Genomic DNA, 55,742 nt, shown 5'->3' with positions numbered 1-55,742 from the left:
CGCCGTGCCGCCGCTTCGACTGGAGCTCGAAGACCGGGCGTACGCCGCCCAGCAGCAGGAACCACACCACGCTGTACGCGAACAGCGACTGCCAGGCGGGCGAGGCCAGCCACGAGACCAGCAGGAACACCGAGCCGGTGAGGATCACCGTCAGCGCCCCGTACACATTGCGGATCATCACCAGCATCACCGCGAGCAGGGCCGTCGCCAGCCACAGCAGCAGTGTGATCCTGCCGTCCACCAGAAGCCAGGCGCCGCCCAGGCCGAGCAGCGAGGGCGCGGTGTAGCCCGCCGCCGCGGTCAGCACCATGCCGATCCCGGTCGGCTTGCCCCGGCTCACGGTCAGCCCGCTGGTGTCCGAGTGCAGCCGGATGCCCGAGAGCTGCCGGCCGGAGAGCAGGGCGACCAGTCCGTGGCCGCCCTCGTGCGCGATGGTGATCGCGTTCCGGGACATCCGCCACAGGATGTTCGGCACGACCGCGATGAGCGCCGCCGTCGCGGTCACCACCACCAGCCACTGCTCCGGGGCGGGCTGGGTGCCGGTGACGCGGTCCCACAGGTTGCCGAGATCGGTGCTGTCCATGGGGCGGGCGGCTCCTTACCGGATCGGGGTCCGTTCGGGATGGCGGTCGTGGCAGTCTGGCACTTATGTGCGGACGGTATGCAGCGAGTCGGCGGCCCGAGGATCTGACCGGACTCTTCCAGGTGGAGAAGTGGGAACCGGCCGAGACGCTGGAGCCCGATTACAACGTGGCGCCGACCAAAGAGGTCTACGCCGTACTGGAACGTCCTGTGAAAGACGCGGACGACCAGCGCCCGGTTCGCCAGATGAGGGCACTGAAATGGGGGCTCGTCCCGTCCTGGGCCAAGAACCCGGAGGGCGCCGCCCGGATGATCAACGCCCGGGCCGAGACCGTCCACGAGAAGCCGTCCTTCCGCCGCCCCTTCGTCTCCCGGCGCTGCATCCTGCCCGCCGACGGCTATTACGAGTGGGTGACCGGCGCCGAGGAACGGCAGCTGGAGGAGAAGGGGCGCCGCAAGCGCCCCCGCAAGCAGCCCTACTTCGTGACCCCGGCGGACGGCTCGGTCTTCGCGATGGCCGGTCTGTACGAGTTCTGGCGCGACCGCACGCTGCCCGACGACCACCCGCAGGCGTGGTGGGTCACCTGCTCGGTGATCACCACCGAGGCGGAGACCGATCCGCTCGCCGTCGCCCCCGCCGACGGACCGGCCTCGCTCTCCGACATCCACCCCCGGATGCCGCTGATGCTCACCCCGGACCGCTGGGACGACTGGCTGGACCCCTCGCGCACCGACATCGAGGAACTGCGCGCCCTGCTCGCACCGCCACCGCCCGGCCTGATGCGCGCCTACCCGGTCGCGACCGCCGTCAGCAACGTCCGCAACAACGGCCCCGAGCTGAAGGACGAGCTGGCCGAGCCCGAGGTCAGCACCCTCTTCTGAGCCGTACGCGACGGAGCCCCGCGCCATCCCCGCACCGCCCACCGGGTGTTGGTTGGATGGACGCCGTGAACACCGACGCCACCACCCCCCGTACCGAGACCGTCGAGACCGATACCGGCACCGCCCGGATCACCTGGCTGGACGCCCCCGCCCCCCGCCTCGTGCTCGCCCTCGGCCACGGCGCCGGCGGCGGCATCGAGGCCCGCGACCTCAAGGCCCTCGGCGCCGCCCTGCCCGCGCACGGCGTGACCGTCGCCCTGGTGGAGCAGCCCTGGCGGGTGGCAGGCAAGAAGCTCGCGCCCGCCCCGAAGACCCTGGACACCGGCTGGCGCGGAATCTGGCCGGCCCTCGCGGCGCCCGGGCTGCCGGTCGTCGCCGGGGGACGCAGCGCCGGGGCCCGTGTGGCCTGCCGCACCGCCGCGGAGCTGGGCGCCCGCGCGGTCCTGGCGCTCAGCTTCCCGCTGCACCCGCCGGGCCGCCCCGAGAAGACCCGCGCCGACGAGCTGCTGGGCTGCGGGGTGGACGCGCTCGTCGTCCAGGGCGGCAACGACCCGTTCGGGAAGCCCGCCGAATTCCCGCCCGGCGACTACCGGATCACCGAGGTGCCGTACGGCGACCACGGCTTCTCCGTACCGAAGAGGTCCGGGCTCACCGAGGAGCGGGCTATGGAGATCCTCACCGCGTCCGTCGCCGAATGGCTGGCGGAAATGTCGTGACGCGGGCCCCTCACACGCCCGGGAATGCCCGGCGGAGGGCCGCTGTTGTGAGGGACATCGGTACGCCAACGTCGTAAGTGGAGAGGGAGTCCGTCGCATGGGTTCGACCATCTGCCCGCGTCGCTCGAACGCTGCTGACCTGGAGTGGACGGTCCTGCACGCGGCCAAGACCACTCCCGAGCGGTCACTCGGCGGAACGGATCGACAGCCCGCGCCGGACCAAGGTCGACTATTCTCCGATTCGAGCGGGTCCGGTTTCGGCTCCGCCCCAGCGTTGGAGGAGGTGGGTCCGGTCACAGGGACCGACACAGGGACCGACGACGGCCGCCCGCAGGAGACGACGGCCGAGCGCAACGCGCGTTTCGAGCGCGACGCCCTCGGTTTCCTCGACCAGATGTACTCGGCGGCCCTGCGCATGACGCGCAATCCCGCGGACGCCGAGGACCTGGTCCAGGAGACGTATGCCAAGGCGTACGGCTCCTTCCACCAGTTCCGTGAGGGCACCAACCTCAAGGCGTGGATGTACCGCATCCTCACGAACACCTTCATCAACTCGTACCGCAAGAAGCAGCGCGAACCCCAGCGCAGTGCCGCCGAGGAGATCGAGGACTGGCAGCTGGCACGCGCCGAGTCGCACATGTCGACCGGACTGCGCTCCGCCGAGTCCCAGGCCCTGGACCACCTGCCCGACTCGGACGTGAAGTCCGCGCTGCAGGCGATCCCCGAGGAGTTCCGCATCGCGGTCTATCTCGCCGATGTCGAGGGCTTTGCCTACAAGGAGATCGCGGACATCATGGGGACTCCCATCGGTACGGTGATGTCCCGACTGCACCGGGGCCGCCGCCAACTGCGCGGCATGCTGGAGGACTACGCCCGTGACCGCGGGCTCGTCCCGGCCGGCGCCGGGGAGTCGGACGATCGGAAAGGCTCGGGCTCATGAGCTGCGGAGAGCCGCACGAGACGGAGTGCGCAGAGGTCCTCGATCACCTCTACGAGTTTCTCGACCGGGAGATGCCCGACAGCGACTGCACCAAGTTCGAGGAGCACTTCGTCGAGTGCTCTCCGTGTCTGGAGAAGTACGGCCTCGAACAGGCCGTCAAGAAGCTGGTGAAGCGCTGCTGCGGCCAGGACGACGTCCCGGCCGACCTGCGCTCCAAGGTGATGGGCCGCATCGACCTCATCCGCTCGGGCCAGGCGGTGCCGGAACAGGACGTCACGGTCTCCGGCCCCGAGGTGCCGAGCGCCGCCAAGGAGTGAAACTCCTCCGCTTCACCCGAACGTGCTAATCGCCCCCAACGGCACCCGCCCGGATCGCCCCGCTCGTTAGCGTGGCCCCTTCACGAGCGGAGCTGGGGGGCGAGCGAGGGTGAGAGCCACACGCGGGGCGGCGCGGGCCCATATCGGCGCCGTCGCCCTCGGCGCGGCCCTGTGTGCCGGGCCCGCCCTGCGCCCCGGCACCCCGTGGACCACCCTCGCCCTGCTCGCCGGCCTCTACCTCGCCTGCGAACTCCTCGGCCGCCGCCCCTTCCCGGTCGGCGCCGTGGGCGCGGGCTCCTTCTTCCCCTTACTGCTCGCCGCCGCCTTCCTGCTCCCGCCCCCGGCGGCGGCCCTCGTCGCCGTCCCCGGCTCCCTCGCGGGCCGGGCCGGCAAACCCCCCGTCGCCGCCCGCCGGATCTGGCGCGCCGCCGAGCTGGCCGTCGCCGTCTGGGCGGCCGCCCGCGTCCACGCGCTGCTCGGCGGGCCCGCCGCGCTCGGCAGCCCGCCCGACCTGCCCTACGCGCTGCTCCCCGTCTGCGCGGCGGCCCTCGCCTTCAGCGCCGTGCTCGCCGCCCTCGACGGCTCGATCCTGCTCGTCGCGGAACAGCTGCCGGTCCGCCGGGCCTGGCGCGGACTCCTGCCGCGCTCGCTCGCCCCCCACCTGGTGCACGGCCTCGCCGGGCTGCTGATGGCTGTCCTCTGGAACAGCCCGTACGGGCCGCTCGCCGCGCTCTTCGTACTGCTGCCCATGTACATCTCCTGCTGGGTCTACGCCCAGTACCACCGCGAGCACGCCGCCCACCGGGCCACCATCAGGGCGCTCGTCCAGGCCGTCGACATCAAGGACACCTACACCCGGGGCCACAGCGAACGCGTCGGCCGCGCCTCCGTCCTCATCGCGCATGAACTGGGCCTCGACCGGGAACGCGTCGAGGTCCTCCGGTTCGCCGGCATCCTCCACGACGTCGGCAAGCTGGGCGTCCCCACCCGCGTCCTGCGCAAGGACGGCCCGCTCACCCCTGAGGAGCGGCGCGTCATCGAGCTGCACCCGGAGTACGGGCACGAGATCGTCCGGGGCATCGGCTTCCTCGGCGAGGCCAGGGCCGCGATCCTGCACCACCACGAACGCCTCGACGGCAGCGGTTATCCGTACGGGCTCTCCGGCCGGGGCATCCCCGAATGCGCCCGCATCGTCGCCGTCGCCGACGCCTTCGACGCCATGACCTCGACCCGCTCCTACCGGCGGGGCCGGCCGGTCCCGGTCGCCGTGGAGGAGCTGAAGCGGTGCGCGGGCACGCAGTTCGACCCCCAGATGGTGCGGGCCCTGGCGCGCGGCCTGGAGCGTTACGGCTGGTTCGGGGCCGTCACGGCGGACGACGCGCAGCTGCCGCCCCCGCGCGAGGCGGACGGCGCCCGGGACGGCCAGGGCGCCGCGGCCGTCAAGGCACCGCTCACCCCCTCACCGCCCGAAAGCGGCACGGAGGGCCCCCGGTGACCCCGGGCCCCGTCACCCTCGGCGTGCGCGGCGCCGCCCTCGTCCTCGCCGCCGCCGGGCTCGGTCACACGCTGTGGCGCGGCGTCCACGATCCGGGGCACGCCCTCGTCTTCGGCGCCCTCATCACCATCGGGGAGCTGGCCCGCTGGGGCGCCCTGCCCGGGGAGCGGGAGCCCGCGCCCCTCGGGGCCGCCGGGGCCCTCGCGTACGCCCTGCTCGGGCGCAGCGGCGGGCAGCCCACCAGCCACGGGGTCCTCCAGGTCGTCGCGGTCCTCGCCGCCGCCCAGCTCGTCGCCTCGGTGCCGCAGCTGGCGCGGGGCGACGGGCCGGGCGCCGACCAGGTGGCCCGGCGGCTGCTCACCGTGACCTTCGCGGCGGTCTGCTTCCAGCCGCTGTACAACGCGGGCCTCAGCGAGACGTGGTTCGGCGACGGTCCGTACTACGCGGCCTTCCTGCTCCTGCTGCTCGGCCTGACCGCCCTCTGCGACGCCGTCCTCGCCGCGCTCCTGCTGCGCGCCCGCACCCTGCCGCGCGGCTCCCGGGCCGTCCCCGCCCCGTACGGGCCGCTGCTCCGCGACGAGCTGCGGGCGCTCACCGGTATCGGCTCGGCCGTCTGCGCGACCGGCGCGGTCATGGCGCTCGGGGTGGCCGCCGCCGGGCTGTGGGCGCTGCCCGTGCTCTGCGTACCGCTGCTGCTCACCCAGCTCTCGTACCGCAGGTTCGCCGCCGTGCGCACCACGTACCGGCAGACCATCGCCTCGCTCGCCCGGTCCACCGAGATCGCCGGCTACACCCCGCACGGCCACGCCCGCCGGGTCGCCGAGCTGTGCACCGCCGTCGGGCGCGAGATGGGCCTGACCGGGCCGGATCTCACCGTCCTGGAATACGCGGCGCTGATGCACGACATCGGCCAGCTCTCGCTGGTCGACCCGGTGCAGGACGGGGCGACGGCCCTGCTGCCGGTCGCCGAGCAGCGCCGGATCGCGCTGCTCGGGGGTGCGGTGGTCCGGCAGACCGGGGTGGACGCGAAGGTCGCCGTCGTGGTGGAGCGGCAGGCCGACCCCTACCGCGAGCAGCCGCTGTCCGCCAGGATCGTCCGGGCGGTGAACGCATACGACGACCTCAGCGGGGAAAGCCTCTCGGGGCCACTGGGTGCGCTGGAACAGCTCAGGCTCGGCACCGGGCACGACTACCAGCCGCAGGTGGTGGAGTCGCTGGCCCGGGTTCTGGCCCGGGGCGGTCTGACCCCCGTCCCGCCCGGGTAACCGATGGGTAATGAGCGGGCCTCCGGCCCGGCATGGTTGGATGCGAAGAGAGCGGTAGAACGAGGGTGTCCAGTCGGGACAGGCGGGAATCGTGAGGATCTTCGGGAAGGTACGGCATCGGCCGTCCGCCTCTTGGCGGCAGGCCACGGACCGCGCGTTCACGCTGATCGGCGACGGCCGGTACGAGGACGCGGGGGCGCTGCTGACACGCGCGGCGGACCTGGAGCCCTGGCTCTCCGAGTCGTGGTTCAACCTGGCGCTGCTGCACAAGTTCCGGCACGACTGGGAGCAGGCGAGGGCCGCCGGGCTGCGGGCCGTCGCCCTGCTCGACAAGGAGTCCGGAGCGCCGGACTGGTGGAACGTGGGCATCGCCGCGACCGCCCTCCAGGACTGGCCGCTGGCGCGCCGCGCCTGGCAGGCGTACGGGCTGAAGGTCCCCGGTGGCGGGCAGCAGACCCCGGCCGCGGGCAGCGAGCCGGTCGGCATGGAGCTGGGCAGCGCGGCGGTACGGCTGTCGCCGGAGGGCGAGGCCGAGGTCGTGTGGGGCCGGCGGCTCGACCCGGCCCGCATCGAGGTGCTGTCGATCCCGCTGCCGTCGTCCGGGCGGCGCTGGGGCGAGGTCGTGCTGCACGACGGGGTGCCGAACGGTGAGCGGATCACCGCGGCGGGCCCGTCCTATCCGGTGTTCGACGAGATCGAGCTGTGGGCCCCGTCGCCCGTGCCGACCTGGGTGGTGCTGCTCGAAGCGGCCACGGAGGCGGACCGGGACGCGCTGGAGCAGCTGGCCTCGGACGCGGGCTTCGCCGCCGAGGACTGGTCCTCGTCGGTGCGGCTGCTGTGCCGTTCCTGTTCGGAGAGCCGGATGGAGAGCGACGAGGGCGACGGCGAGCACCTGGACCCGCACGACCACAGCGAACCGGGCCACCCGGGCCCGCTGGGCCACCGCACGGCCGGTGAGCTGTGGGTGCCGGAGCGTGAGTGCGGCCTGGCGGCCCCGGCCGGACTGGTGCGCGGACTGCTGGACGGCTGGGTGGCGGACAGCCCGGACAGCCGCGAGTGGCGCGATCTCGAAGAAGTCTGCTGAGCGCTGCCCGTAGGCCCTGTCGTCACATTCCCGTCTGCCGGGCGACGCCATGCACGCACTCTCGCCGCACCGGCCCCAGACCCCAGTACATCCAGTACAGGGGTCTGGGGCCGGCACGCCGAGAGCACGCACCTGGCGCCGCCCGGCCCGCCCTCCGGGCGGACGACGGGAATGTGACGACAGGGCCTAGGCTGTACGCCTATCGATTCGGGTTTTGAGGAAGGCGTACGGCGGACATGGCGCAGCAGGAGACGGACGAGCAGGTCAGCGTCGACGAGGAGGGCTTCCTCATCGACACCGAGGACTGTGAGGCGCGCGAGACGGCACACCGCGAGCGCGGTACCTCCCGTCCGATCACGGTCGTGGGCAACCCGGTCCTGCACAAGGAGTGCAAGGACGTCACGGAGTTCGGCGACGAGCTCGCCGCGCTGATCGACGACATGTTCGCGAGCCAGCGGACGGCGGAGGGCGTCGGCCTGGCCGCCAACCAGATCGGCGTCGACCTCAAGGTCTTCGTCTACGACTGCCCCGACGACGAGGGCGTGCGGCACGTCGGCGCGATCTGCAACCCGGTCCTGGAGGAGCTGCCGCCCGAGGCGCGCGTCCTGGACGACTCCGGGGAGGGCTGCCTCTCCGTGCCGACCGCGTACGCCAAGCTGGCCCGCCCGGACTACGCGGTGGTGCGCGGCCAGGACGCGAAGGGCAACCCGGTGCGGGTGCGCGGCACGGGCTACTTCGCGCGCTGCCTCCAGCACGAGACGGACCACCTGTACGGCTACCTGTACATCGACCGGCTCTCCAAGCGCGAGCGCAAGGACGCGCTGCGGCAGATGGCGGAGAACACCCCGCGCTACGAGGTCGTCCCGAACGACTGAGCCCGTGCGGCGAACGCGGCGCGGGCCCGTCCCGCGCCGCGTTCGTTTCTCCGTCAACCCCCGTTTCTACACGCGTAGTTGACGGGCTCCCTCTCATCCGCCAGGCTCGTGCACCACATCTTCGACAGTGGTAGGGAGCCCCCGTGATCAGACGTTCCGCACGACTCCTGCTCAGCCTTGTCATGACCATGGCCTTTGCGCTGGGCGGTGCCGTGGTCACCGCCGGCACCGCGCACGCCGACGGCTGCTACACCTGGACCCGCACCCTGCAGTCCGGCGCCACCGGCAACGACGTGAAGCAGCTCCAGATCCGGGTCGCCGGTTACCCCGGCTACAACTCGGTCCTGGCCGTCGACGGCTCGTACGGCCCCGCCACCACCGCCGCCGTCAAGCGCTTCCAGGCCGCGTACGGGCTGGCCGCCGACGGTGTCGCGGGCCCCGCCACGCAGGCCAAGCTCTACGCCCTCCAGGACAACGACTGCACCCCGGCGCACTTCACGTACGCCGAGATGAACCGCTGCAACAGCACCTGGTCGGGCGGCGCGGTCTCGGCGGCCACGGCGAAGGCCAACGCGTTGAGCACCATGTGGAAGCTGGAGGCGCTGCGCCACGCGCTCGGCGACCGGCCCATCACCATCAACAGCGCATTCCGCTCGACGTCCTGCAACAGTGCCGTGGGCGGCGCCTCGAACAGCCGCCATCTGTACGGTGACGCGGCCGACCTGGGCGGGATCGCGTTCTGCACCCTCGCCAAGGAGGCCCGCAACCACGGGTTCAACGGCATCCTCGGCCCGGGCTACCCGGACCACAACGACCACGTCCACGTGAACCAGGGCCCCAGCCACTACTGGTCCGCGCCCAACTGCGGTATCTGAAACGTGCGATGGGGCCTGCCGGTCACCGGCGGGCCCCATCCGCGTGCTTACGCCCCGGCCCGCAGCGGTGTGCCGCCGGTCGTCTGCACCGCCGCGCCGTCCGCCCGGCGCTCGGTCAGCCGCAGCTGCGAGATCGCGTTGCGCAGGACGAACGCCCCGTGGCCCGCGTCCAGCTGCCAGCGCTGGGTGCGCGCGTCCGCCGAGCAGGCCCCGAGCGAGAGTTCGGCGCCCACCTCCAGCGGTGCGCCCAGGTACTTCTTGCCGCGTACCTCGTCCAGGCACAGCCCGTCCGCCGAGCGGACCGTGTAGTAGCCGTCGGCGGTCGCGGTGAGCGTCCAGGCAGCCTTCGCGCCCTTGACCAGGGCGACCCCCGAGTCCGCTGCCGGGGCCAGCGCCTTCGCGCCGGACGTCAGCCGGTAGGTGCCGTCGGGCAGCGGGGCGCGGTCGGTGTCCGCCCAGCCGGGGGCGTGCCCGATGCGGCGGGCCATGGCCTCGAAACCGGCGTACGTCGCACTGGGCTTGGGCCCGCCCCAGGTGGCCTGGGCGAGGAAGCGCAGCGGCATGAAGACCTTCGCCTCGACCTCGTTCTCGGTCTCGGCCGCCGCGCTGTCCGGCCACAGGCTGATCTTCGCGCCGGTCAGGTTCGCCGCCGTGGCGGGCAGCGTCTCGCCCTCGAAGCGCAGGGGCGTCCAGTCGCTCTCGTACAGCTCCTTCGTCTTGGTGGTGTAGCCGCCGCGCACCAGGTACAGCGCGTAGGCGGAGTTCATCACGGGGCGGCCCTCGGCGAGCAGGGCGGACGGCTGCTGGATGGCGCCGCCGCCGAGCCAGTGCTCGACGGTGATGTCACGGTCCAGCGGGACGAGCGTGTTGCGGCCCAGCAGCCCGTCGTTCCAGATGCGCAGCGAGCGCCCCTGCTTCTTCACATGGGCGTTCACCTGGTTGATGAAGTCCACGAACAGGTCGTCCGGGGTGGCCGACGCGCCGAACTTCGCGACGGCCGCCGCCTGGAGCTGCGGATAGTCCGGGTAGGAGGAGCCGAGCATGTACTCGTCGGCGCCCATGTGCCAGGTGTCGGTGCCCCAGGCGTCCAGGGCCTCGTCGACCAGTGAGGTGTAGTACGTCAGCGCCTCGGGCCGCGAGATGTCCAGCCGGGGCGCGGAGGCCGTGCCGGCCTTGTCCTTGAGCTGGAGCTCGGGGTGGTTCTCCAGGTAGGGGTCCATATGGCCGGGGGAGTTGATCTCCGGCACCAGATCGATGTGGTACTTCTTCGCCATCACGGCCAGCGAGCGGATCTGCGGCTTGGTGTAGTACCCCCAGAACGCCGACTCCGGGTCGGTGTCGCTGCGGACCTTCGCCTCGATCCAGAGCTGGTTGAGCTTCTGGGACGCCATGTCCTTCATCAGCCGCTCGAACCAGGGCAGCGACACGTTGATGTAGCACGCGCAGACCCCGACCCCGCGCTCCCGGTACGCGGGCACGTCGGTCGCCGAGCCGCGCGCGGCCCGCCCGTCGTCGTTCAGCAGCTGGAGCACCGTGCGCGAGCCGTAGAACACGCCCGCCGAGGTGGCCGCCGTCACCGTGACCCGGTCGCCGACCTCCAGCCGGTAGCCCTCCGCCCCGAGCGAGCCCTTCAGCGAGGCGTCCTGGCGCAGCACGACGTCACCGGCGCGCGCCCGGCCCCGGGACACCTGCTGCCTGCCCTCCAGCTCACCGGCGAACCGGGCCGCGTCCTGTGCCGTACGCCGCTCGCGGACCCCGTCCAGCACGATCCTGGCCCGGTCGGTGAGGACGAACTCGCCGTTGCCCGGCCGCCATTGGCGCAGCGTGGGCAGCACCTCCGGCGGGGGAGCCGCAGCCTGGGCCTCCCGGGCCTCCTGCGCCTCCTGGGCCGAGGCGGTCTGCCAGGGGAGCAGGGCGGCGGCGAGCGCGGCCACCACGGCTCCGATGGTCCTTCGTCTTGCCTTCAGCATGTCCATGGCACCGACCCTGACGCGCGCGAGAAGGCCCGGTCCATGGACAGGTCGCGCGATCGGTTGGACGAATGATCGGATGTACCTCGCTCGCCTCAGGCCGCCTCGGTAATGGCGGACGGCCCCCGGAAGGTGCGCCGGTACGCCTGTGGCGTGGTGTCCAGCGCCCGTACGAACTGGTGGCGCAGCGCCGCCGCCGTCCCGAAGCCGGTCCGGTCGGCAATGGTGTCGACGGTTTCGTCGGATGTCTCCAGGAGATGCTGGGCGAGCAGGACGCGCTGGCGCAGCAGCCAGCGGTACGGAGTGGTCCCGGTCTCCTGCTGGAAGCGGCGGGCGAAGGTGCGCGGCGACATGTGGGCCCGGTCCGCGAGCTGTTCGACGGTCATCTCGCGGTCGAGGTGGCGCTCCATCCAGGCCAGCGTGTCTCCCACGGTGTCGCACCGGGTGCGCGGCAGCGGCCGCTGGATGTACTGCGCCTGCCCGCCGTCCCGGTGCGGCGGCACCACCATCCGCCGGGCGATGGTGTTGGCGGTGGCCGGCCCGTACGCCTGGCGGACCAGGTGCAGGCAGGCGTCGATCCCCGCCGCCGTCCCCGCCGACGTGGTGACCGGCCCGTCCTCCACGTACAGCACGTCCGGCTCGACGGCGGCCTCGGGGAAGCGGCGGGCCAGGTCGTCGGCGTGCCGCCAGTGCGTGGTGCAGCGGCGGCCGTCCAGCAGCCCGGCCGCGCCCAGGAGGTAGGCCCCCGAGCAGACGCTGAGTACCCGGGCGCCCCGCTCCACGGCCCGGCGCAGGGCGGCCAGCACCTCCTCGGGGAACTCGCGCTCCCCGAAGCGGCTGCCGGCCGGTACGGCGACGAGGTCGGCCTCCTCCAGCCGGTCCAGGCCGTAAGGGGTGTTGATCGTGAAGCCGGCGTGGGTCCGCAGCTGGGGCCCCTCGCCGGAGACCACCGCGAAATCGTGCACCGGCAGGCCCTCGTCGCTGCGGTCGAGGCCGAACACCTCGCAGACCACGCCGAGTTCGAAAGGGTTGACGTCATCGAGCATCAGGGCGGCGACATTGTTCAGCATGGACCCAGTGTGGCAGTAATTCGATGCCCTATGACAGTCCTGCCACTGCCGCTTCTTCGCCGGAGCGAGGACAGTAGAGGCATGAACACATTCCAGAACTTCCTCGGCATTTCCGCACTTTTCGCCCTCGTCCTGCTGCCCGCCCTGGTCGGCATGGCCCGCGAGCGCCGCATCGACCGCGAGCTGCGCGCAGCGGAACAGGACCGGAGCACCCGCCCACCGCAAACGGCGGACGCCGCGCGGCCGGTGGGGGCCGCACGGCGTCCGTACGTCAGGAGCTGGGCCAGAATCTAGCCCTTCCGCCTAGAAGTCGTCGTCGAAGCCGACCGTGCCCTCGACGGCCACCTGGTACGCCGACGGGCGCCGCTCGAAGAAGTTCGTGAGCTCCTGGACCCCCTGGAGCTCCATGAACGAGAACGGGTTCTGCGATCCGTACACCGCAGGGAAGCCCAGCCGGGTGAGCCGCTGGTCGGCGACGCACTCCAGGTACTCGCGCATCGACTCGGTGTTCATGCCGGGCAGCCCGTCGCCGCACAGGTCGCGGCCGAACTGCAGCTCCGCCTCGACGGCCTCCTTCAGCATGTCGGTGACCTGCTGCTCCAGGGCGTCGTCGAAGAGCTCCGGCTCCTCCTTGCGGACCGTGTCCACGACCTCGAACGCGAAGTTCATGTGCATGGTCTCGTCGCGGAAGACCCAGTTGGTGCCCGTGGCGAGGCCGTGCAGCAGCCCGCGCGAGCGGAACCAGTACACGTACGCGAAGGCGCCGTAGAAGAACAGTCCCTCGATGCACGCCGCGAAGCAGATCAGGTTCAGCAGGAAGCGACGGCGGTCGGACTTCGATTCCAGCCGGTCGATCTTCTCCACCGAGTCCATCCAGCGGAAGCAGAACTGCGCCTTCTCGCGGATCGAGGGGATGTTCTCCACCGCCGCGAACGCCGCCGCGCGGTCGTCCGGGTCGGGCAGGTAGGTGTCGAGCAGCGTCAGATAGAACTGGACGTGCACGGCCTCCTCGAACAGCTGCCGCGACAGATACAGCCGCGCCTCGGGGGAGTTGATGTGCTTGTACAGCGTCAGCACCAGGTTGTTCGCGACGATCGAGTCACCCGTCGCGAAGAACGCCACGAGCCGCCCGATCAGGTGCTGCTCGGCGGGCGTCATCTTGGCGAGGTCCGCCACGTCCGAGTGGAGGTCGACCTCCTCCACGTGCCAGGTGTTCTTGATCGCGTCCCGGTAGCGCTCGTAGAAGTCCGGGTAGCGCATGGGGCGCAGGGTCAGTTCGAAGCCCGGGTCGAGCAGGTTCTTCTCGTGGTTGACAGCGGTCATTACTGGCAGGCCTCGCAGGACTCGGGGTTTTCCAGGGAGCAGGCGATGGCGTCCGCGTCGGGAGCCTGCGCCTGCTGTACGGGGATGGGGGCGGCGGCCGACGCGGCCCCGGACGCGGCACGGGCGATCCGGGTCGCCGGACGCGACCGCAGGTAGTACGTCGTCTTCAGGCCCTGCTTCCAGGCGTACGCGTACATCGAGGAGAGCTTGCCGATCGTCGGCGTCTCCAGGAACAGGTTGAGCGACTGGCTCTGGTCGAGGAACGGGGTACGGGCCGCCGCCATGTCGATCAGGCCGCGCTGCGGGATCTCCCACGCGGTGCGGTACAGCGCCCGCACGTCCGCCGGAATCCAGGCGAAGCCCTGCACCGAGCCGTTCGCCTCGCGCAGCGCCTCACGCGTCCGCGCGTCCCACACGCCGAGCCGCTTCAGCTCGTCCACCAGATAGCCGTTGACCTGGAGGAACTCGCCGCTCAGGGTCTCCCGCTTGAAGAGGTTCGAGACCTGGGGCTCGATGCACTCGTAGACACCCGCGATCGAGGCGATCGTCGCGGTCGGGGCGATGGCCAGGAGCAGCGAGTTGCGCATCCCGGTCTTCGCGATCCGGGCCCGCAGGGCGTCCCAGCGCTCCGGCCAGTTCACCTCGGTGTCGTAGTGGTCGGGGTGCAGCACCCCGCGCGCGGCCCGGGTCTCGGACCAGGCGGGCAGCGGACCGGACCGCTCCGCGAGGTCGCAGGACGCCTCGTACGCGGCGAGCATGATGCGCTCGGCGATCTTCGTGGAGAGCGCCCGGGCCTCGGGGGAGTCGAAGGGCAGCCGCAGCTGGAAGAAGACGTCCTGGAGCCCCATCGCGCCCAGGCCCACCGGCCGCCAGCGGGCGTTGGACCGGCCGGCCTGCTCGGTCGGGTAGAAGTTGATGTCCACGACCCGGTCGAGGAAGGTCACCGCCGTCCGCACGGTGGCGTCAAGACGCTCCCAGTCGATCGAGCCGCCGTCCACGAACGCGCCGAGGTTGACCGAGCCGAGGTTGCAGACGGCCGTCTCGCCGTCGTCGGTGACCTCCAGGATCTCGGTGCACAGGTTCGACGAGTGCACGACCCTGCCCGGCTCGGCGGTCTGGTTCGCGGTGCGGTTGGAGGCGTCCTTGAACGTCATCCAGCCCTGCCCGGTCTGCGCCAGGGTCCGCATCATCCGGCCGTACAGCTCGCGGGCCGGCATGGTCTTGCGGGCCAGGCCCTTCGCCTCGGCCGCCCGGTACGCGGCGTCGAAGTCGTCGCCCCACAGGTCGGTCAGCTCGGGCACGTCCGCCGGGGAGAACAGCGACCAGGCTCCGTCCGCGTCGACGCGGCGCATGAACTCGTCCGGGATCCAGTGCGCCAGGTTCAGGTTGTGCGTGCGCCGCTGGTCCTCGCCCGTGTTGTCGCGGAGCTCCAGGAACTCCTCGATGTCCGCGTGCCAGGTCTCCAGGTAGACCGCGGCGGCGCCCTTGCGGCGGCCGCCCTGGTTCACGGCGGCGACGGAGGCGTCCAGCGTCTTGAGGAACGGCACGATGCCGTTGGAGTGGCCGTTGGTGCCCCGGATCAGCGAACCGCGGGCGCGGATGCGGGAGTACGAGAGGCCGATGCCGCCCGCGTGCTTCGACAGCCGGGCCACCTGGTGGTAGCGGTCGTAGATCGAGTCCAGCTCGTCCAGCGGCGAGTCCAGCAGGTAGCAGGAGGACATCTGCGGGTGGCGGGTGCCGGAGTTGAAGAGCGTCGGCGAGGAGGGCAGGTAGTCCAGCCGGCTCATCAGCCCGTACAGCGCCGCGACCTCGTCCAGCGCCCGCACGGAGTCGTCCTCGGCGAGCCCGGCGGCGACCCGGAGCATGAAGTGCTGGGGGGTCTCGATGACCTGGCGGGTGAGCGGGTGGCGCAGCAGGTAGCGGCTGTGCAGGGTGCGCAGCCCGAAGTACCCGAAGCGGTCGTCGGCCCCGTCCGCGAGGGACCGTTCGACCAGGGCGTCCAGGGCGGCCGCGTGCAGCGTGACGAACGCGGCGGTGCGGTCCGCGATCAGGCCCTCGCGGTGGCCCACGGCGACCGAGGCGGAGAACGAGGTGGCGCCCTGCCCGGCGGCCTCGTCCGCGATGGTGCGGGTGAGCAGCCGGGCGGCGAGCCGGGAGTAGGCGGGGTCCTCGGAGATGAGGCCCGCCGCGGCCTCGGTGGCCAGCGAGCGCAGCTCCGCCTCGTCCGACCGGGCGTTGCGGCCGCGCAGGGCGGCGGCGGCGACGCGACCGGGGTCGGTGTCGGGCAGGTCGGCGGTGAGGTCGGTCAGGGTCCGCAGCAGTGCGGTACCCGGTCCGTCGCTCGCGGTCCCCGTTGCTTCGGCCGCTGAAACCGGATCGGCTGGCGCGATGGTCACGTGGTGCTCTCCCTCGCTCGGCTCTGGGCCGGCGGAGAGCGGGGGCAGCCGGGCAGGAGCGGGCCCGGGCGGGGCGGCACTCCGTGCGGCGTCCACCGGCCCATCCACGAGGCCCGGACGTCTGGGCATCCGGTTCGGTCGAGCCGGATGCGCTGTCGGCAGGTCCTCGGACTCCACGGGTGCGCGAAAGCGCACCGAATACACCGTTGCGGGACAGTTCCGGATTCACACCGGATTCCCCTGCGGCGACAGCGAGCACGAGCATACATGTGGGGGCCGCCCTGTCGGGCAGCCCCCACATCTTGTGTCGCGTGGCGTAAAGGTGTGCGGTCAGTGACCGCCCGGCGCTCCCGCCGTGGCCGGCGGCAGCTTCTCCTGGACGCCCGGGTCGCCCGCGTCCGCGGTGTAGTCGCCCGGGGAGGTCTCGTCGATCCCGGCAGGCGCCTTCACGGCGTTCAGGACGAAGGTGAGGACGACGACGACCACGACGTTCAGCACGAACGCGGTGAGGCCGATGTAGCCGATCTCACCGAGGCCCGGGATCTCCTTGGAGGACCCGCCGAAGTGCTTCTGCGTCGGGCTCGCGACCCCGTACGCGGCAGCCGTACCGTAGATCATGCCGACCGCCCAGCCGGCGAGTAGCGCCCAGCGGTGGAACCACCGGGTGAACAGGCCGCCGACCAGGGCCGGCATCGTCTGGAGGATCCAGATCCCGCCGAGCAGCTGGAAGTTGATCGCGACGGTCTTGTCCATGGTGAGGACGAAGGCGAGGGCGCCGACCTTGACCAGCAGCGACACCAGCTTGGAGACCTTGGTCTCCTGCTCGGGCGTCGCGTCCGGCTTCAGGAAGTCCTTGTAGATGTTGCGCGTGAACAGGTTCGCCGCGGCGATGGACATGATCGCGGCCGGTACCAGGGCGCCGATGCCGATCGCGGCGAAGGCCACGCCCGCGAACCAGTCGGGGAACATGTTCTCGAACAGCTGCGGGATGGCCAGCTGGCCGTTGTCCACCTTGACGCCGGCGGCGATCGCCATGAAGCCGAGCAGCGCGAGCAGGCCCAGCATCAGCGAGTAGAGCGGCAGGATCGTGGTGTTGCGGCGGATCACCTCACGGCTGCGGCTGGAGAGCGTCGCCGTGATCGAGTGCGGGTACATGAACAGCGCCAGCGCGGACCCGAGCGCCAGGGTCGCGTAACCCCACTGGCCGGCCGCGGCCGGTGCGAGGCCGCCCGCGCCCGCCTTGGTGAACTTGTCCTGGGCGGAGGCGAAGATGTCGTCGAAGCCGCCGAGCTTGATCGGGATGTAGATGATCGCGACGGCGATGACCAGGTAGATCAGCCCGTCCTTGACGAACGCGATCAGCGCGGGCGCCCGCAGCCCCGAGGAGTAGGTGTACGCGGCGAGCACCGCGAACGCGATCAGCAGCGGCAGGTCCTTGACGAACCAGTTGGTGTTCTCGCCGCCGCCGACGCCCATCACGTCCAGCACCGCCTGGATGCCGACGAGCTGGAGCGCGATGTACGGCATGGTGGCGAGGATGCCGGTGACCGCGACGGCCAGCGACAGACCCTTCGAGCCGAACCGGCCGCGGACGAAGTCCGAGGTGGTGACGTACCCGTGCTTGTGCGAGACCGACCACAGGCGCGGCAGGAAGGTGAAGATCAGCGGGTAGACCAGGATGGTGTACGGCACCGCGAAGAAGCCGGAGGCGCCGGCCGCGTAGATCGCCGCGGGCACCGCGACGAAGGTGTACGCGGTGTAGAGGTCGCCGCCGAGCAGGAACCAGGTGACCCAGGTGCCGAACGACCGTCCGCCCAGGCCCCATTCGTCGAGGGTGGCCTCGTTCTCGGCCCTGCGCCAGCGGGCGGCCAGGAAGCCCATGACCGTGACGGCCAGGAAGAAGAAGATGAAGACGCCGAGCGCGACGCCGTTCACGCCGTCCTTCATGCCGACGCACCCCCCTTGCGGGCGCGCTGGTCACGCTGCCACAGCTTGTAAGCGATCATGGTGAGCGCGGTGGAGATCAGCACCCAGAGCATCTGGTACCAGTAGAAGAACGGGATGCCGATGAAGGTCGGGTCGATCTTCGCGTACGAACTCACCCAGAGCATCGCCACGAACGGCGCGATGAGACACAGGGCGATGACCACCCGCAACGGCGTGACCGTCGGTGGCTTTCCTTCTGGTTCTTCCGCCATGGCGGCGACTCCGTCCCCTCGCTGATCACCTGTAATGCGCAGGAAATCTAGGCGAGGGATCCGGCCACCGTCACCCCCTGTCCGCATTGCGGTCCGGCAACGGTCGCCATGGACCGGCCGGATGGCCCCAATGGCGGCAAACGTCCGGGGGTTGGTCCAGGCCAAGCCGGGCCACGGGAACGCCGAACGGCCCCCGGGGGCGGGTCCGGGGGCCGTTCGGAAGCACATGCGTACGACGGGTCAGTCCAGCGGCCGCTTCAGGCGGGCCACGAACTTGTAGCGGTCGCCGCGGTAGACCGAGCGCACCCACTCGACCGGTTCGCCCTGCTCGTCCAGCGAGTGCCGGGAGAGCATCAGCATCGGCAGGCCCACGTCGGTGCCGAGCAGCCCGGCCTCGCGCGGGGTGGCGAGGGAGGTCTCGATGGTCTCCTCGGCCTCGGCCAGCCGGACGTCGTACACCTCGGAGAGCGCGGTGTAGAGCGAGGTGTACTTGACCAGTGAACGGCGCAGCGCGGGAAAGCGCTTGGCCGAGAGGTGCGTGGTCTCGATGGCCATCGGTTCGCCGCTCGCCAGGCGCAGGCGCTCGATCCGCAGGACCCGGCCGCCGGCGCTGATGTCGAGCAGCCCGGCGAGGGTGTCGTCGGCGGTGACGTAGCCGATGTCCAGGAGCTGCGAGGTCGGTTCGAGGCCCTGGGCGCGCATGTCCTCGGTGTACGAGGTGAGTTGCAGGGCCTGGGAGACCTTCGGCTTGGCGACGAAGGTGCCCTTGCCCTGGATGCGTTCCAGCCGGCCCTCGACGACCAGCTCCTGGAGCGCCTGGCGCACGGTGGTGCGCGAGGTGTCGAACTCGGCTGCCAGGGTCCGTTCCGGGGGGACGGGGGTGCCCGGCGGCATGGTGTCCGTCATGTCGAGGAGATGTCGCTTCAGCCGGTAGTACTTCGGTACGCGCGCGGTGCGCGTCCCGGCGCCCGCACCCGTCTCGTTCTCCGAACTGCCCCCGTCGGCGCCCATGGCCCGCCTTCCCGACTGCTGCGTTGCTGCCGTCACCGGCTCCTCCGTCTGTCGCGGCTCACATGGTGGCACGGTCCGGTCACGGCTCGTCGCCCTCCCTCAGGTGTCGGTCCTATAACGGACGCGAGTGCACTTCTTATACACCCTTGACACCCCTAAAGGTCTAGGCCAAGCTCCCGGTACTGGTCTAAACCATTAAAGACCAGGTCCCAGCCCCGGAAGTACTCGGCGACGTTTTCGCGCGGTGGGGAGGGGGGTTGCAGCATCCCTGAGGAGGGTGGCGTGAAGCGCAAGCTCATCGCGGCGATCGGCGTCGCGGGCATGTTGGTTTCCATCGCGGCGTGTGGTTCGGACGACAAGACGTCCTCGAAGGACCCGAAGGACCGCAAGGAAGACCTGACTGTCTGGCTCATGGGCGAGGCCCAGTCGACCTGGCCCGAACTGGTCAAGGACGTCAACGCCCAGTTCAAGAAGAAGTACCCGAACGTCAACGTCAAGATCCAGTACCAGGGCTGGGCTGACAAGGTCAAGAAGCTCGACACCTCCCTCGGTGGCGACAAGTTCCCGGACGTTGTCGAACTCGGCAACACCGAGACCATGCAGTACATCCTCAACGGTGCGCTCGGCGAGATCGACACCTCGAAGTACGAGAACTCGGACACCTGGATCAAGGGCCTCAAGGACACCTGCTCCTACGAGGGCAAGATCTACTGCGTTCCTTACTACGCCTCCGCCCGCCTCGCGGTCTACAACAAGGACATGCTGAAGGCCGGTACCGGCAGCGACGTCCTCCCGCAGAACGAGGACGACTTCCTCAAGGCGATGGACAAGGTCCAGGCCGAGCTCGCGAAGAAGGACAAGCGCGCCTCGTCCCTGTACTACCCGGGCCGTTACTGGTACGCCGCGATGTCCTACGTCGCAGCCGAGGGCGGCCAGATCGCCAAGTACGACGAGGGCTCGAAGGAGTGGAAGGCCAGCCTCTCCACCCCCGAGGCGCAGAAGGGCATCCAGCACTTCATCGACCTGGTCAAGAAGTACAACAAGGCCGACCAGACGAAGGACGAGCAGGACCACGCCAACGTCATGGCCAACGAGAAGGCCGCGGTCATCTATGGCCAGGCCTGGGAGGCCGGCAGCGTCACCACGGGCGAGAACGGCAACCCGAAGCTCGACGGCAAGATCGCCACGGCCGGTATGCCCGGCCCGAACGGCAAGGCGCTCCCGTCCTTCATCGGCGGCTCCGACCTCGCCACCATCTCCAAGTCCAAGGTCCAGGACCTCGGCGAGGAGTGGATCTCCCTCTTCACCAACGCGAAGTCCATGGACGTCCTCGCGTCGAAGAACATCCTCCCGAACAACGAGAAGCAGCTTGAGCCGCTGAAGGCCAAGCCCGAGACGGCCGCCATCGCCAACGCGGTGCCGGACGCCTGGTTCACGCCGATCGCTCCGGGCTGGGCCTCCATCGAGAAGGAGGAGATTCTGGAGAACATGCTCCTGAAGATCCTCAAGGGCACGTCCGTCGCCGACGCCACCAAGAAGGCCGACAGCGAGATCGACGCACTGATCAACAAGAAGGCGTAAGTCTTCCGATCGCCAGGCGGGGGCCCGGCATTGCGCCGCGGCCCCCGCTCCCTTTAGCTCAAGTAGCTCAAGAACGCCGTGTTTTCCGGGGGGCTGCCTCGGACCCGCGATGGAAGGTCAGCCACGTGACTGCCGCCGATACCAAGGCCGCCGGGCCACCGGTCCCCGTACCACGTGATCCCAAGGCGGACGGGATCCCTCTGTCCGACGAGGGCGGCAACGCTCCCCTGAAGCAGAAGAGGAAGCGGAAGAAGGGCGAACTGCTGCCCTACTTCCTGATCCTCCCGGCGATCGTGGCGATCGCCGCCGTCTACCTCTACCCGCTCGCCAAGACCGTCATCATGTCCTTCCAGGACATGGGCCGGCGCGAGCTGTGGACCGGTGATCCCGCACCCTGGGTCGGCTTCGACCAGTTCACCAACATCCTCGGCGACTCCGAGTTCTGGTGGGTGACCTTCCGCACCGTCGTCTTCATGGCCGTCTGCGTGACGCTGACCATGGGCATCGGCCTGCTGATCTCCCTGCTGATGCGCCGGCTGTCCAACTGGGTGCGGCTCATCCTGACCTTCTGCCTCATCGCCGCCTGGGCGATGCCGCTGATGGTCGCCGCCTCCATCTTCCGCTTCATGGCCGACTCCGACTACGGCCTCATCAACACCCTCATCGCGAAGGTCGTGGGCGAGGACTGGCTCGGCCACAACTGGTACCTCGACCCGGTCCAGGGCTTCGCGATCATCACGCTGCTGGTCGTCTGGGGCGCCATCCCCTTCGTCGTCGTCACGCTGTACGCGGCCCTCACCCAGGTCCCCCAGGAACTGGAGGAGGCCGCCTCGCTCGACGGCGCCACCAGCCTCGGCGTCTACCGCTACGTGACCTGGCCGGTCATCAAGCCGGTCTTCAGCATGGTCGCCACGCTGTCGGTGATCTGGGACTTCAACGTCTTCGGCCAGATCTGGCTGCTGCGCGGCAGCAAGCCCGAGCCCGAGTACGAGACCCTCGGCCTCTACTCGTACTCCAAGGCGTTCGAGTCCACCTCCTTCAGCCAGGGTTCCGCCATCGCCCTGATCACGGTGATCCTGCTGTCCGCGGTGGCCGTGTACTACCTGCGCCAGCTCATGAAGACGGGAGAGGTCGAATGAGCACCACGACCGACACACCTCAGGTCCTGCGCCCGGACCGCAAGAAGACCCGGGTCGGCCTGAACATCCTCGGCCTCGGCATCGCCCTGGTCATGGTCTTCCCGGTCTACTGGCTGGTCGTCAGCGCCCTGCGGCCCAGCCGCGAGATCCGCTCGTACGACCAGACCCTGTGGCCCTCGTCGATCACCTTCGACAACTTCGTCAAGGCCGTCGACCAGCCGAACTTCGGCACCGCGGTCCAGTCCAGTCTCATCGTCACGATCACCGCCGTCCTCGGCGGCATGGTCATCGCCACCCTGGCGGCCCTGGCCATCGGCCGGTTCCGCTTCTTCGGCCGCAAGCCCCTGGTCCTCATCCTCATCCTGGTCCAGATGCTCCCGCCCACGGCGATGCTCATCCCGATCTACGCCCAGCTCAACGCCATGGGCGGCATCGACGAGTACTGGAGCCTGATCGTCGTCTACCTGGTCTCCACGCTGCCGTTCGCGACGATCATGATCCGCGGCTTCGTGGTGAACATCCCGGTGGAGCTGGAGGAGTCCGCCATGGTGGACGGCTGCACCCGCTTCGGCGCCTTCCGCCGGGTGATCCTGCCGCTGCTCGCCCCCGGCCTCGCCGCCGCGTCGATCTTCGCGCTGGTGAACGCGTGGAACGAGTACCTCTTCGCCTACATCCTGATCAACGACAACTCCAAGTACACGCTCAACGTGTGGCTGATGACGTTCACCAGCGAGCGCGGTACGGACTACGGCGCCCTGATGGCGGCGTCCACCATGATCGCTCTTCCGGTCGTCATCTTCTTCATGTTCGTGCAGAAGAAGATGGCCGCGGGGCTCACCTCCGGCGCCGTGAAGGGATAACGCCGCCCCATGACCACCCTCACCTCCACCACGGACACCGTCACCCGTGACGCGCTCGCCGTGCTGCAGCCCGGCTTCACCGGCACCACGGCGCCCGAGTGGCTGCTGCGCCGGGTCGGCGAAGGGCTCTCCTCCGTCGGCCTGTTCGGCCGCAACATCGAGACGCCCGAGCAGCTCGCCGCGCTCACCGCCCAGCTCAGGGCCGAGCGGGACGACGTGCTCGTCGCCATCGACGAGGAGGGTGGCGACGTCACCCGCCTTGAGGTACGCCACGGCTCGTCCTTCCCCGGCAACCTGGCGCTCGGCGCGGTGGACGACACCGAGCTGACCCGGGCCGTCGCCCACGAGCTGGGCCGCCGGCTCGCCGCGTGCGGGGTCAACCTCAACTGGGCCCCGTCCGCGGACGTCAACTCCAACCCGGGCAACCCCGTCATCGGCGTCCGCTCCTTCGGCGCCGACCCGCACCTGGTCGCCCGGCACACCGCCGCGTACGTCCAGGGCCTCCAGGCCGCCGGCGTCGCCGCCTGCACCAAGCACTTCCCCGGGCACGGCGACACCGCGGTCGACTCGCACCACGCGCTGCCCCGCATCGACGTCGACCTGGAAACGCTGCACGCACGGGAGCTCGTCCCGTTCCGGGCGGCCATCGCGGCCGGCTCCAAGTCCGTGATGAGCGCGCACATCCTGCTGCCCGCGCTCGACCCGCACCGCCCGGCCACCCTCAGCCCCCAGATCCTCACCGGTCTGCTGCGCGAGGAGCTGGGGTACCAGGGGCTCATCGTGACCGACGCCGTGGAGATGCAGGCCATCGCCTCGACGTACGGGATCGAACGCGGCTCCGTCCTCGCCGTCGCGGCCGGTGCCGACGCGCTCTGCGTCGGCGGCGGGCTCGACGACGACAGCACCGTCCTGCGGCTGCGCGACGCGCTGGTCGCGGCGGTGCGCTCCGGTGAACTTCCCGAGGAGCGGCTCGCCGATGCCGCTGCCCGGGTACGGGCCCTCGCGTCCTGGACGCGGGAGGCCAGGGGGGCTGCACGGGAGCCGGGCGCGGCAGCACAGGAGGGGACCGCGCCCGGCACCGCGCAGAGCACCGGCATCGCCTCGGACATCGGTCTGGTCGCCGCCCGCCGCGCGGTGAAGGTGACCGGCGAGGCCGCACCGCTCACCGGTCCGGCGTACGTGGCCGCCCTCACCCCGGTCGCGAACATCGCGGTCGGCGACGAGACCCCCTGGGGCCTCGCGGCCGAGCTGGCCCGGCTCGTCCCCGGCACGGAGACCGACACGTACAACGGGGACTCCGAGGCCCCGGCCGAGGCCGCGCTCCGGGCGGCGGGGGACCGGCGCATCGTCGCCGTGGTCCGGGACGCGCACCGCCACGCGTGGATGACCGAGGCCCTTGACGCGCTGCTCGCGGCGCGCCCGGACACCATCGTGGTCGAGATGGGAGTCCCCCAGGCCGGGCCCCGGGGAGCGCTGCACATCGCGACGCACGGCGCCGCCCGCGTCTGCGGCCGGGCGGCGGCGGAGATCATCGCCGGGAGCTGACCCCGCGCATACGAGAGGGCCGGGACACCACCACGGTGTCCCGGCCCTCTCGCGTATGAACGTGCGGAGGAACTACAGCCCCTGCCAGGCCGGCTTCGCCGCGTACGTCGCGCGGAAGTAGTCCGCCAGCTTCAGCTTCGACGCCGCCGCCTCGTCCACGACCACGGTCGCGTGCGGGTGCAGCTGGAGCGCCGAGGCGGGCACGATCGAGGCGACCGGTCCCTCGACCGTCGCGGCCACCGCGTCCGCCTTGCCCTCGCCCGTCGCGAGCAGGATCGGGTGGCGGGCCTCCAGGATCGTGCCGATGCCCTGGGTGATGACGTGGTGCGGCACCTGGTCGATGTCGTTGTCGAAGAAGCGCGCGTTGTCGACCCGGGTCTGCTCGGTGAGCGTCTTGATCCGGGTGCGGGAGGCGAGCGAGGAGCAGGGCTCGTTGAAGCCGATGTGCCCGTCGGTGCCGATGCCCAGCAGCTGGAGGTCGACGCCGCCGGCCTCGGCCAGCGCCTTGTCATAGGCCTCGCAGGCCGCCTGGACGTCCTCGGCGGAGCCGTCGGGGCCCATGAACGCGGCCTCGGAGAGCCCGAGCGGCTCGACCACCTCGCGCAGCACCACGGAGCGGTAGGACTCCGGGTGGCCCGCCGGCAGTCCGACGTACTCGTCCAGCTGGCAGACGCGGGCGCGCGAGGCGTCCACGGCACCGGAGCGGACCAGGTCCGCGAGGGCCTGGTAGATGGGCAGCGGGGTAGAGCCGGTGGCAACGCCGAGAAGGGCGTCGGGCTTGCGGCCGAGCAGGGCGCCGATGGCCCCCGCGATCAGTTCGCCGCCTGCCTTGGCGTCCGGGACGATGACAACTTCCACGCGGGGCCTGCCGATCCGATCGAGAGTGACGTTATGTGGTATAGACCAATCAAGGTCCCAATCTAGCAGACTCGGACCGTCCCCAGGGGCCGTACCGGTACCCGGACGCGCCCCGCCGGCCGCCGCCCGCTGGCGGCCCCCGCGCACCCCGTGTTCGACTTGTCCGAGGCACCGCGACACCCGGGAGGCACCAGACATGTCCGCCCCATACCCGGCCGGTGAGGGCGAGTGGCCCGGCCGCATCATGTCCGGCGAGATGGCCGAGCAGCCCGCGATGCTCCGCCGCATCCTGGAGCGCGGCGCACCCGCCATCCGCGAGACCGCCGAACGGATCGCGGCCAGGAACCCGCGCTTCGTCCTGCTCACCGCCCGCGGCACCTCCGACAACGCCGCGCTCTACGCGAAGTACCTCCTGGAGATCACACTGGGGCTGCCCTGCGGACTGGCCTCCATGTCGACCACCACGGCGTACGGTGCGAAGCCGGACCTCCGCGACGTGCTCGTGATCACCGTCAGCCAGTCCGGCGGCTCGCCCGACCTGGTCGCGTCGACCAAGGCGGCCCGGGAGGCCGGGGCGGTGACCCTCGCGGTGACCAACAACCCGGACTCACCGCTCGCGGCCGTCTCCGAGTACCACATCGACATCCTGGCCGGGCCCGAGAAGGCGCTGCCGGCCACCAAGACGTACACCGCGTCCCTGCTCTCGCTCTATCTGTTCGTGGAGGGGCTGCGCGGCGGCGACGGGGCGGCGGCCGGCGTCCTGCCGGACCTGGCGGAGGAGGTGCTCGCCCGCAAGGACGAGGTGCGGGCCCTGGCCTCGCGCTACCGGTTCGCCGAGCGCATGGTCATCACCTCGCGGGGATACGGCTACCCCACGGCCAAGGAAGCCGCCCTGAAGCTCATGGAGACGAGCTACATCCCCGCCCTCTCGTACTCCGGCGCCGACCTGCTGCACGGCCCCCTCGCGATGGTCGACAACATCTCACCGGTGATCGCCGTGGTGACCGACGGCCGGGGCGGCGAGGCCCTTCAGCCCGTCCTGGACCGGCTGCGCGGCCGGGGCGCCGACCTCTTCGTCGTCGGGCCCGCGGCCCACGTGGCGGCGGCGTCCGCGGGGTTCGTGCTGCCGACTGCCGGGGTCGCGGAGGAGGTCCAGCCGGTCCTGGAGATCCTGCCGCTCCAGATGCTGGCGTACGAGGTGACGATCGCGCGGGGCCAGGACCCGGACGCGCCGCGCGCGCTCGCGAAGGTCACGGAGACCCGCTGAGGCGGGGGAGCCCCGGAAGAACCCGCGGGCCGCGGCGCCGGGCCGGGACCCTCAGCCCGACCAGCACCGCAGCCCGGAGTAGGGCCGCCCTTGCGGGCGGCCGGCTCGGCCGGCGGTGTGCGGTGCCCCCGGCCGGGGGAGAGGCACCGGCGCAGTCAGGGCAGAGAGCGCGGGTACCTCGGTCCGCTCTCCTGTGCGGGGAGAGCGGAGGCCCTACATCAAGCATTGTGGACTAGACCACTGGGCCGTGTCCATCCATGCGCGGTGCCAATGTAGGCCCCGGTTCACCGCACGTACGGGCGGCGCTTCCGGTTCGGACCGGCACGCATCCACGGGTACGCTCGCACACGTGCCCTCCATGAACGACCTCGTACGCCAGCACACCGCTCTGAGCGACACCGACCTCGAGTGGCTCCACCTGCTGGTCTCGGAGTGGCAGTTGCTCTCCGACCTCTCCTTCGCCGACCTCGTCCTGTGGGTGCCCACCCGCGACGGCACGCGGTACGTCTCCGTCGCGCAGATGCGGCCCAACACCGGCCCGACCTCCTACCAGGACGACATGGTCGGCCACCTGGTCCCGCGCGGCCGCCGCCCCCTCCTGGACGCCGCCCTGGACGAGGGCCGGATCGTGCGCGAGGGTGACCCGGAGTGGCGCGAGGAGGTGCCCGTACGGGTCGAGTCGATCCCCGTACGCAGGGAGGGCCGGGTGCTCGGCGTGATCGCGCGCAACACCAACCTTCTCACCGTCCGCACCCCGTCCCGGCTGGAGCTGACCTACCTCCAGTCCGCGTCGGACCTGGCCCAGATGATCGCCGCCGGGTCCTTCCCCTTCCCGGGCCAGCAGGTGGACATGGACGCGTCCCCGCGCGTCGGCGACGGCCTGGTCCGGCTGGACGCCGACGGGGTCGTGCAGTACGCCAGCCCCAACGGCCTCTCCGCCTACCACCGCCTCGGCCTCGCCTCCGACCTGGTCGGCCAGCACCTCGGCCAGATCACCGCCGAACTCGCCCCGTCCCGGGGCCCGGTGGACGAGGCCCTGGTCAAACTGGCCAGCGGTTACGCGCCCCGTGAGTTCGAGGTGGAGTGCGCGGGCGGGGTGATCCAGCTGCGCGCGATCCCGCTCAAGCCCAAGGGCGTCCGTATCGGCTCGCTGGTCCTGCTGCGCGATGTGACGGAACTGCGCCGCCGCGAGCGCGAGTTGATCACCAAGGACGCCACCATCCGGGAGATCCATCACCGGGTGAAGAACAACCTCCAGACGGTCGCCGCCCTGTTGCGCCTCCAGGCCCGCCGGATGGACTCCCCGCAGGGCCGCGAGGCGCTCAACGAGGCGGTGCGGCGCGTCGGTTCGATCGCCATCGTGCATGAGACGCTGTCCCAGAATCTGGACGAGCGGGTGGAGTTCGACGACATCGCGGACCGGGTGATCGCCATGGTCGCGGAGATCTCGCCGGGCAAGGTGACCTGCCGCCGCACGGGACGCTTCGGGATACTCGACGCCGAGGTCGCGACGCCGCTCTCGATGGTCCTCACCGAGGTCCTGCAGAACGCCCTGGAACACGCCTTCTCCGTCGCGGAGTCGGGCACCGTCGAGGTCTCGGCGGTCCGGGGCGGCTCGCCCGCCGAGGGGCGGCTGCTCATCACCGTCCAGGACGACGGCTGCGGTCTGCCCGAGGGGTTCGACCCGCAGAAGGCCGGCAACCTCGGCCTCCAGATCGTCCGCACGCTGGTCGAGGGCGAGCTCGGCGGCACGTTCGGCATGGTGCCGGCGCCGGAGCGCGGGACGCAGGTCGTCCTCGACCTCCCGGTCCGCAACGAGAAGTAGCCCGGACAGCCCGAACACGGCAGAGAGCCCGGACCGTTGGTGAACGGTCCGGGCTCTCTGGTCAAGCATGCGCTTCGGGGGTACTGCGCGCTGCGACTCGGGGGGCGGGGTGGTGCGTACGCGCTGTACGCGCCGCCTGCGCTGAGGTTCGTAGCGGTGGCGTCGGTCAGGCGCTGGCGTTGCGCGCCCGGTTGCGAGCGGCGCGGCGCTTCATTGCGCGGCGCTCGTCCTCGCTGAGGCCACCCCAGACGCCGGAGTCCTGGCCGGACTCGAGCGCCCACTGCAGGCACTGCTCCATGACGGGGCAGCGACGGCAGACGGCCTTGGCTTCCTCGATCTGCAGCAGCGCAGGACCGGTGTTGCCGATGGGGAAGAACAGCTCCGGGTCTTCCTCACGACAAACGGCGTTGTGACGCCAGTCCATGGCTGCTACCTCTCCTTGGTGATACGTACTGTGGCTTGTGAATGTGAACGCTTTCACGAATCCCCCCACAGGTGGAGGCCCGACGCCCAGATGAACTGGTTGTGGTCCTGTGCAGTGAGGAGGGGTTCTGGCTCTCAGTGGAGGCCGTTGTTGCGGGCCGTCCCGATCGCCATGTAGAGATTCGCAAACCTCGGCGGCGGATACAACCCCTTCAGGAAAGTTTTTTTTGATTCCTCGGTGTCGGCTAGGTCACAGCCGTACTTCTAGAGGGTGGAAGCCAGTCCAAACGTTCGAGTTAAAGGACTTTGGTCCCTTCCACTCACACAATCACACGCAGTGCACGGCGTACGCCTGTGAACGTCACACTGGTACGCACCCCGAGGTGGTCACCGTCCATCTGGAAGGGCAGTGGAACCTTTGAATGCAAGGTGAAGTCCGTGAGGTCGTGCCGTGAAACCGCGTGCTTCCCCCGCGGACCCTTCTCCGGGCTCGACGTGAGCAGCTGGGTGGCGTAGCGGCCGACCGCCGCCGTGGAGAGTTTCCGCAGGCCCAGCACGTCGAGGGCGGTGTCGAAGGATGCCTTGGGGGCCGCGTACATCGGCCGGTTCCCCAGGTACGTCCAGGGCGACGTGTTGCAGATTATGGAAAGCGCCAGATCGGTGACCGGCTCCTCGCCGGGCACATCGAGCGTTATCACGCCCTGCCTGCGGTGCGGCTCCTCCAGGAATTGCCGGAGCACCTGCCGCACGTACAGGGCATGGGTCGAACGTTTGCCGCGCTCCCGCTGCTGTTCGACCCGACCGATCACCCCGGCGTCGAATCCGAGGCCGGCGCAGAAGGTGAACCAGCGCTCCGGCACCGATTCGTCCTCCGTGCCCGGCGTCCCCGCCGCGAGACCGAGGCCGACCGTGCGTTCGGTCCGGTTCGCCAGTGCGTCCAGGATGGCGCCGGTCGCCTCCACCGCGTCGTTGGGCAGTCCGAGGGCCCGCGCGAAGACATTGGTGGAGCCGCCGGGCACCACGGCCAGCTTCGGCAGGTTGTCCAGATCGGGGCCCCGGTGCAGCAGCCCGTTGACGACCTCGTTGACCGTGCCGTCACCGCCGAGCGCCACCACGAGATCGATGTCGTCGCTGTCGGCGGCCCGCCGCCCCAGGTCGCGGGCGTGCCCGCGGTACTCCGTGGAGACGGCCTCCAGCTTCATCTCGCTCGCCAGCGCGTGGATCAGCACGTCACGGGTCCGCGCACTGGTGGTGGTGGCGGCTGGATTGACCACAAGAAGTGCGCGCATGACTGCCAGCCTACCTACCGCGAGGTACACCCCCGAAGTCCTGGCCGCAGGACCTCACGCTCCGTGACGGCCCGGGGGTGCGGCGGTGCCGCCCGCCACCCCGGCTTTCCTTCGCCGGGGCCGGGATGCCAACCTGCAAGGGTGAGTACTCAGCAGAACGTGCCCTCGCCCCTGGCCGAGCCCGCGAAGCCGGCCAGGATCACCCTGGTGGCCGCGCTCAGCGGCCTCGAAGGCGCGGCCCTGGTCATCGGCGGGATCTACATGCTGGTGATGGGCCTGCTGGGCAAGCCCGACAGCCCCGAGCAGGCCGAGATGGGCGGGCTGACCGTCATCGCGCTCGGCCTGATCCCGCTCTTCGCCGCCCGCGGCCTGCTGCGCCGCCGCAGCTGGAGCCGGGGCCCCGCGCTCATCACGCAGATCATCGCGCTCCCGGTCGCCTGGACCCTGCTGCGCTCCCACGGGGTGCTGATCCCGGCCGGGATCGTGCTCGCGGCGGTCGCCCTGACCGCGCTCTACCAGCTGGTCAGGCCCGCCACCATCGAGGCCCTGGGCATCCGCAGGCCGGGCGCGGAGCCCGAGACGGACACCGAGGACGCCTGACGGCTCCCGGACACACGAGGAGGCCGCCGGGACGACCCGGCGGCCTCCTCCGCGTAAAAGCGCGCCCGCTACTCCTCCACGAGCAGCCGCTCGCGCAGCTGCGCCAGCGTGCGGGCCAGCAGCCGCGAGACGTGCATCTGCGAGATGCCGACCTCCTGCGCGATCTGCGACTGGGTCATGTTGCCGAAGAACCGCAGCAGCAGGATCCGCTTCTCGCGCGGCGGCAGGTCCTCCAGGAGAGGCTTCAGCGACTCCCGGTACTCGACGCCCTCCAGCGCCTCGTCCTCGGAGCCCAGCGTGTCCGCCACGGCCGGCGACTCGTCGTCGGTGTCCGGCACGTCCAGCGAGAGCGTGCTGTACGCGTTGGCCGACTCCAGGCCCTCCAGGACCTCCTCCTCGGAGATCCCCAGCCGCTCCGCCAGCTCGTGCACCGTCGGCGAGCGGCCGTGCAGCTGGGAGAGCTCCGCCGTCGCCGAGGTCAGTGACAGCCGCAGCTCCTGGAGGCGGCGCGGCACCCGCACCGCCCAGCCCTTGTCGCGGAAGTGGCGCTTGATCTCCCCGACGACCGTCGGCGTCGCGTACGTCGAGAACTCGACGCCCCGCTCCGGGTCGAACCGGTCGACGGACTTGATCAGCCCGATCGTGGCGACCTGGGTCAGGTCGTCCAGCGGCTCCCCGCGGTTGCGGAAGCGGCGCGCCAGGTGCTCCACCAGCGGCAGGTGCATCCGCACCAGCCGGTTGCGCAGCTCGGCCCGCTCCGGCGAACCGTCGGCGAGCTTGCCCAGCTCGATGAACAACGCCCGCGCCTCGCTGCGGTCGTTTGGATCGTGGTGCCCGTGCTCGCTCATCTGGCCTGCCCGCTCCGCCTGCGACTGCTCCACCGCGACCGTAATGCCGGCGGGCCCGTCCGCCCCGTCCACCGCACGGGGCAGCTCCGCCCCGTCCACCGGATGAGGCAGGGCCTGCTGCTCCGGGATGCCTGACGCACGCACCACCCCTGGTCGGATCGTCTCGTCCCGCACAGGACCGTCCCCGTTCCCGTTGCTCACGCCGGCCCGGGTCCCGCGCCGCGCTGTTTGTACAGGCTGATGCTGACCGTACGGTCGTCGGCGACCGAGGAGTCGACCTTCCCGGCCAGTGCGGAGAGCACCGTCCAGGCGAAGGTGTCGCGCTCCGGGGCGCGGCCGTCCGTGGTCGGGGCCGCGACCGTCACCTCAAGAGAATCGTCGATGAGACGGAACACGCAGCTGAGGACCGAACCGGGCACGGCCTGCTGGAGCAGGATCGCGCACGCCTCGTCCACCGCGATGCGAAGGTCCTCGATCTCGTCGAGAGTGAAGTCCAAGCGTGCTGCGAGACCGGCCGTGGCCGTGCGCAGCACCGACAGGTAGGCACCCGCAGCGGGCAGCCGGACCTCTACGAAGTCCTGATTCCCGGGCTCGCCTGCGATCTGGGACACCCTCACCTCCAAGGTGGCACAAACTCATTCGAGGTTCCGGGAGAACGCCCGGAGCCATGCGGTACGTCTTCGGTTCTCGGTCCGGCGACGCTATCGCGATCCATGATGCCGTGTCGCCGGAACCCCCTCCGGCGGCTGTCACTCATGGTAGGTCCATGAGTACGCACAGTGCCTAGGGGTCTGCGTCGCTCAATTACGAACAACGCGCGCCGGTTTGACGTACCCGGACGTCAGACGATCGAACCGTCGACAAAGCACCAACGCCAGTTCTCGCCCGGTTCGAAGCTCCGCATGACCGGATGACCGGTCTGCTCGAAGTGCCCCGTCGCGTGCCGCCCCGGCGAGGAATCGCAGCAGCCGACATGGCCGCAGCTCAGGCACAGCCGCAGCTGCACGGGGTGGGTGCCGGCCGCCAGGCACTCGGGACAGGTTTCACCGAGGGGCGCGGGCTCGGGGCGCGGCAGGTCCGGTACATGCGGGCAACCACTCATGATGGCCAGGTTACGACGGATGCGAGGATCATGAGATGGACGCATTGCCCCTGGTGGCGCTGGTCGCGGGCAGTGCCGCGACAGCGGGCCTCGCACGCCGCACCCCGGTGCCGGCCCCGCTTCTCCTGGTCGCCGTCGGCCTGATCGCCTCGTATGTGCCGGGGGTGCCGTCGTACACCCTGGACGCGCACATCGTGCTCCCCCTGCTGCTGCCGCCGCTGCTCTACACGGCCGCCGTGGACAGCTCCTACCTGGATCTGCGGGCCAACCTGCGGCCCGTGGCGCTGCTCTCCGTGGGCTACGTGCTCTTCGCGACGGTCGCGGTGGGGTGGCTGGCCTATCTGCTGGTGCCCGATCTGCCGCTGACCGCCGCGCTGGTGCTCGGCGCCGTGATCGCCCCGCCGGACGCGGTCACCGCCGCGGCGATCGCCCGCCGGGTGGGGCTGCCCGCGCGTGTCACGACGATCCTCCAGGGCGAGTCCCTGGTGAACGACGCCACCGCGATCACCGCGTACAAGGTGGCGCTGGCCGCCGCGGTGGGGGAGGGGATCAGCTGGGGCGGCGGGGCGCGGGAATTCCTGCTGGCCTCGGTCGGGGGTGTCGGGGTCGGCCTGGTGCTCATGGTCCCGCTGCACTGGCTGCGCACCCACCTCAAGGAGCCGCTGCTCCAGAACACCCTGTCGCTCCTCATCCCGTTCGTGGCGTACGCGGCGGCCGAGCGCGTGCACGCCTCGGGGGTGCTCGCCGTGGTCGTCGTCGCGCTGTACCTGGGCCACCGTTCCTGGCAGGTCGACTTCGCCACCCGGCTCCAGGAGGCCGCCGTCTGGAAGATGGTCGCCTTCGTCCTGGAGTCGGCCGTGTTCGCGCTGATCGGCCTCCAGCTGCCCTTCGTCCTCAAGGGGCTCGGCACGTACTCCGTGGCGGACGCCTTCGGGTACGCGGTGCTGGTCTTCCTGGCCGTGGTGGTGGTCCGCTTCGTCTGGGTCTACCCGGCGACCTACCTGCCCCGGTGGCTGTCGCGGCGCATCCGGGAGCGGGAGACCGGTACGGACTGGACCTCGCCCCTGATCGTCGGCTGGGCCGGGATGCGCGGGGTCGTCTCGCTCGCCATCGCCTTCTCCGTCCCGCTCGTCACCGCCGACGGCGACGCCTTCCCGGCCCGCAACCTGGTGCTCTTCCTGACGTTCACCACCGTCATCGGCACGCTGGTGGTCCAGGGGCTCACGCTGCCGCTCCTGGTGCGTGTGCTGAAGCTCCCGGGCCGGGACCGGCAGGCCGACACGCTGGCCGAGGCGCAGGCCCAGAACGAGGCGTCCACGGCCGCCGAGGCCCGCCTGGACGAGCTGCTCACCGATGAGCGCAACCGGCTGCCCGAGCCCCTGGCGGACCGCCTCCGGACCGTCCTGGAACGCCGCCGCAACGCCGTGTGGGAACGCCTGGGCGCGGCCAACCCGGTCACCGGTGAGTCGGCGGACGAGACCTACCGGCGGCTGGCCGGCGAGATGATCGAGACCGAGCGGGAGGTCTTCGTACGGCTGCGGGACGCGCGCAGGATCGACGACGAGATGATGCGGACCCTGCTGCGCCGGCTGGACCTGGAGGAGGCGGCGGCCTACCGGGAGGAGGGCTGAGCCTCCTCGTCCGGGCGGCCGGTGATCACCGCCGCGAGCGTGGTCCCGGCGGGGAAGGCGCCCTCCTCGGCCAGCACGGTGAGCGCGTACAGCATTTTGGCCACATACAGTCGCTCCACGGGCAGCCCGTGCCGGTCCTCGAAATCCTTTGCGAAGGCGTGCAGGGCCGGTGTCGTACGGGCGTAGCCGCCGAAGTGGAACCGCTCGTCGAGCCACCAGTCGCCCACCGGACCGCCGAACGCGGCCTGCTGGAGCTCCCGCACCGCCTCGCCCAGGAAGCCGCCGCGCAGGACCGGGACGCCGAGCGCGCGCTGCCCCGGCGCGAGTCCGGCGGCGAGCCCGGCCAGGGTGCCGCCGGTCCCGCAGGCCACCGCCGCCGCGTCGGCCACGCCTCGCAGTTCGCGCCCGAGTTCGGCGCAGCCCCGGGCCGCGAGGGCGTTGCTGCCGCCCTCCGGGACGACCTCGCAGTCCCCGTACAGGTCCAGCAGCCCGGCCAGGACCGCCGGGTCGGCCTTGGCGCGGTACGTCGCCCGGTCCACGAAGTGCAGCCGCATGCCGTCGGCGGCGCACCGGGCGAGCGAGGGGTTGAGGGGGCGGTGGGCCAGCTCGTCACCGCGTACGACGCCGACGGTGCGGAATCCGAGGAGCCGGCCGGCGGCGGCGGTGGCCCGCAGATGGTTGGAGTACGCGCCGCCGAAGGTGAGCACGGGGCGCCCGGCGGCGGCCGCCAGATTGGGCGCGAGTTTCCGCCATTTGTTGCCCGGCAGATCCGGGTGGATCAGGTCGTCGCGCTTGAGCAGCAGCGTCACCCCGTGCCGGGCGAAGCGCTCGTCGTCGGCCGGCTGCACGGGCGAGGGCAGCAGCGGGCGCAGCCGGGACGCGGGGGACGGGGCGGACATGTGCTCCATTGTGGAGGTGGTCGCCCGTGGAGGCGGTCGCCGCCCGCCCGTCACTTGAGGCGGTCGTGGACGCGGTCGCGCAGGTCGCCCATCGAGAAGCCCTTCGGGTCCACCTTGCCGGGCTGCCACTCGCGGTGGCCGATGACCGAGCGGGCGGTCCAGCCGTGGTGGCGGCAGATGGCCGCCGAGACCTTCTCGATCGCGTCGAGCTGGGCGTCGGGCCAGGGGTCCTCGCCGTCGCCGAGGTTCTCGCACTCGAAGCCGTAGAAGTGCCGGTTCCCGTCGGTGTTGGCCTCGTTGTCGTGGGGAAGGCGCTTCTTCTCCGCGACGACCGCGCGCAGGACGTCGTCGTCGCCCATCCCCGCGTGGTTGGTCCTGCCGTAGCCGACCAGATGGACCCGGCCGTCCTTGGCGATGACGCCGTGGCACAGCGGCCCCGGCAGGTCGGGGTGGCCGTCGCGGCACATCTTCACGGTGGCGTCGGTCCCCTTGGTGACGGAGTGGTGGATCATCACCCCGTTGACAGGGCCCCAGGGGCCCTTGCGGTTGCGGTTGCGGCTGCGCCAGTCGCCGACCTCGACGACGGTGAGCCCTTCCTTCTTGAGGGCGGCGAGAAAAGCGCTCGCGGACATGGGTGAGGACATGGCCGGCTCCTTTTGTGCGTATAGGAGCGGTTCTACCCGGCCGGAAGGGCCCCGACCGGTCGCGGGGCGACGGCGGGGCCCTGTTCGGATCGTGTGCGAGCCGATCCGGCCATGCATGGGCTCAGGAGGCGAGCCACAGGTCGGGGCCGAACACCTCGTAGTGGATGTCGGAGGCCGGGACGCCCTTGGCGAGCAGCTGGGTGCGGACCGCGCGCATGAAAGGCAGCGGGCCGCAGAGGTAGGCGTGCGTGCCCCGGGGGACGTCGAGACCGCTCAGGTCCACGAGCCCGGTCCGGTCGGCGGGGTGGCTGTCCGCCGGGTTCTCGTACCAGAAGTGGGCGGCGGCGTCGTGCAGCTTGGCCGTGAGCGCGGTGTGGTCGGCGCGCAGCGCGTGGTCGGCGGGGGAGCGGTCGCCGTGCACGACGGTGACCGGGGCGCGGTGCTCCGACTCCGCGAGGTGCTCCAGCATCGACAGGATCGGGGTGCAGCCGATGCCCGCGGACGCGAGCAGCAGCGGGGCCTCGTCGGACTTCAGTACGAGGTCGCCGTACGGGGCGGAGACCCGGAGCCGGTCACCGGCGCGGACCTCGGCGTGCAGATGGCGGGAGACCTCGCCGTCCGGGGCGTCGTTGCCGTGCACCCGCTTGACCGTGATCGAGCGGAGGGCCGAGCCGGGGGCGCCGGAGAGGCTGTACTGGCGGATCTGGCGGGCGCCGTCCGGGAGTTCGATCTGGACGGAGACGTACTGGCCGGGGCGGAAGGCGGGGGCCGGCGAGCCGTCGGCGGGGCGGATGCGGAACCGGGCGACGTCGTCGGTCTCCTCGGTGCGCGAGACGACCTCCCACGCGCGCCAGACGTCGCCGGCGACGACGCCCTGCTCCGCGTACAGCCGCTCCTCGATGGCGATCAGGGCGTTGGCCATCAGCCAGTAGACCTCGTCCCAGGCGGCGGCGACCTCGGGGGTCACCGCGTCGCCCAGGACCTCGGCTATCGCGGCGAAGAGGTGGGTGTGGACGACGTCGTACTGGGCGGGGGTGACCCCGAGCGAGGCGTGCTTGTGCGCGATGCGGCCGAGCATCACGTCGGGGCGGGTGTCGGGCTGCTCGACCAGCTGGGTCGCGAAGGCGGCGATGGAGCCGGCGAGCGCCTGGCGCTGGGCGCCGGACGCCTGGTTGCCCCGGTTGAACAGGTCGCGCAGCAGCTCCGGGTGGGCGTCGAACAGCTTGCGGTAGAAGAGATCGGCGATGTCCCCGATGGCCGCGCCGACGGCGGGCAGGGTGGCGCGGACGGTGGCGGTGGACGACTCGGAGAGCATCGGTGACTCCTCGGATATTGAATTGGCATCTTGGATGCGTATTTAACGGCAGTGTAGGCAACCGGACCGGCGGCCCGGTGCGGCGGGGGTCAGTCCCCGGGCGGCGGCCCGGCGCCGAGGCCGATCAGCAGGGGGCCGGTGGGTGCGGCGGTCAACTCCGCGACGGTGAGCGGGTCCAGGGAGGCGTAGAAGGCTTCCTGTGCCTGGCGCAGGGCGCCGCGCAGCCGGCAGGCCGCACGCAGCGGACACGGGGTGGCGCCCTCGCAGTCGACCACGTCGCCGGGCTCCTCCAGCTCGCGGACGAGGGCGCCGACCGACGCATTCCGGCCCGCTTCGGTGAGGGTGAGCCCGCCGCCCCGGCCCCGTCGCGCCTCGACCAGGCCGAGGTGCTGGAGGCGGGCCACGACCTTCGCGGCGTGCGAGTACGGCACCTGCATGACCGCCGCCACCTCGCGGGTGGTCGGCGGCTCCTCGTGCTTCACGACGGCGAGGCGCATCAGGACGCGCAGCGCGACGTCGGTGAACTTGGTCAGCCGCATGGCTGCCAGATTAGGTAATTGGCATTCCGGATACAAATTTAAGCCGGCGGGGAGCATGGCGTGGGGCCCGCGTGGGCATCGCGCAGCGTTGTGCCCCGCCCAAAGCCCGATTAGTCACACTCTTTTGTGTAATGGCGTGCCCCGTCCTCGTGCTGGAAGTGTTCTTCCCGCAGGTCAGCCGATAGATCGAGAGGACGACAGATGTCCGTTGGTGAAGAGGTTCAGAACGTGCAGGTGCCGCCGCAGCAGAGTCTCGGCACGGCGGCCGCGCGGAACCTCGCGACGACCACCAAGTCCGCTCCGCAGATGCAGGAGATCACCTCACGGTGGCTGCTGAAGATGCTGCCGTGGGTCCAGGTGCAGGGCGGCACGTACCGGGTGAACCGCCGGCTGAGCTACTCGGTCGGGGACGGCCGGGTCACGTTCGTGCAGACCGGGGACCGGGTCACGGTCATCCCCGCCGAGCTGGGAGAGCTCCCGGCGCTGAGGGACTTCGGGGACGAGGAGGCGCTCGCCGAGCTGGCCAGGAGGTGCGAGCAGCGCGAGATCCCCGCCGGGCAGCTCCTGGCCACCGCGGGCGAAGCGGCGGACCGCGTCTACCTGCTGGCGCACGGCAAGGTCGAGAAGGTCGGCACCGGTCCGTACGGGGACGAGACGGTGCTCGGGGTCCATGCGGACGGGGCCTATTTCGGGGACCACTCCCTCATCGAGGGCGACGCCGTCTGGGAGTACACGGCCCGCGCCGTCACCGCGTGCACGGTGCTCACGCTCCGGCGGGCGGACGTGCTCAACCTCGCCGAACGCGCCGAATCGCTGCGCGACCACCTCGCCGGGCTGCTGTCCGTACCGCAGCAGCGCACCAACAAGTACGGCGAGGCGGAGATCGACCTCTCCGCGGGCCACGTCGGCGAGGCCGTCGTCCCGCACACCTACGTGGACTACGACGCCGCGCCCCGCGAGTACGAACTGAGCGTCGCCCAGACCGTCCTGAAGGTCCACAGCCGCGTCGCGGACCTCTACAACCAGCCGATGAACCAGACCGAGCAGCAGTTGCGGCTCACGGTCGAGGCGCTGCGCGAGCGCCAGGAGCACGAGCTCATCAACAACCGCGAGTTCGGCCTGCTCAACAACTGCGACTACGGCCAGCGGCTCCAGCCGCACGACGGGGTGCCGAGCCCCGACGACATGGACGAACTGCTCTCGCGCCGGCGCGGCTCCAAGCTCTTCCTCGCCCACCCGCGCGCCATCGCCGCCTTCGGCCGCGAGTGCAACAAGCGCGGACTGGTGCCGGAGAGCGTCGACATCGGCGGCCACCACGTGCCGGCCTGGCGCGGTGTCCCGATCTTCCCGTCCAACAAGATCCCGGTCAGCGACGCCCGCACCACGTCGATCATCTGCATGAGGACCGGCGAGGCCGAGCAGGGCGTCATCGGCCTCCAGCAGACCGGCATCCCGGACGAGATCGAGCCCAGCCTCTCGGTCCGCTTCATGGGCATCGACGAGCAGGCGATCATCTCCTACCTCGTGACCGCCTACTACTCCGCAGCGGTCCTCGTCCCGGACGCCCTCGGTGTCCTGGAGAACGTCGAGGTCAGCCGCTGGCGCTGAGCCACGGGGCCCGGACCCTCCGCGGTCCGGGCCCCCGGCCGCCCGCGCTCCCAGCAACCACCCACGTCCCCGGCCCCGCCGCGACAGCGGCCGGGCGGGGCGGCAACGACAGGGGTGACCGATTGACCATGACCCGAACAGACGCCGCGACCGAGGGCAACGAGGCCGCGGCGCTCCTTGAGTACACCCGGACCCTCGTGGACCCGCACCTGCGGGCGGCGGTCGCCTCCCTGCCCGGCTCGATCCGGCGGGTCGCGATGTACCACTTCGGCTGGCAGAACGCCGACGGCAGCCCGGCGGCGGGCGGCGCGGGCAAGGCGATCAGGCCGGCGCTCGTCCTGGCGGCCACCCGCGCCCTGGGCGGCGACCCCGAACAGGCCGTCCGGGCCGCCGTCGCCGTCGAGCTCGTCCACAACTTCACCCTGCTCCACGACGACGTCATCGACGAGGACCACACCCGCCGCCACCGGGCCACCGCCTGGACGGTGTTCGGGGTCCCAGACGCCGTCATCGCCGGCGACGCGATGCTGGCCCTCGCCCAGCGGCTGCTCGCCGAGGACGGCAGGGCGGTGTCGCCCGGCGCGTCGGCCCGGCTCTCCACCTGCGTGATCGAGCTGTGCGCGGGCCAGCAGGCCGACTGCGCCTTCGAGGACCGCGACCCGGACCAGGTGTCGCTGGACGAGTGCCTGACCATGGCGACGGCGAAGACCGGCGCGCTGCTCGGCTGCGCCTGCGCCCTGGGCGCGCTCTACGCGAGCGCCGACGACCGGGCCGTCCGCGCCATGGACGGCTTCGGCCGGGAGGCGGGGCTCGCCTTCCAGCTGATCGACGACCTGATCGGCATCTGGGGCGACCCGGCCCAGACCGGGAAGCCGGTCGGCGCGGATCTCAGCGCCCACAAGAAGTCGCTGCCCGTGGTGGCCGCGCTCACCGCGGGAGGCCCGGCCGCGGCGGAGCTCGCCGAGCTGTACCGGGGCGCGATGAACACCCGCGCCGAGGTGAGCCGGGCCGCGGAGGCGGTGGACCGGGCGGGCGGCCGGGACTGGGCGCAGAGCTGCGCGGGGGACCGCATGGCGCGGGCCGTGCACCACTTGTCCAGGGCGGTCCCGGACCTCTCGGCGGCGGGCGATCTGCTGGCCCTGGCCGAGTTCGTCACCCGCCGGAAGCACTGACGGTCCGGCGCCCGGAAGGAGGTGGTGAAGCGCGGCGCCGGACAAGCGGAGGGCGGCAGGGGCGGTGTCGGAGGCAGGGGCTACAGTCCCTGCTCATGACAGATGAGTCGTGGGCAGGGTGGTACCGGGACCGGCAGGGATCGGACGCCGTCATCCTCACCACCGACGGGCAGCAACTCCGCCTCCGCGTACGAGGCGTGGACTTCGAGGGCGGCAGCTTCGACGGCCTGCGCCCGGTGGCGGCCGGACCGGCGGAGCAGGGGCTGTTCGCGCTGACGGACGGCGCGCTGGGCGACTGCGTCCTGGAGTGGGACCTGCCGTTCCCCGTCATGGCCGAGGGGGAGGAGCGGCAGGCGACCCTGAGCTGCCTGCTCTCGCTGCGCAGGCCCGACCCGTATCTGTACCTGGAACTCCGGTTCGGCGGGGCGGCCTTCGGCTCCCAGCGGGCCGAGAGCGACTTCGGGTCCGCGCTGGCGACGATCCAGCGGGAGCTGCCGCCCGGGGTCCGCCTGCGGACCTGCATAGCCTGCGCGTTCTCCGATTATTTCCCGGCCCCGGACCCGGCGCCCGGCCGCGGCCTCTCCGGCGGGCTCGCCTGCTTCCGGGGTGCCAAGGAGGAGTACCGGGGCACGGCCGGTGAGCAGGACGTGCTCGGGCTGTGGGAGCGGCGGACCGGCTTCGTCCAGGAAGTCTGGAGCTGCCGGGAGTTCGAGCCCCGGCCGACCGAGGGCGCCGGCACGGGCCACCGGGGAGCGTTCCCGCTCGAAACGGCCTGACCGGGCGGGCGCCGGGCCGCCGCGTACCCCCTATGCCGTTGTTTTCCCTTCATTGTTCTACTAGCATGCGAACAAGGGAGGTTTTGATGAACCTGAAATCCGTCGGCCGCGTGGTGCTCACCGCCCTGCCGTTCCTGCTCGCGCTCGCCGTCGACCTGCTGCTCTACGCCACCCGACGCGACCGGCTGCCCGCACAGTTGGCCAGCCACTTCGTGGGCAACGGCCGGGTGGACGACTACGCCGGCCGGACCTCGTACCTGGTCGCCACCACGCTCGTACTGCTCGGGGTCGGGCTGCTGTGGGCGCTGATGACGGGCTTCGGGAAGTTCGCCGGCACGGCCTACCGCGTGATGGTCGCCCTCGGGTACGCCTTCGCCGCCTTCCTCGGCTACCTGATGGGGGCGGTCCTCCTCATCAACGTGGACGCCGTCGAGGACGCGCAGGGCCGGGGGCAGGACGTCCACTTCCCCATGTGGCACATCGCCGCGGCGGCCGGGGCGGGCGTCGTCGCCTTCGGGATCGGGTACCTCGCGGCGATGCTGACGCCCGTCCCCGAACCGCCCGCGGACGACCGGCCCGAGGGGGACGGCGCGCGCATCACGCTGGGCGCCGGGGAGGTCGCCGGCTGGGCCCGGGGCGCCGGGTCCTGGTGGCTGCCGCTCACCGCGCTCCTGGTCATCGGGGCCGGCATCACCGCGCTGTTCACGACCAGTTGGCCCGTAGCCCTGCCGACGCTCGTCATCGGCGTGCTGCTGACGACCTTCGCCCGCCCGTACGTCACCGTGGACCGGCGCGGGATCACCGTCTCCGGGCTGCTGCCCTGGCCGCGCGTCCGGGTCCCGCTGGACCGGATCGAGGCGGCGGCCAGCCGCGACATCAGCCCGTTCACCGAGTACGGCGGCTGGGGGTACCGCATCCGGCCGGGGCGCAGCGGTGTCATGATCCGGTCGGGGGAGGGCATCGTGGCCCGGCTGTCGAACGGCCGCGACTTCGCGGTGACCGTGGACGACTCGGCGACCGGGGCCGCCCTCCTCAACACCCTGATCGACCAGCGCCGAACGGACCACTGACCATGCTCTTCCGGGTCGACCCCACCTCCACCGTGCCGCTCGGCGACCAGATCGCCGCCTGTGTGCGCCGCGCCGTGGCCGACGGCGCGGCGGCCCCCGGCGAACGGCTGCCCGCCGCCCGCGTCCTGGCCGAATCGCTCGGCGTCAACGTGCACACGGTGCTGCGGGGCTACCAGCGGCTGCGCGAGGAGGGCCTGATCGAGCTGCGCCGGGGCCGGGGCGCGGCCATCGCGGACGGCGCGTCCCCGCACCGCGCCCGCCTCCTCGAACGGGTCCGCGAGACCGTCGGCGAGGCCCGGGGTCTGGGACTCACCGTGGACGAACTGCTGACCCTGGTCCGTACCGAATACGGCACCGGCTGACGACACACCGACAGGCCGCCCCGTCCTGCGGGGCGGCCCATCGGCGCTGGTGCGAGCGGAACAGGTCAGGAACGGGCGTCGGCGAGCGCGGCCGCGAAGCCGTTCTGCCAGAGGTAGTTCACCTGGTTGCGCTCATTGGCGTCCGGATACGGGTTGGTGCAGGACGGACCAGGACCGCCGCCGGACATCAGCTCGCTGCACGGCCCCGAGTAGTGGTCCGGCAGGCCGAGCACGTGCCCGGTCTCGTGGGTGGTGACCCGGGTCGAGTCGTACTGCTGGTTCTGGGCGTAGTCCAGGAAGACGTAGCCGTTGCCGTGCCCGTCGGTGCTGGCGTACGAGCCGCTGGGGTCGTTGCCCTCGTAGTACGAGAAGTCGGCGTTCGAGCCCTCCTGGAGCCGGACGTTGGAGACCGAGCCGTTCCAGATCGACGCGCTGTTGGCTATCTGGGTGCGGAAGCTCGGGGCGTTCGCGGTGCTGTAGACGATGGTGACGGACTGGGCGCCCGGGTTGGCGGCCCGCTTCTCGGCCACCGACTTCATGACCGCCTCGAAGAACGCCTTGTTGGCGGCGGCGCTCTCGTGCGAGTCGGACGGGCCGGTGAATGCCACGTGGGGGGCCGTGGCGGAGGCGTCCGGAGCGGCGACGGCGGGGGCGGTGCCGAACGCGGCGGCGAGCGAGAGGCCGAGTCCGAGCACGGCCGACATGACGGTCCTGGGGTGTCTCATGTGGGGGGTCTCCTACCAGTTACCTGTCAGAGGAACCCGTCCGATGATCGGACTCGGACGGGGGTGGTACGGAGAGAGTGTCGGGGAAGCGGAGCCCGCGCGGATGATGTCAGCCGGTGATAACGCGGCCCTATCGCCCTCGTGTGCACATCTCGTGCACGTATGCGCGCCACATGCCCAACCGCCGCTGAATTGCTCGCTTTTGACAGGATTACGGCCCATGGTGCGCCCGGACGGCCCGCCCTAATCTCGGCACCATGGAGCTTGAGGTGAGACACCTCAGGGCGCTCTGCGCCATCGCCGACAGCGGCAGCCTGCACCGGGCGGCCCGCACCCTGGGCGTGAGCCAGCCCGCGCTCACCACCCAGCTGCGCCGGATCGAGAACGCGCTCGGCGCCGAACTCTTCAGCCGCGAGCGCACCGGCTGCCGCCCCACCCTCCTCGGCCGCGCCGTCCTCAGCCGCGCCCGCCCCCTCGTCGACGGCCTGAGCGCCCTGGTCAGCGACGCGAAAGCGGAGGCCGCGGCCGTCGAAGGGCCCCGGCTCCGCATCGGCTGCACCGCCAGCCGGGTCATCGGCGGCTGGCTGCGCCGGCTGCGGATGAGGCTGCCCGGCACCGACATCTCGCTCCGGGTCGACGTCTCCGCCCGCGCCCTGCTCCGCGCGGTCGAGGCGGGCCGGCTCGACGTGGCCTTCGTGCACGAGGTGGAGGGCTGCCCGCTCACAGTGCCGGACGGGCTGGAGCAGCGGGTCCTGGTGGACCGCGAACCGCAGTTCGTCTCCATGGCCCGCGACCACCCGGCCGCCGCGCTGCCCGTGGTCGACCTGGCGGACCTGGCCGCCGACCGGTGGATGGTCGACCCCACGGTGGACGGCGAATGGGACGGCCTGCGCCGGATGTTCAGCGAAGCGGGGCTGTCGCCCGTGGTGCTGCACGGCGACTACCTCACCGCCGCCTCCCTCGTCGTCCTCGGCGAGGCGGTCGCCCCCTGCCAGCCGACCTCGGGCCCCCGCGACGACATGGCGATCCGCCCCCTGCGCGACGACCCGCTCGCGGTCCGGCTGCTCCTGGTCTCCCGGCCCGGCGCGGACATGACCGAGGTCTACGCGGAACTGGAGGCGGCCTACCGGGACGCGGCGCGACGGGTGGCCGGATACCACCAGTGGCTGCTGCGCAACCGCAGCCCGCTCGCCCACTCCTGAGGCCGGGGCGGTCAGGGCCGGGGAGTTCCCGCTTCCGGGTAATTCAGCCGAGAGCGTGGGCCGTTCCGGACCGGGCCGCGCCAGGGCAGAGTCGGTGACATGAGGCTTCTGATGCTGGGCGGTACGGAGTTCGTCGGACGGGCCGTGACCGAGGCGGCCCTCGCCCGCGGCTGGCAGGTCACGGTCTTCCACCGGGGCCACCACGCGCCCCCGCCCGGGACCGCCGAGCTCATCGGCGACCGCACCGCCGACAACGGCCTGGCCGCGCTCGCGGCGGCCGACGGCCCCGACTGGGACCTCGTGGTGGATACCTGGAGCGGCGCGCCCTCCGCCGTGCGCGACGCCGCCCGCCTGCTCTCCACCCGGGCCGCCCGCTACACGTACATATCCAGCCGTTCCGTCTACGACTACCCGGCCCCGGCGGGCCTCACCGAGGACGGACCCGTGGTCGCGGGCGCCTCGCCGGACGCCGGGGACGACCAGTCGTACGCCCTGGCCAAGCGCGGCGGCGAACTGGCGGCGCAGGACGCCTTCGGAGACCGCGCCCTCCTGGCCAGGGCGGGCCTGATCCTCGGCCCCTGGGAGAACATCGGCCGGCTGCCCTGGTGGCTGAACCGGATCGCCCGCGGCGGCCCGGTCCTGGCCCCCGGCACCCCGGACGCGGACATCCAGTACATCGACGCCCGCGACCTCGCCGCGTGGGTGCTCGACGCGGCGGAACGCGGGCTGCACGGCCCGTACAACCTGGTCAGCAGGCCGGGGCACACCACCATGGGCGGACTGCTCGACGCCTGTGTGCGCGCCACCGGTTCGGACGCCGAACTGCGCTGGACCCCGGCGGAGAGGATCCTCGCGGCGGGCGTCGAGCCCTGGACCGACCTGCCGGTGTGGCTGCCGCCGGGCGAGCTGTACGACACCCTCCACCAGGGCGACGTAGGCCGCGCCCACGCTGCGGGGCTGCGCTGCCGCCCGGTCGAGGAGACCGTCGCGGACACCTGGACCTGGCTGCGCGAGATCGGCGGCGTGTCACCCCAACGCCCCGACCGCCCCACCGTGGGCCTCGCCCCGGAGACGGAGGCGAAGCTCCTGGCGGGCTGAGAAGCGGGCCGCCGCGCCGACGCGGCGAGGGGTTATCCACAGGGTCCGCCCCGTGGCCCGTCCCGGAGTTAGCCTCGGGCCATGGCCGAACTGCTGCACCTCACCGAAGGACCGCTCTGGGAGGCGGCGCGCGGGATCGGGACGTACGAGATGTCCACCCGCGGCCGCACCCTGCACGAAGAGGGCTTCATCCACTGCTCGCTGCCCCATCAGCTCCCCGGTGTGGCCGAGATGCTGTACGGGGCGGAGAGCCGGGCCGGAGCCGCCGACCAGGAGCTCGTGGTGCTTGTCATCGACCCCGCACGGCTCACCGCACCCCTGCGGTACGAGGCCGCCGCACCCGGCGGCGAGGAGTTCCCGCACATCTACGGGCCGCTTCCCGTCGACGCGGTCGTCGAGGTGCGCCCCTGGCCGTCCGAGGAGGGCACCCCCGCATGAGCGCCGACCCCGCATCCGGGACCGTCACCAGCGGTCCGCCCACCGCCGTCACCGGGGCGAGCGGCGCGCTCGGCGGCCGCGTCGCCGCGCGGCTGGCCCGGGCCGGCGTCCCCGTCCGGCTGCTCGGCCGCGACCCCTCCCGGCTGCCCGCCCTCCCCGGCGCCGACCTCGCGCCGCCCGCGTCCTACGGCGACGGCGAGGCCATGCGGCGCGCCCTGGCCGGGGCGCACACCCTGTTCCTCGTCTCGGCGAGCGAGAGCGCCGACCGGGTCCGGGAGCACACGACGGCGGTGGACGCGGCGGTCGCGGCCGGCGTCGAACGCATCGTCTACGTCTCCTTCCTGGGCGCCGCCCCCGACGCCACGTTCACCTTCGCCCGGGACCACTGGCACACCGAGGCGCACATCCGGACCACCGACGTCCGGTACACCTTCCTGCGCGACAGCTGGTATCTCGCCGGGCTCCCCGCCATGACCGGCGCCGACGGCGTGCTGCGCGGCCCCGCCGGGGACGGCCGGGTCGCCGCCGTCGCCCACGAGGACATCGCCGACGCCGCGACTGCCGTGCTCCTCGCGGACACCGACGCGACCGGCCCCTCGCACGACGGCCGCACCTACGACCTGACCGGCCCCGAGGCGTTCACGCTCGCCGAGGCGGCGGAGGAGCTGAGCCGGGCCACCGGACGCACCGTCACCTACGTGCCGGAGACCCGCGAGGAGGCGTACGCCTCACGGGCGGGATACGGGGCCCAGGACTGGGAGGTGGCCGGCTGGGTCACCTCGTACGAGGCCATCGCGGCCGGGGAGATGGCCACCGTCTCGGACGCCGTCCCGACCCTGACCGGCCGCCCCGCCATGGACCTGGCTACTTATCTGCGGGAGCACCCCGACAGCTACCGCCACCTCCTGAAGCAGGGCTGACCGCCATGCGCACCGAGACCCCGTGGGGCCCCTGGGACCCGCCGCCGCTCGCCGAGGCCGTCCGCCTCCTCGCCCCGCTGCGCGCCCCGTGGTGGATCGCCGGGGGTTACGCGGTCGAGCTGGCGGTGGGCCGCGCCTACCGGGAGCACGGGGACATCGATGTGCTCCTGCTGAGCCGCGACCAGTTGGAGGCGCAGCGGGTCCTGGACGGCTGGGAGTGGTGGGCCGCCGATCCGCCCGGCACACTGCGGCCCTGGCGCCCCGGCGAGATCCTGCCCGCCGGTGTCCACGACATCTGGTGCCGGCCGGGGCCGGACGAGCCGTGGCGGTTGCAGTTCATGCTGGACGGCACGGACGGCGAGGACTGGGTGTTCCGCCGCGACGCCCGGGTCCGCCTGCCGCTGGAGCGGCTGGGGCGGGTCTCCCCGGACGGCGTTCCGTACCTCGCGCCCGAGATCCAGCTGCTCTACAAGTCCAAGTCCCGGAGGCCCAAGGACGAGCGGGACTTCGAGGAGGCGCTGCCGGTCCTGGACGACCACGCACGCGCCTGGCTGGCCGAGACGATCACGCTGGCCGAGGGCGCGGACCACCCGTGGGCGGTCCGGCTGCGGGGGCTGTTGGCGCACTGAGGGCGGGGGCGGGCCGGTCCGGGGCCCCGAGCCCATCTCCGTACAGGCGTGGGCACCCCGCCCTCACCTCGCATACGCCCCCGCCTTCGCCGCCAGGACCGCCGCGTCGGCGGCGCGGTCGGCGGCCGCTTCGTCCAGCGGGTCGCCGCTGGCCAGCAGGCGGTAGTAGAGCGGCGCGGAGACGGCGCGTACGACCTCGTCCGGGTCCGTGCCGGACGGCAGTTCGCCCCGCTCGACGGCCTCGGTGACACAGCCGGCCCACTCCTCGACCCGGATCGCGTAGAAGCGGTGCAGCGCCTGGGCCGTACGCGGATCGCAGGTCGCCGCCGCGATCACCGAGCGGAACAGCGCGCCCTGGCGCTCATCGGTGAGCGTCTTCAGTACCAGCCGGGCGTTCGCCCTGAGGTCCCCCTCCAGGGAGCCGGTCCGCGCGCGCGGCGAGGACTGCTCGGCCATGTCGTCCAGCAGGTCCGCGATCAGGCCCGTGGGCGAGGACCAGCGCCGGTAGACGGTCGTCTTGCCGACCTCCGCGCGGCGCGCCACATCGGCGAGGTCGAGGCGGTCGAAGCCGTGCTCGGCCAGCGCGTCTCCCGCCGCGCGCAGGACGGCCTCCCGCACCCGGGCGGTCCGTCCGCCGGGCCTCACGGTGCCCGGTTCCACGCTCTCGGATGCCATAACGGTTCTCCAGTTCCATTAACGAGCATTCCTCTGCTACGGTCACTCCATCTTAACGGAACCACGGGACCGTTTAGTTTCCGTTCGTTCAGCTTCCGTCCGTTCAGCTTCCGTCCGAGGAGGGACGACCATGTCCGCGCCCAGCCGCACCCCGTCACGCCCCGCATCCGCCGCCTCCGTACCGCCGCCGTCCGCCCGGATGACCGGGCGCCAGAAGCTCGTCCTGGCCCTGCTCCTCGGCGCCCAGTTCATGATCGCCGTGGACTTCTCGATCCTGAACGTCGCGCTGCCCGTCGTCGGGGAAGGGCTCGGCTTCGCGCTCCAGGACCTCCAGTGGATCGCCACCGCGTTCGCCCTCGCCGCCGCCGGGTTCACGCTGCTGTTCGGGCGCGTCGCCGACCTCGTCGGCCGTAAGCGCCTGTTCGTCGCGGGCATGGCGGTCCTGGGCCTCTCCTCGCTGCTGGGCGGCCTGGCCACCTCGCCGGAGGTCCTGCTCACCGCCCGCGTGCTCCAGGGCCTCGCCACCGCCGCCGTCACGCCCGCCGGGCTCGCCCTGCTGACCACCGCGTTCAAGGAGGGCCCGCTGCGCGAACGCGCCCTCGGCCTCAACGGCGCCCTGATGTCCGCCGGGTTCACCGCCGGCGCGATCCTCGGCGGGCTCCTCACCGACCTGCTCTCCTGGCGGTGGGCCTTCCTGGTCAACGTCCCCGTCGCCGCCCTCGTCGTCGCCCTGGCCCCGGCCGTCATCGCCGACTCCCGCCCGGCCGAGCGCCCCCGGCTCGACCTCCCCGGCGCCGCGGCCGTCACGGGCGGACTGCTGCTTCTCGTCTACGGGCTGACCCAGGCCGGGACGACCGGCTGGACCGCGCCCGCCACCCACGTAGCACTCCTCGCCGGGCTCGCCCTGCTCGTCGCCTTCTGGTTCGTGGAGAAGCGGGCGACCGCGCCGCTCGTCCCCGTACGCATCCTCAAGCGCCGCAGCGTCATCTGGGGCAACGCCACCGGGCTCATCGCCTTCGTCACCGAGACCTCGCTGGTCTTCCTGCTGACGCTCTACCTCCAGGAGGTCCTGGGCTACACCCCCCTCTCCACCGGTCTCGCCTTCGGTGTCCTGGGCATCGGCACCGTGATCGGCGGCACCCTCGGCGGCCGGGCGGTGGGCCGCTTCGGCAACCGCAGGACCATCGTCGCCGGGGGAGTCGTGCAGGCGCTCGCCACGCTCTCACTGGTGGCGCTCGGGACCTCGGGCGCCTGGATCTGGCTGCTGCTGGCCGCCACGTTCGTCGGGGGCGTCGGCAACATGCTGATGATCGTCGGCTTCATGGTCACCGCGACCTCGGGCCTCCCCGACGAGGAACAGGGCCTCGCGACCGGCCTCGCCACGATGACCCAGCAGGTCGGCATCACCCTCGGCATCCCGGTCATGAGTGCCATCGCCACCGCCCGGATGACCGCGCTCGGCGACACCGGCCCGAACGGCGTGCTGTCCGGGGTCTCCGTCGCCGTCCTGGTCAACTCGGCGCTCGTCCTGGCCGGAGCGCTGCTCGCGGGCACGTTCCTGCGGCCGCGCCGGGAGAGCTGAGCGCAAGGCCCCTAAAGCGTCAGCCAGCCACGCATAGCCGCCTGTACGCCGGCCTGGAAGCGGGTCTCCGCCTTCAGCTCCTGCATCAGGCGGCTTATGCGTCGGCGGACCGTGTGGACGTGCACCTCCAGGCGGCGGGCTATCGCCTCGTCCTTCAGGCCGGAGGAGAGCATGGTCAGGAGCTCCCGGTCCTCGTCCGTGACCTGGGCATTGTCGACCGACCCGATCGGCACGGCCCGCTCCCACACCGCCTCGAACAGCGGCACCAGCGCATTGCTCAGCAGCGCGTCGCTGACCACCAGGGCGGTGGCGGTGGGGTCGGCCGCGTCGGTCGGCGGCAGCAGCGTCATCCGGCGGTCGACGGTGATCAGCTTCGTCGGCAGGTCCATGCCGAGCCTGATCTGCACCCCCTGCGCGGACAGCTCGTTCAGCCCGCGCGCCCGCCCCTGGAAGCTCAGCCCCTCCCGGTCGACCACGGCCCGTACCCGCACCCCGCGCCGGACCGGCTCGGCCATGTTGATCGGCTCGGGCATGCCGTCCGGCTCGCTCGCGGCGTACGGGGGGCGGTCCAGGAGGGCCACCTCCTCGGTCGCGGACACCACCAGCGAGGTCACCCGCTCGGCGATCGCCGTACGCCCCCGCAGTGTCTCGATCCCGAGGGTGCGCGGGGTGTGCGAGGCGGACATGAGCTGGGCGGCGATCCGGTCCACGGAGCCGGTCAGCTCCTCCAACTCCGCCTCACGCCGCAGCAGTTCCGCCTGGTGCAGATGGATGAGGTTGCGCAGGGCGGTGGCCGGGGCGTCCGGGACCGGCAGCCCGGCGCCCCGGGCGGGGCGGGTGAAGCCGCGCTCGTCGAGGCGGTCCAGGGCGTTGCGGAGCTGCCGGGGCGAGAGGCCGAGGCCCTGGGCGAGGGCCGCCCGGGTGCGGTCTGCGGGGCTGTTCAGCAGCGCCTCGTACACCCGGAGTTCGTCCGCGCCGAGCCCGAGCGCCTGCCACTGTTCGTCCAGATCAGCCCATTTCACCAGGCGATTTTCGCCGTTCCGTGCAGGCCACACAAGTGTGCACGTACAGAAGTCTGCAGGTGGAACGCATTGTCCACATCCCGCTCCGGGTCTTCCATGACGGCATCCGATAACCGTTCACGCCTTTGTGGCAACCGGAGGAACACCGTGCGGACTTCAGTACGCAGACGAGCAGCTGGCTCCCAGGGGCGCCGCACCGGCGTCGTTGTCGGTCAGGGCATAGCCGCGCTGCTGGCCACGGCGGGCCTGATGGCCACCGCCATGCCGGCAGCACACGCCGACACCGCGGCGGCCGCCCCCGCCGCCTCCGACACCACGCCCGGCAGCGAGACCGACACCCCCTCGCTCGTCACCGGTCTGCACGAGGAGGTCGCCGCCTCCGGCAGCGCGGCCGACGCCGCCCGGGGCCACCTCAAGGCCAAGAAGGGCCGCTACCACATCGCGGACACCTCGGCGAAGGACCTGACCTCCGTCGGGACCACCACCGAGAAGGGCGGCAAGGAGACGGTCCGCCTCCAGCAGAAGTACAAGGGCGTCGCGGTTCTCGGCGGCCAGTACCTCGTCCGGATGACCAAGAAGGACGGCAAGCGCGCCGTCACCGGCACCTCCGGCAACTACTTCACCAAGCTGAAGCTGGACACGGTCGCCCCGAAGGTCTCCGAGAAGACCGCGATCGAGCGCGCGGTCGGCGCGGTCGCCGCGCAGTTCAGCGACGGCCTCCTGCGCGCCCCGGCCAAGGGCCAGAAGGCCGCCGAGACCGACTTCAAGGGCACGGCCGGCGACGTCACCATCCTTCCGCAGGGCACCGGCGTGCTGACCCGCCACATCACCGTCACGGGCACCAACCCGGCCGACGGTTCGGCGGTCCAGCAGGAGGTGTACATCGACGGGCACTCCGGCTTCCCCGTCATGCAGTACAGCGGCATCCAGACCTTCGGCGCGCAGAACACGGCCGCCGGCGGGACGCAGGGCGCGGCGGCCCCCTCCGACGCCTCCACCGATGCCGCCGACCAGCTCGTCGTCAAGGGCAGCGGCGTGCGTTACAACGGCCAGAAGGTCGACATCAATCTGTACAAGGACACCACCGGCGCCCTTCAGATGATCGACTACAGCAGGCGGGCCGCTGACTCGCCGTACGGCGGTCCCATGATCGCCACGTACGATGCGCGTGGCCGTGAGGCGTCGAGCGCGTCCGGCGTCTGGCCCAGCGGTATCAAGACGTTCCGCCCCGCCACCCCCGAGCTCGGCGAGGACTACACCAACTCCGGTGCGGTGGACGCCCACTGGGCGGCCGGCAAGGTGTACGACTACTACAAGAACCACTTCGGCCGGAAGAGCCTGGACGGCAAGGACGGCTTCATCTACTCCCTGGTCGGCGTCGTCAGCAACGGCCAGCCGTACAACAACGCCTTCTGGGACGGCGAGAAGATGGTGTACGGCCAGGGTGGCGGCGACTTCCGCACCTTCTCCGCCGACACCGATGTCGTCGGCCACGAGATGACCCACGGCGTCGTCACCCACACCGCGAACCTGGTCTACGCGGGCCAGTCCGGCGCGATGAACGAGGCTCTGGCCGACTACTTCGGCAACGCCATCGACCTGGAGGCCAACGGCCAGTCGATGGACGACCCGGACGCGGGCCTCCTCGGCGAGGACCTGTGCACCAGCGCGGGCCCCCGCGAGTGCGCCCTTCGCGACCTCAACGACGGCGCCACGACGTCGAAGAACTTCATCGGCGCCAGCTACCGTGCCGACAGCGGCGGCGTGCACCTCAACTCCACGATCTTCTCGGGCGCCCTGTGGGACATGCGCCAGGACCTCGGTGGCGAACTCGCCGACCAGATCGTCTACCGCGCGCTCTCCGCGTACATGACGCCGCTCGACGGCTTCACCGAGGGCCGCGCCGCCGTCATCGCCGCCGCGCAGGAACTGGGTGTCACCAAGGCGCAGCTCAAGATCGTGAAGCGCTCCTTCGACGCCCACGGCATCGCCCCCGGCTGGGAGAAGGCCCTCGGCGTCGACACCGACACCATCCTCTCCAAGGTCAACATCTCGGGCACCGGCCTCGGCGCCGGCGGCGGCAAGTACGCCGTCTCCCGCTCCAACGAGGACGGCAGCGAGCCGTACTCGGTCTGGGTCGGCAACACGACGGGCAAGGGCCAGCCGCAGCTGGTCAGCCCGAACAACGGCAACTACAACGTGTACGCCGACACGGACGGCAAGAACGTCGCGTGGGCGGAGTACGGCCCGTCGGCCGTCAGCTTCCACGTCCGTTCGGTCAAGGGCGGCGTCGACAAGGTCGTCGGCGGCATCGGCGCCAACGTCAACTCGCTGGCCATCGACGGCAACTACCTGGTCTACAGCTACGTCAACCCGCGCACGGGGCTGACAGCGGTGCGCTACATCGACATCCGCACGTCGGAGACCACGGAGGTGTTCACCAACCCCGTCGGCCAGACGGCGCTCCCCTCCGTCCACGACGGCAAGATCGCCTACGCCAAGCTGTGGCCCGAGCCCGACGGCTACAAGCTCGGCGTCGAGGTCCTGGACACCGCCACCGGCAAGAAGACGCTGATGCCGATCGACCCGACCAACGTGGGCGGCCTCGGCCAGACGGCCGTCACCGACGACGGCGTCTTCTGGATCGAGGACAACGACGTCACCGACTCCGGCGAGGCCGCGGTGCGCCGCGCGAACTTCGACGGTACGAACCCGATCACCGTCACCCCCGAGGCGGGCGCCGACGCCCTCCCCGCCTACCAGCTGACCGCCTCGGACGACGCGCTCACCATCACCTCGCTGCCCCTGGCCACCTCCTGGGACAACGAGACCCTGCCGAAGCTGTACCAGGTCGCGCCCGACGGCAAGGGCGGCGCCCAGCGCGTCTCCTGCAACCGCGGTGACCAGGTCTTCGCCTCGGCCGACGAGGGCGACCGCGTCCTGTGGCTGGACGGCACGACCGGCTACACCAACCTGGTCAAGCGCGACCGCCCGGCGGGCAAGTGCTGACCTGACCCCGTAACACCTGTGCGGCCGGGCTCCTTCGGGGGCCCGGCCGTCTGTGTGTTCACGCCAGATGCCGCGCGAGCCTCGCGCCGGGATCCCCGTCCACCCGGTGCCCGGACCGCCCGGCCGGCCAGGTGGTGATGCCGTCGCCCACCCAGCGCGGGACGACATGGAAGTGCAGATGCGGCACGGACTGCTCCGACCCAGGCCCGCTCGCGCTCAGCAGATTCACCCCGGTGGCGCCCAGGGCCTCCCGCATGGCCCCGGCCACCCGCTGCGCCAACGCGGTGGTGGCGGCGAGGACGTCTTCCGGCGTCCCGAAGACGTCCGCGTAATGCCCGGTCGGAACGACCAACGTGTGCCCGGGCGCCAACGGCTCCAACGGCAGAAACGCACACGCCACGTCCCCGCGCACCACCCAGCGCGTGGAGCCCTCACGAATAAGCCGGCAGAAGACACAGTCCATGCGACGGCACCCTGCCAGAGACGCCGGCGGCGGTCCGCTCCGCGCCGGGCGCCGGGCTGCCGTTCAGGATCGGCCGGAGGAGAATTCTGGTCCAGACCAGGCAATTGACGTGTCCCTGACCCGTCGATACGCTCCAGGAACTCTCGTGAGAGCGCTCTCAAAGCCGCCTTCGGGCGACTCGCACCGGCTACCTCCACAGCACGGCCTTCCGGATGAGGAGTAGAGCTTGTCTGCCAACCTTCCTTCCGCCCCCCGTACGCGCCGAGCCCGCCGCCCCAGGGCCGCCGCCCTGATCGCCGCGCTCGCGCTGGCGGGCGGGTGCCTCGTCGCCACCCAGGTCACCGCCGCCACCGAGGCCGCGGCCGTCCCCGCGACCATCCCGCTCACGCTCACCAACAACTCCGGGCGGGGCGAGCAGGTCTACGTCTACGTCATCGGCACCGAACTCTCGTCGGGGCGCCAGGGCTGGGCCGACGCGAACGGCACCTTCCATCCGTGGCCCGCCGGGGGCAACCCCCCGACGCCCGCTCCCGACGCGTCCATCGCCGGGCCGGCCAAGGGGCAGGCGAAGACGATCCGGATGCCGAAGTTCTCCGGCCGGGTCTACTTCTCCTACGGGCAGAAGTTGGTCTTCAAGCTCACCACCGGCGGTCTGGTGCAGCCCGCGGTGCAGAACCCGAGCGACCCGAACGCGAATATCCTCTTCAACTGGACCGAGTACACGCTCAACGACGCCGGCCTGTGGATCAACAGCACCCAGGTCGACATGTTCTCCGCCCCTTACGCGGTCGGGGTGAAGCGCCCGAACGGCACCACCCTGACCACCGGCCACCTCAAGCCCGGTGGCTACAAAGCGTTCTTCGACTCCCTGCGCAGCCAGCCCGGTGGCTGGGGCGGGCTCATCAGGACCCGCTCCGACGGGACGATCCTGCGGGCGCTCGCACCCGGCCATGGCATCGAGGCGGGGGCGCTGCCGGCCTCCGTCATGAACGACTACGTCAACCGGGTGTGGAGCAAGTACTCCTCGCAGACGCTGACCGTCCAGCCGTTCGCGGACCAGCCGAACACGAAGTACTTCGGACGGGTCCAGGGCAACACCATGAACTTCACCACCAGTTCGGGAGCGGTCGTCACCAGCTTCCAGAAGCCCGACTCGGACAGCATCTTCGGCTGCTACAAGCTCCTCGACGCGCCCAACGACCTGGTCCGGGGGCCCATCTCCCGCACGCTGTGCGCCGGTTACAACCGGTCGACGCTGCTGAGCAACCCCAACCAGCCCGACGCGAATGACGCGAACTTCTACAAGGACGCGGTCACCAATCACTACTCCGCCAAGATCCACGCCCAGATGGCCGACGGCAAGGCGTACGGCTTCGCCTTCGACGACGTCGGCGCGCACGAATCGCTCGTGCACGACGGCAACCCGCAGCAGGCGTACATCACGCTGGACCCCTTCAACTAGACCTTGCCTCCGCGGAGGGTGGTGACAGGTTTGCCTCCGCGCTCATCGCGCGCGGCACGAGGGGCAAGCCGGTGCGGATCGGCAGGGAGTCTGACCGCAGGGTCAGCCGGCCTAACCAGAGATCAGGCCTTCTTGGTCTCCTAGTAATGGGCCGGGTCGGCGACC

Annotated in this window: 53 protein-coding genes and 1 riboswitch (1 of these 54 running past the window's edge); of the genes, 31 read left to right on the top strand and 22 right to left on the bottom strand. The window is 71.4% G+C overall.

Features of this window, described 5'->3' with window-relative positions; translation table 11 throughout:
- Positions 1–583, bottom strand: partial view of a M50 family metallopeptidase gene (locus tag ACIQZN_RS25600; RefSeq protein WP_018105556.1) — the 5' portion only. The gene continues 131 nt to the left of window position 1, outside the view; 583 of the gene's 714 nt are visible here — the first part of the coding sequence; the start codon lies at positions 581–583; its stop codon lies beyond the left edge, outside the window.
- Between the two features lie 65 nt (positions 584–648).
- Here ACIQZN_RS25600 and ACIQZN_RS25595 point away from each other — a divergent pair, with 65 nt between their 5' ends.
- The 9 genes from ACIQZN_RS25595 (at position 649) to ACIQZN_RS25555 (ending at position 9,031) form a co-directional block, all read left to right on the top strand.
- Positions 649–1,464, top strand: coding sequence for an SOS response-associated peptidase (locus ACIQZN_RS25595; RefSeq protein ID WP_403998249.1), 816 nt, complete (start codon positions 649–651; stop codon positions 1,462–1,464).
- Positions 1,465–1,520: 56 nt separating this feature from the next.
- Entirely contained in the window at positions 1,521–2,180 is a 660-nt protein-coding gene (locus tag ACIQZN_RS25590) for an alpha/beta family hydrolase (RefSeq protein WP_403998246.1), read from the top strand.
- A gap of 283 nt (positions 2,181–2,463) precedes the next feature.
- Positions 2,464–3,120 carry a sigma-70 family RNA polymerase sigma factor gene (locus ACIQZN_RS25585; RefSeq protein ID WP_018105559.1) on the top strand — a complete coding sequence of 219 codons (657 nt, stop codon included), beginning with the start codon at positions 2,464–2,466 and terminating at the stop codon, positions 3,118–3,120.
- On the top strand, positions 3,117–3,437 hold the full coding sequence (gene rsrA / locus ACIQZN_RS25580) for a mycothiol system anti-sigma-R factor (RefSeq protein WP_073964051.1): 321 nt from the start codon (positions 3,117–3,119) through the stop codon (positions 3,435–3,437). Before ACIQZN_RS25585 ends, rsrA begins: the two co-directional genes overlap by 4 nt.
- 109 nt (positions 3,438–3,546) lie before the next feature.
- Positions 3,547–4,932: an HD-GYP domain-containing protein gene (locus ACIQZN_RS25575; protein ID WP_403998242.1), complete on the top strand. Its 1,386-nt coding sequence runs from the start codon at positions 3,547–3,549 to the stop codon at positions 4,930–4,932.
- On the top strand, positions 4,929–6,197 hold the full coding sequence (locus ACIQZN_RS25570) for an HD-GYP domain-containing protein (RefSeq protein WP_403998239.1): 1,269 nt from the start codon (positions 4,929–4,931) through the stop codon (positions 6,195–6,197). Before ACIQZN_RS25575 ends, ACIQZN_RS25570 begins: the two co-directional genes overlap by 4 nt.
- A 91-nt stretch (positions 6,198–6,288) precedes the next feature.
- Complete coding sequence (locus ACIQZN_RS25565; protein ID WP_018549909.1) at positions 6,289–7,281, top strand: hypothetical protein; 993 nt, start codon at positions 6,289–6,291, stop codon at positions 7,279–7,281.
- Positions 7,282–7,517: 236 nt separating this feature from the next.
- Positions 7,518–8,156 (top strand): peptide deformylase, encoded by a 639-nt coding sequence (gene def, locus ACIQZN_RS25560; protein WP_073964049.1) that lies wholly within the window; start codon positions 7,518–7,520, stop codon positions 8,154–8,156.
- Positions 8,157–8,299: 143 nt separating this feature from the next.
- Positions 8,300–9,031 carry a D-Ala-D-Ala carboxypeptidase family metallohydrolase gene (locus ACIQZN_RS25555; RefSeq protein WP_403998235.1) on the top strand — a complete coding sequence of 244 codons (732 nt, stop codon included), beginning with the start codon at positions 8,300–8,302 and terminating at the stop codon, positions 9,029–9,031.
- 47 nt (positions 9,032–9,078) lie between these two features.
- Here the strand turns inward: ACIQZN_RS25555 and ACIQZN_RS25550 are convergent, their stop codons facing one another.
- Together ACIQZN_RS25550 and ACIQZN_RS25545 are read right to left on the bottom strand one after the other, a co-directional pair.
- Positions 9,079–11,007: a family 20 glycosylhydrolase gene (locus ACIQZN_RS25550; RefSeq protein ID WP_403998232.1), complete on the bottom strand. Its 1,929-nt coding sequence runs from the start codon at positions 11,005–11,007 to the stop codon at positions 9,079–9,081.
- Between the two features lie 89 nt (positions 11,008–11,096).
- Entirely contained in the window at positions 11,097–12,071 is a 975-nt protein-coding gene (locus ACIQZN_RS25545; RefSeq protein ID WP_403998229.1) for a GlxA family transcriptional regulator, read from the bottom strand.
- Between the two features lie 81 nt (positions 12,072–12,152).
- Between ACIQZN_RS25545 and ACIQZN_RS25540 the strand changes: the two genes are divergently transcribed.
- Positions 12,153–12,365, top strand: coding sequence for a hypothetical protein (locus ACIQZN_RS25540; RefSeq protein WP_403998226.1), 213 nt, complete (start codon positions 12,153–12,155; stop codon positions 12,363–12,365).
- A gap of 9 nt (positions 12,366–12,374) precedes the next feature.
- Here the strand turns inward: ACIQZN_RS25540 and ACIQZN_RS25535 are convergent, their stop codons facing one another.
- The 5 genes from ACIQZN_RS25535 to ACIQZN_RS25515 form a co-directional block, all read right to left on the bottom strand.
- Entirely contained in the window at positions 12,375–13,394 is a 1,020-nt protein-coding gene (locus ACIQZN_RS25535; protein WP_403998223.1) for a ribonucleotide-diphosphate reductase subunit beta, read from the bottom strand.
- Entirely contained in the window at positions 13,394–15,790 is a 2,397-nt protein-coding gene (locus tag ACIQZN_RS25530; protein ID WP_403998220.1) for a ribonucleoside-diphosphate reductase subunit alpha, read from the bottom strand. Before ACIQZN_RS25530 ends, ACIQZN_RS25535 begins: the two co-directional genes overlap by 1 nt.
- Before the next feature lie 139 nt (positions 15,791–15,929).
- A riboswitch (cobalamin riboswitch) is annotated at positions 15,930–16,068 on the bottom strand.
- A 52-nt stretch (positions 16,069–16,120) separates the two neighbouring features.
- Complete coding sequence (gene mctP / locus ACIQZN_RS25525; protein WP_403998217.1) at positions 16,121–17,737, bottom strand: monocarboxylate uptake permease MctP; 1,617 nt, start codon at positions 17,735–17,737, stop codon at positions 16,121–16,123.
- Positions 17,734–17,988 carry a DUF3311 domain-containing protein gene (locus ACIQZN_RS25520; protein WP_403998214.1) on the bottom strand — a complete coding sequence of 85 codons (255 nt, stop codon included), beginning with the start codon at positions 17,986–17,988 and terminating at the stop codon, positions 17,734–17,736. The genes mctP and ACIQZN_RS25520 overlap by 4 nt, the downstream gene beginning before the upstream one ends.
- 240 nt (positions 17,989–18,228) lie before the next feature.
- A complete protein-coding gene (locus ACIQZN_RS25515; RefSeq protein ID WP_018105573.1) occupies positions 18,229–18,999 on the bottom strand; it encodes a GntR family transcriptional regulator in 771 nt (256 codons plus the stop codon).
- 282 nt (positions 19,000–19,281) lie between these two features.
- On the opposite strand from ACIQZN_RS25515, the gene ACIQZN_RS25510 reads away from it, so the two are divergent.
- From ACIQZN_RS25510 to ACIQZN_RS25495, 4 genes are all read left to right on the top strand, one after another.
- Entirely contained in the window at positions 19,282–20,580 is a 1,299-nt protein-coding gene (locus tag ACIQZN_RS25510; protein ID WP_403998211.1) for an extracellular solute-binding protein, read from the top strand.
- A gap of 125 nt (positions 20,581–20,705) precedes the next feature.
- Positions 20,706–21,719 carry a carbohydrate ABC transporter permease gene (locus ACIQZN_RS25505; protein WP_403998208.1) on the top strand — a complete coding sequence of 338 codons (1,014 nt, stop codon included), beginning with the start codon at positions 20,706–20,708 and terminating at the stop codon, positions 21,717–21,719.
- Positions 21,716–22,579 (top strand): carbohydrate ABC transporter permease, encoded by an 864-nt coding sequence (locus ACIQZN_RS25500; RefSeq protein ID WP_073964037.1) that lies wholly within the window; start codon positions 21,716–21,718, stop codon positions 22,577–22,579. The genes ACIQZN_RS25505 and ACIQZN_RS25500 overlap by 4 nt, the downstream gene beginning before the upstream one ends.
- Before the next feature lie 9 nt (positions 22,580–22,588).
- Positions 22,589–24,124 carry a glycoside hydrolase family 3 protein gene (locus ACIQZN_RS25495; protein WP_403998205.1) on the top strand — a complete coding sequence of 512 codons (1,536 nt, stop codon included), beginning with the start codon at positions 22,589–22,591 and terminating at the stop codon, positions 24,122–24,124.
- A 72-nt stretch (positions 24,125–24,196) separates the two neighbouring features.
- Here the strand turns inward: ACIQZN_RS25495 and nagB are convergent, their stop codons facing one another.
- A complete protein-coding gene (nagB, locus tag ACIQZN_RS25490) occupies positions 24,197–24,982 on the bottom strand; it encodes a glucosamine-6-phosphate deaminase (protein WP_073964035.1) in 786 nt (261 codons plus the stop codon).
- A gap of 196 nt (positions 24,983–25,178) precedes the next feature.
- On the opposite strand from nagB, the gene ACIQZN_RS25485 reads away from it, so the two are divergent.
- Together ACIQZN_RS25485 and ACIQZN_RS25480 are read left to right on the top strand one after the other, a co-directional pair.
- On the top strand, positions 25,179–26,249 hold the full coding sequence (locus ACIQZN_RS25485) for an SIS domain-containing protein (protein WP_403998201.1): 1,071 nt from the start codon (positions 25,179–25,181) through the stop codon (positions 26,247–26,249).
- 358 nt (positions 26,250–26,607) lie between these two features.
- Positions 26,608–28,074 carry a sensor histidine kinase gene (locus ACIQZN_RS25480; protein WP_403998516.1) on the top strand — a complete coding sequence of 489 codons (1,467 nt, stop codon included), beginning with the start codon at positions 26,608–26,610 and terminating at the stop codon, positions 28,072–28,074.
- Between the two features lie 166 nt (positions 28,075–28,240).
- Here ACIQZN_RS25480 and ACIQZN_RS25475 read toward each other — a convergent pair whose 3' ends face one another.
- Together ACIQZN_RS25475 and ACIQZN_RS25470 are read right to left on the bottom strand one after the other, a co-directional pair.
- Positions 28,241–28,498 carry a WhiB family transcriptional regulator gene (locus ACIQZN_RS25475; RefSeq protein WP_003953983.1) on the bottom strand — a complete coding sequence of 86 codons (258 nt, stop codon included), beginning with the start codon at positions 28,496–28,498 and terminating at the stop codon, positions 28,241–28,243.
- A gap of 319 nt (positions 28,499–28,817) precedes the next feature.
- Entirely contained in the window at positions 28,818–29,786 is a 969-nt protein-coding gene (locus ACIQZN_RS25470) for a diacylglycerol/lipid kinase family protein (RefSeq protein WP_403998199.1), read from the bottom strand.
- A 207-nt stretch (positions 29,787–29,993) separates the two neighbouring features.
- Between ACIQZN_RS25470 and ACIQZN_RS25465 the strand changes: the two genes are divergently transcribed.
- Positions 29,994–30,386 (top strand): hypothetical protein, encoded by a 393-nt coding sequence (locus tag ACIQZN_RS25465; protein ID WP_403998513.1) that lies wholly within the window; start codon positions 29,994–29,996, stop codon positions 30,384–30,386.
- Between the two features lie 68 nt (positions 30,387–30,454).
- Here the strand turns inward: ACIQZN_RS25465 and ACIQZN_RS25460 are convergent, their stop codons facing one another.
- The 3 genes from ACIQZN_RS25460 to ACIQZN_RS25450 form a co-directional block, all read right to left on the bottom strand.
- A complete protein-coding gene (locus tag ACIQZN_RS25460) occupies positions 30,455–31,435 on the bottom strand; it encodes an RNA polymerase sigma factor SigF (protein ID WP_403998196.1) in 981 nt (326 codons plus the stop codon).
- Positions 31,432–31,845 carry an anti-sigma regulatory factor gene (locus ACIQZN_RS25455; protein ID WP_018105584.1) on the bottom strand — a complete coding sequence of 138 codons (414 nt, stop codon included), beginning with the start codon at positions 31,843–31,845 and terminating at the stop codon, positions 31,432–31,434. Before ACIQZN_RS25455 ends, ACIQZN_RS25460 begins: the two co-directional genes overlap by 4 nt.
- Before the next feature lie 230 nt (positions 31,846–32,075).
- Positions 32,076–32,336 (bottom strand): UBP-type zinc finger domain-containing protein, encoded by a 261-nt coding sequence (locus ACIQZN_RS25450; RefSeq protein ID WP_073862940.1) that lies wholly within the window; start codon positions 32,334–32,336, stop codon positions 32,076–32,078.
- A 35-nt stretch (positions 32,337–32,371) separates the two neighbouring features.
- On the opposite strand from ACIQZN_RS25450, the gene ACIQZN_RS25445 reads away from it, so the two are divergent.
- The gene (locus ACIQZN_RS25445; RefSeq protein WP_403998192.1) at positions 32,372–33,967 is read left to right on the top strand and encodes a Na+/H+ antiporter; all 1,596 of its coding nucleotides are present in this window, start codon (positions 32,372–32,374) and stop codon (positions 33,965–33,967) included.
- On the opposite strand, the gene ACIQZN_RS25440 is transcribed toward ACIQZN_RS25445, so the two are convergent.
- From ACIQZN_RS25440 to ACIQZN_RS25425, 4 genes are all read right to left on the bottom strand, one after another.
- Entirely contained in the window at positions 33,949–34,866 is a 918-nt protein-coding gene (locus ACIQZN_RS25440) for a 1-aminocyclopropane-1-carboxylate deaminase/D-cysteine desulfhydrase (RefSeq protein WP_403998189.1), read from the bottom strand. The genes ACIQZN_RS25445 and ACIQZN_RS25440 overlap by 19 nt on opposite strands.
- Before the next feature lie 50 nt (positions 34,867–34,916).
- Positions 34,917–35,510, bottom strand: a complete 594-nt coding sequence (locus tag ACIQZN_RS25435; protein WP_403998186.1) for an N-acetylmuramoyl-L-alanine amidase — start codon at positions 35,508–35,510, stop codon at positions 34,917–34,919.
- Positions 35,511–35,631: 121 nt separating this feature from the next.
- Positions 35,632–36,825, bottom strand: a complete 1,194-nt coding sequence (locus ACIQZN_RS25430) for a globin domain-containing protein (protein WP_403998183.1) — start codon at positions 36,823–36,825, stop codon at positions 35,632–35,634.
- An 89-nt stretch (positions 36,826–36,914) separates the two neighbouring features.
- Positions 36,915–37,364 (bottom strand): RrF2 family transcriptional regulator, encoded by a 450-nt coding sequence (locus ACIQZN_RS25425; protein ID WP_403998180.1) that lies wholly within the window; start codon positions 37,362–37,364, stop codon positions 36,915–36,917.
- Positions 37,365–37,565: 201 nt separating this feature from the next.
- On the opposite strand from ACIQZN_RS25425, the gene ACIQZN_RS25420 reads away from it, so the two are divergent.
- The 5 genes from ACIQZN_RS25420 (at position 37,566) to ACIQZN_RS25400 (ending at position 42,352) form a co-directional block, all read left to right on the top strand.
- Entirely contained in the window at positions 37,566–38,972 is a 1,407-nt protein-coding gene (locus ACIQZN_RS25420; protein ID WP_403998177.1) for a family 2B encapsulin nanocompartment shell protein, read from the top strand.
- Positions 38,973–39,100: 128 nt separating this feature from the next.
- Positions 39,101–40,144, top strand: a complete 1,044-nt coding sequence (locus tag ACIQZN_RS25415; RefSeq protein ID WP_403998174.1) for a family 2 encapsulin nanocompartment cargo protein polyprenyl transferase — start codon at positions 39,101–39,103, stop codon at positions 40,142–40,144.
- Positions 40,145–40,239: 95 nt separating this feature from the next.
- Positions 40,240–40,920, top strand: a complete 681-nt coding sequence (locus tag ACIQZN_RS25410) for a DUF6304 family protein (RefSeq protein WP_403998172.1) — start codon at positions 40,240–40,242, stop codon at positions 40,918–40,920.
- A gap of 86 nt (positions 40,921–41,006) precedes the next feature.
- Positions 41,007–41,990 (top strand): DUF1648 domain-containing protein, encoded by a 984-nt coding sequence (locus ACIQZN_RS25405; RefSeq protein ID WP_403998169.1) that lies wholly within the window; start codon positions 41,007–41,009, stop codon positions 41,988–41,990.
- Positions 41,991–41,992: 2 nt separating this feature from the next.
- Entirely contained in the window at positions 41,993–42,352 is a 360-nt protein-coding gene (locus ACIQZN_RS25400) for a GntR family transcriptional regulator (RefSeq protein ID WP_265541263.1), read from the top strand.
- Positions 42,353–42,417: 65 nt separating this feature from the next.
- On the opposite strand, the gene snpA is transcribed toward ACIQZN_RS25400, so the two are convergent.
- Positions 42,418–43,077, bottom strand: coding sequence for a snapalysin (gene snpA, locus ACIQZN_RS25395; RefSeq protein WP_403998166.1), 660 nt, complete (start codon positions 43,075–43,077; stop codon positions 42,418–42,420).
- A 257-nt stretch (positions 43,078–43,334) separates the two neighbouring features.
- Between snpA and ACIQZN_RS25390 the strand changes: the two genes are divergently transcribed.
- The 5 genes from ACIQZN_RS25390 to ACIQZN_RS25370 all read left to right on the top strand — a co-directional run bounded on the left by ACIQZN_RS25390 (position 43,335) and on the right by ACIQZN_RS25370 (position 47,364).
- A complete protein-coding gene (locus tag ACIQZN_RS25390) occupies positions 43,335–44,279 on the top strand; it encodes a LysR family transcriptional regulator (RefSeq protein ID WP_403998163.1) in 945 nt (314 codons plus the stop codon).
- A 111-nt stretch (positions 44,280–44,390) separates the two neighbouring features.
- Positions 44,391–45,377 (top strand): NAD-dependent epimerase/dehydratase family protein, encoded by a 987-nt coding sequence (locus tag ACIQZN_RS25385; protein ID WP_403998510.1) that lies wholly within the window; start codon positions 44,391–44,393, stop codon positions 45,375–45,377.
- A gap of 81 nt (positions 45,378–45,458) precedes the next feature.
- Entirely contained in the window at positions 45,459–45,815 is a 357-nt protein-coding gene (locus ACIQZN_RS25380) for a DUF952 domain-containing protein (protein WP_403998160.1), read from the top strand.
- Positions 45,812–46,735 carry an SDR family oxidoreductase gene (locus ACIQZN_RS25375; protein ID WP_403998157.1) on the top strand — a complete coding sequence of 308 codons (924 nt, stop codon included), beginning with the start codon at positions 45,812–45,814 and terminating at the stop codon, positions 46,733–46,735. Before ACIQZN_RS25380 ends, ACIQZN_RS25375 begins: the two co-directional genes overlap by 4 nt.
- Before the next feature lie 5 nt (positions 46,736–46,740).
- Positions 46,741–47,364, top strand: a complete 624-nt coding sequence (locus ACIQZN_RS25370; protein ID WP_403998154.1) for a nucleotidyltransferase domain-containing protein — start codon at positions 46,741–46,743, stop codon at positions 47,362–47,364.
- Between the two features lie 63 nt (positions 47,365–47,427).
- On the opposite strand, the gene ACIQZN_RS25365 is transcribed toward ACIQZN_RS25370, so the two are convergent.
- Complete coding sequence (locus tag ACIQZN_RS25365; RefSeq protein ID WP_403998151.1) at positions 47,428–48,039, bottom strand: TetR/AcrR family transcriptional regulator; 612 nt, start codon at positions 48,037–48,039, stop codon at positions 47,428–47,430.
- 130 nt (positions 48,040–48,169) lie between these two features.
- Here ACIQZN_RS25365 and ACIQZN_RS25360 point away from each other — a divergent pair, with 130 nt between their 5' ends.
- Positions 48,170–49,621 carry an MFS transporter gene (locus tag ACIQZN_RS25360; RefSeq protein ID WP_403998148.1) on the top strand — a complete coding sequence of 484 codons (1,452 nt, stop codon included), beginning with the start codon at positions 48,170–48,172 and terminating at the stop codon, positions 49,619–49,621.
- Between the two features lie 11 nt (positions 49,622–49,632).
- Here ACIQZN_RS25360 and ACIQZN_RS25355 read toward each other — a convergent pair whose 3' ends face one another.
- The gene (locus ACIQZN_RS25355; RefSeq protein WP_403998146.1) at positions 49,633–50,643 is read right to left on the bottom strand and encodes a LuxR family transcriptional regulator; all 1,011 of its coding nucleotides are present in this window, start codon (positions 50,641–50,643) and stop codon (positions 49,633–49,635) included.
- 147 nt (positions 50,644–50,790) lie between these two features.
- Here ACIQZN_RS25355 and ACIQZN_RS25350 point away from each other — a divergent pair, with 147 nt between their 5' ends.
- On the top strand, positions 50,791–53,652 hold the full coding sequence (locus ACIQZN_RS25350) for a M4 family metallopeptidase (protein ID WP_403998143.1): 2,862 nt from the start codon (positions 50,791–50,793) through the stop codon (positions 53,650–53,652).
- 58 nt (positions 53,653–53,710) lie between these two features.
- On the opposite strand, the gene ACIQZN_RS25345 is transcribed toward ACIQZN_RS25350, so the two are convergent.
- Positions 53,711–54,115 (bottom strand): HIT family protein, encoded by a 405-nt coding sequence (locus ACIQZN_RS25345; RefSeq protein ID WP_403998140.1) that lies wholly within the window; start codon positions 54,113–54,115, stop codon positions 53,711–53,713.
- A 226-nt stretch (positions 54,116–54,341) separates the two neighbouring features.
- Between ACIQZN_RS25345 and ACIQZN_RS25340 the strand changes: the two genes are divergently transcribed.
- A complete protein-coding gene (locus ACIQZN_RS25340; protein ID WP_403998137.1) occupies positions 54,342–55,577 on the top strand; it encodes a glycoside hydrolase family 64 protein in 1,236 nt (411 codons plus the stop codon).
- Positions 55,578–55,742: the final 165 nt, after the last annotated feature.

The organism is Streptomyces sp. NPDC097595 (assembly GCF_044761525.1).
Lineage (GTDB): Bacteria > Actinomycetota > Actinomycetes > Streptomycetales > Streptomycetaceae > Streptomyces > Streptomyces drozdowiczii_A.
The sequence above is the reverse complement of the archived record's forward strand: the minus strand, read 5'-3'. Positions and strand labels throughout refer to the sequence as shown.

Bases quoted from the DNA above. Each gene is read 5' to 3' on its own strand.
- ACIQZN_RS25595 (WP_403998249.1), top strand. From the start codon at position 649: ATGTGCGGACGGTATGCAGCGAGTCGGCGGCCCGAGGATCTGACCGGA.
- ACIQZN_RS25590 (WP_403998246.1), top strand. From the start codon at position 1,521: ATGGACGCCGTGAACACCGACGCCACCACCCCCCGTACCGAGACCGTC.
- rsrA (WP_073964051.1), top strand. From the start codon at position 3,117: ATGAGCTGCGGAGAGCCGCACGAGACGGAGTGCGCAGAGGTCCTCGAT.
- def (WP_073964049.1), top strand. From the start codon at position 7,518: ATGGCGCAGCAGGAGACGGACGAGCAGGTCAGCGTCGACGAGGAGGGC.
- ACIQZN_RS25550 (WP_403998232.1), bottom strand. From the start codon at position 11,007: ATGGACATGCTGAAGGCAAGACGAAGGACCATCGGAGCCGTGGTGGCC.
- ACIQZN_RS25545 (WP_403998229.1), bottom strand. From the start codon at position 12,071: ATGCTGAACAATGTCGCCGCCCTGATGCTCGATGACGTCAACCCTTTC.
- ACIQZN_RS25540 (WP_403998226.1), top strand. From the start codon at position 12,153: ATGAACACATTCCAGAACTTCCTCGGCATTTCCGCACTTTTCGCCCTC.
- ACIQZN_RS25535 (WP_403998223.1), bottom strand. From the start codon at position 13,394: ATGACCGCTGTCAACCACGAGAAGAACCTGCTCGACCCGGGCTTCGAA.
- mctP (WP_403998217.1), bottom strand. From the start codon at position 17,737: ATGAAGGACGGCGTGAACGGCGTCGCGCTCGGCGTCTTCATCTTCTTC.
- ACIQZN_RS25520 (WP_403998214.1), bottom strand. From the start codon at position 17,988: ATGGCGGAAGAACCAGAAGGAAAGCCACCGACGGTCACGCCGTTGCGG.
- ACIQZN_RS25515 (WP_018105573.1), bottom strand. From the start codon at position 18,999: ATGGGCGCCGACGGGGGCAGTTCGGAGAACGAGACGGGTGCGGGCGCC.
- ACIQZN_RS25500 (WP_073964037.1), top strand. From the start codon at position 21,716: ATGAGCACCACGACCGACACACCTCAGGTCCTGCGCCCGGACCGCAAG.
- ACIQZN_RS25495 (WP_403998205.1), top strand. From the start codon at position 22,589: ATGACCACCCTCACCTCCACCACGGACACCGTCACCCGTGACGCGCTC.
- ACIQZN_RS25485 (WP_403998201.1), top strand. From the start codon at position 25,179: ATGTCCGCCCCATACCCGGCCGGTGAGGGCGAGTGGCCCGGCCGCATC.
- ACIQZN_RS25480 (WP_403998516.1), top strand. From the start codon at position 26,608: ATGAACGACCTCGTACGCCAGCACACCGCTCTGAGCGACACCGACCTC.
- ACIQZN_RS25475 (WP_003953983.1), bottom strand. From the start codon at position 28,498: ATGGACTGGCGTCACAACGCCGTTTGTCGTGAGGAAGACCCGGAGCTG.
- ACIQZN_RS25470 (WP_403998199.1), bottom strand. From the start codon at position 29,786: ATGCGCGCACTTCTTGTGGTCAATCCAGCCGCCACCACCACCAGTGCG.
- ACIQZN_RS25450 (WP_073862940.1), bottom strand. From the start codon at position 32,336: ATGAGTGGTTGCCCGCATGTACCGGACCTGCCGCGCCCCGAGCCCGCG.
- ACIQZN_RS25445 (WP_403998192.1), top strand. From the start codon at position 32,372: ATGGACGCATTGCCCCTGGTGGCGCTGGTCGCGGGCAGTGCCGCGACA.
- ACIQZN_RS25440 (WP_403998189.1), bottom strand. From the start codon at position 34,866: ATGTCCGCCCCGTCCCCCGCGTCCCGGCTGCGCCCGCTGCTGCCCTCG.
- ACIQZN_RS25435 (WP_403998186.1), bottom strand. From the start codon at position 35,510: ATGTCCTCACCCATGTCCGCGAGCGCTTTTCTCGCCGCCCTCAAGAAG.
- ACIQZN_RS25430 (WP_403998183.1), bottom strand. From the start codon at position 36,825: ATGCTCTCCGAGTCGTCCACCGCCACCGTCCGCGCCACCCTGCCCGCC.
- ACIQZN_RS25425 (WP_403998180.1), bottom strand. From the start codon at position 37,364: ATGCGGCTGACCAAGTTCACCGACGTCGCGCTGCGCGTCCTGATGCGC.
- ACIQZN_RS25420 (WP_403998177.1), top strand. From the start codon at position 37,566: ATGTCCGTTGGTGAAGAGGTTCAGAACGTGCAGGTGCCGCCGCAGCAG.
- ACIQZN_RS25415 (WP_403998174.1), top strand. From the start codon at position 39,101: ATGACCCGAACAGACGCCGCGACCGAGGGCAACGAGGCCGCGGCGCTC.
- ACIQZN_RS25410 (WP_403998172.1), top strand. From the start codon at position 40,240: ATGACAGATGAGTCGTGGGCAGGGTGGTACCGGGACCGGCAGGGATCG.
- ACIQZN_RS25405 (WP_403998169.1), top strand. From the start codon at position 41,007: ATGAACCTGAAATCCGTCGGCCGCGTGGTGCTCACCGCCCTGCCGTTC.
- ACIQZN_RS25400 (WP_265541263.1), top strand. From the start codon at position 41,993: ATGCTCTTCCGGGTCGACCCCACCTCCACCGTGCCGCTCGGCGACCAG.
- snpA (WP_403998166.1), bottom strand. From the start codon at position 43,077: ATGAGACACCCCAGGACCGTCATGTCGGCCGTGCTCGGACTCGGCCTC.
- ACIQZN_RS25390 (WP_403998163.1), top strand. From the start codon at position 43,335: ATGGAGCTTGAGGTGAGACACCTCAGGGCGCTCTGCGCCATCGCCGAC.
- ACIQZN_RS25385 (WP_403998510.1), top strand. From the start codon at position 44,391: ATGCTGGGCGGTACGGAGTTCGTCGGACGGGCCGTGACCGAGGCGGCC.
- ACIQZN_RS25380 (WP_403998160.1), top strand. From the start codon at position 45,459: ATGGCCGAACTGCTGCACCTCACCGAAGGACCGCTCTGGGAGGCGGCG.
- ACIQZN_RS25375 (WP_403998157.1), top strand. From the start codon at position 45,812: ATGAGCGCCGACCCCGCATCCGGGACCGTCACCAGCGGTCCGCCCACC.
- ACIQZN_RS25370 (WP_403998154.1), top strand. From the start codon at position 46,741: ATGCGCACCGAGACCCCGTGGGGCCCCTGGGACCCGCCGCCGCTCGCC.
- ACIQZN_RS25365 (WP_403998151.1), bottom strand. From the start codon at position 48,039: ATGGCATCCGAGAGCGTGGAACCGGGCACCGTGAGGCCCGGCGGACGG.
- ACIQZN_RS25360 (WP_403998148.1), top strand. From the start codon at position 48,170: ATGTCCGCGCCCAGCCGCACCCCGTCACGCCCCGCATCCGCCGCCTCC.
- ACIQZN_RS25345 (WP_403998140.1), bottom strand. From the start codon at position 54,115: ATGGACTGTGTCTTCTGCCGGCTTATTCGTGAGGGCTCCACGCGCTGG.